Origin of the sequence: Streptococcus sp. HMSC078H03 (genome assembly GCF_001808655.1) — a bacterium.
Classification (GTDB): Bacteria; Bacillota; Bacilli; order Lactobacillales; family Streptococcaceae; genus Streptococcus; species Streptococcus salivarius_G.
On record NZ_KV794078.1, the window covers coordinates 1 to 55,862 of the forward strand.

Here is a 55,862-nt window from a genome sequence, read left to right on the forward strand (position 1 = left end):
AGTTTTACCCACTACAGAAATTATAGAGCCTAAAAAAATCAGCCAGATGGCTGATTTTTTTAATGTCTAATAGTTTTTTGTAATTGTCCCTTGCTGACCTGTGTAAGCGTAGAAGAGAGGATAGTACTCCCATTTTCCGACATAGCTATCTTTATCTGGGAAGGCCCACTTGTCGTCTTTTTTAGTAAGCTCGACTGAGTAATTATCAAAGATATTAGTTCCTTCTGTCTTTGGTGCTGATGGGCTTACTTCTTTGATTGAATTTGGTAGGTAAGTTTCCATGTAGTATTGTCTTGTTAGTTGGTCGACATTTCCAGCGTTGGCACCATTGCTTTGTAGGTAGTTTTTAAGGTCATCTGTGAGATTTGGGTGATTAGCACCGTAGGCATCGTCTGCAGCTTTCATACTGATAGTTGACATGCTGACGTTAAACTCTGCTTTATCTTTAGCGACGATAATGTTATCAACAGTGTAGCTACCGCGTTCACGGTTAGCAGTTTGGACCCAACCAAAAACTTTTGGAATTTCATCACCAGTTGGTTTGATATGATCAGTTTCATTATAGCTGTATTGAAGGCTATCTGAGAAATATTGGTTAAGTTCACCCTTGGCTTTATCCAAGTCATTAGAAACAAATTTACTGTAGTCTTTGCTTTCACCACCTAGAAGAACTGCATTGAAATAAGCGTCAATAGCCTTTTTAACATTGGTAGTTGTTTTACCATCGAAATCTTTTAGGCTAGTAGAAACTGTTTGTCCCTCTGTTTTTTCATCTTTTGATTCAAAATAGAGTTTATAGCTTTCATTGTTGTTAACTTCGAAAAAGAGTGAGACAGTCTTGTAGTCGTCAGCTTCAAGCTTTCCAAAGTCATCTGTAGCGTCCTCTACGTTCTTATTTTTATTGAAGAGAGTAGGTAGGTCGCCCTTATCGAGCTTGCTTGCTGTGACTTTTTTACCATCTTTATCTTTGAGGTAGAATTGTTTAGCAGATGTTTTGAGCTCATTTTCCATATCTTCCGAAGTATTCTCGAGTTTGAATGAAACTTCGACTAGGGTTTGGTCATCCTTGAGCTTGAGGTCGCTTCCTGACATATAGACAATATCGTTAACAGAAAGCTTGGCATCAAGTTTTGGCTTGGCACATGCTGAGAGTGTTAAGATGGCTGCTAGAGCAAGAGCCCCAGAGTAAAGATATTTTTTCATAAATAATCCCCCATTATTTTATTTAGGTTATAGGTCTATTGTATCATGAAATATGCCTTGAGATTATTAGAAAATTGGGTTTCAAGCCTTTTCTTATGCTATAATAGGATTACTATTGTAAAAAAATGGAGAATCAAATGACAAAAACACCTTTTATTACGGCTGATAAACTTGAACAAATCACTGCAGAGTTTCCAACACCTTTCCATCTTTACGATGAAAAAGGTATTCGTGAAACAGCGCGTGCAGTTAATGCAGCCTTTTCGTGGAATCCAGGTTTTAAAGAATTCTTTGCTGTAAAAGCTACACCTAATCCAGCAATCCTCAAAATCTTGAAGGAAGAAGGGTGTGGTGTCGATTGTGCGACCGATACAGAGCTTGTCATGAGTAAGAAAATTGGTTTTGATAGTAGCGCCATTAGCTTTACGTCTAATGATACACGTGCAGAAGAGTTTGTTTACGCGCGTGATATTAATGCGACAATTAACCTTGATGCTTACGAAGATATCTTTTTCTTGGAAGAGGCTGCAGGACTTCCTGAAACCCTTTCTTTGCGCTTTAACCCAGGAGGCGTCTTCTCTCTTGGTACTGATATCATGGATCATCCTGAAGAATCAAAATTTGGGATGACTAAGGAACAGCTCTTCAAAGGTTATGCCTACCTTAAAGAAAAAGGAGTGAAATCATTCGGTTTGCATGCTTTCTTAGCGTCAAATACAGTAACGAATGAGTATTACCCAACCTTGGCTGCTCAACTGTTTGAATTGGCGGTAGAAATCAAGAATGAACTTGGTGTTAGTCTTGACTTTATCAACTTATCAGGTGGTGTTGGAGTGGACTACACACCAGCCAATAAACAAAATGATATTGCCGTTATCGGTGAAGGGGTTCATACTAAATTTGATGAAATCCTTGTTCCGAATGGTCTTGGACACATCAGTATTTACACTGAACTTGGGCGTTTCATGACAGCACCTCATGGCCTTGTCGTTACTAAGGTTCTTCATATTAAAGACACTTATCGTCGCTATGTTGGTGTAGATGCTTCTGCGGTCAACTTGCTCCGTCCAGCTATGTACGATGCCTACCACCATATCACGAATATGACTAATCCAGATGGTGACATTCAAGTAGTTGATGTGACAGGTTCGCTTTGTGAAAATAATGATAAGTTTGCTAAGAACCGTGAATTGCCAGAAGCTCGTATTGGAGATACCTTGGTTATCCACGATACAGGTGCTCATGGTTTTTCAATGGGTTACAACTATAACGGACGTCTTCGTTCTGCAGAAATTCTCTACCAAGAAGATGGCACAGCTCGTATGATTCGCCGTGCAGAGACGATGGATGATTACTTTGCCACTCTTGATGGTTTTGATTTTGATATTTAACAAAAAAATAAGCTAGGCCTTAAAGGCTCTAGCTTATTTTACTTTAATGATGACAGCTTCAAGAATGATATCGGCTAACTCCTCAGGAGATTCGATACAGCCTTCTTTGAGCCATAGTGTTAAAATGGTAACAATGGTGCTAACATAAACTTCCAATGAATATTTGGCAGGGATATGATAGCTTTGTTCCATGAGCTCTGTAACATTTTCAATATCAGAGTTAAGGATAGTCTCGATAATGAATTCACGAATCATCTCATTGATGTTTGGAATGTGTGTCATCAAGGTGAGACAGAGTTTTTGATTTTCCTTAAGATATCGTAGCATTTCAGTGACAACACCCTCTTGGTAGGTCATGTCTTCCTGAAGAATACTTGAGATTTTATCTAAAATCTTTGAGAAGGTTGTTTCAACCAAATCTTCCTTATTTGAATAGTAGTAGTAGAAGGTCGGTCTGCTGAGATTTGCCTTCTTGATGATATCTGTGATGCTGATTTGTTCGAGTGAACTCTCCTCTAAGAGTTCAATAAATGCGTTGACAATTTTTCGTTCGGAAATAGTTGCTTCCTTGAGCATAAATAAACCCCTTTATATAAACATAATAATAATTCCACAACCTATATAATAACCTATTTTTGTTCTAGAAATCTTACAAGTCCTTTACAGTTGTAAGTGAAAAATACTGAAAGTCTCATTTTATCGGTATTTTAAACGAAAAAACTATTTTTCTAGACGTTTTTAAGAATCAACGTCTTATTTGTCAGTAGGGGCCATTTTTGCTATAATATAAGGTAAATCAACGTTATAGGAGAAATGAATTTATGAACACCGTCCTTTGGATTATTCTTGTTTTTGTAGCCCTTTTGGGTGGTTTTTATGGAGGCGCATACTTTGCCCGCAAACAAATGGAGAAAGAATTGGCTGAAAATCCTCGTTTGAATGTGGACGCTGTTCGTACCATGATGTCAGCTGCGGGTCAAAAACCAAATGAAGCAAAAGTGCGTCAAACATATAACCAAATTATCAAACAACAAAAACAAGCACTTGCAGATAGCAAGAAAAAGAAAAAATAATGGTGGGGAGCTGGGACGTGAATCTCAGCTTTTTACATGTAACCTAGGGGATAAGGAGGCAAGATGGATAATCGACCTATAGGATTTTTAGATTCTGGTGTCGGAGGACTGACGGTAGTACGTGAACTTAAACGTCAGTTGCCTCACGAGTCTATTGTTTATATTGGTGACTCTGCTAGGGCACCGTATGGTCCTAGACCGGCAGAACAAATCAGAGAGTATACCTGGCAGTTGGTTAAATTCCTTCTGACCAAAGATGTAAAGATGATTGTTATTGCCTGTAATACGGCAACAGCAGTAGTTTGGGAGGAAATCAAAGGAGCCTTGGATATCCCAGTGCTAGGTGTGGTTTTGCCTGGTTCTAGTGCGGCTATTAAGTCTAGCCAATCGGGTCATATTGGTGTCATTGGGACTCCAATGACGATTGCCTCTAACATCTATGAACAAAAAATTAAGCATTTGGCACCACAAATGAATGTCTTGAGTTTATCTTGTCCTCGTTTTGCCCCTATTGTTGAATCCAATGAAATTAACTCAAGTGTGGCTAAAAAGATTGTTTATGAGAGCATGGCACCTTTAGTCGGTAAGGTAGATACCTTGGTTTTGGGTTGCACCCATTACCCACTTTTACGTCCCATCATCCAAAATGTTATGGGGCCAAGTGTCAAGCTAATTGATAGCGGAGCGGAAACAGTTCGTGATGTTTCTGTTTTGCTCAATTATTTTGAGATTAATCGCAGCCGTGAAGTCGAAGACAAGACGGAAGAATATTACACCACAGCTAGTGTGCTAGGTTTTAAAGAAATCGCAGAACAATGGCTGGGTGAAGAAGTTGCTGTCCAACATGTCGATTTGGACAAGGAGTTAGAAAATGACTAAATCAATTTTTGAATATAAAGACGAACAAGACTGGTATTTGGCTAGTTTTGGAAGCTACAATCACTTGACTTGTTTTGGTGGTGATGAGGCCTATGAGCAATTTGTTGACTTTTTCCAAGCTTTGACTAACGTTTTGGCTGTTAGTGGCTTTCAGTTACATATTGCGAAACATTCTTCAGACCTTCGCTTGGTATCCTTTATTTTGGATTGCTTGAAAGAGGAAACTGGTCGTGACTTAGCTGTTACGCAACATCAAGGGGCTTTGGTAGTTAGTGAAGCAGATAAGCTTGTCTATGTGCATGTGCCTAGAGAAGGTGTTTCCTTGAGTGATTTCTTTGGTTCTGATAACAAATCAGACTTTGGTGATGTCCTATTGATTGCGACACGCAATGAAGGAAAAACCAAGGAATTTCGTAAACTATTTGGAAAACTAGGCATTAAGGTAGAGAATCTTAATGATTATCCAGACCTTCCTGAAGTTGCTGAAACGGGTATGACCTTTGAAGAAAATGCACGCTTGAAGGCGGAGACCATTTCTGAATTAACTGGTAAAATGGTCCTTTCAGATGACTCTGGTTTGCAGGTAGATGTTCTTGGAGGTTTACCAGGAGTTTGGTCTGCACGCTTTGCAGGTCCTGATGCTACGGATGCTGAAAATAATGCTAAATTATTGCACGAGCTGGCTATGGTGCTTGATGATAGCAAACGTACTGCGAACTTCCATACAACCCTAGTTGTTGCGGCCCCTGGACGTGATAGTTTGGTTGTTGATGCCGAATGGAAGGGTTATATTGGCCGGGAACCTAAAGGTGACAATGGTTTTGGTTATGATCCACTCTTTTTAGTTGGTAATACAGGTAAAACGGCAGCAGAGCTTTCTGCAGAAGAGAAAAATGAACAATCTCACCGTGGACAAGCTGTTAAGAAACTTATGGAGGTCTTCCCAGCATGGCAGAACAAACAATAATCGTAATGAGCGACTCCCATGGAGAACGTGACATTGTAGTAGATATAAAAAATCGTTATCAAGGGAAGGTAGATGCTATTTTCCACAACGGAGATTCTGAGTTAGAATCAAGTGATCCTGTCTGGGAAGGTATCCATGTGGTTCGTGGTAACTGTGATTATGATTCAGGTTATCCAGAACGTTTGGTCGTTAAACTTGGTGATGTGATTATTGCACAAACCCATGGTCATCTTTATGGCATTAATTTTACCTGGGACAAGTTGGATCTTTGGGCGCAACAAGAGGATGCAGATATTTGTCTCTATGGCCACTTGCATGCGGCAGCAGCTTGGCGAAATGGTAAGACAGTGTTTATCAACCCAGGTTCTGTTTCGCAGCCACGTGGACCTATCCATGAGAAACTTTATGCTAAGGTGATTATAAACAGTGCAAAAATTCGTGTAGAATATTACACACGTGACCATAAACTTTATTCAGAACTTACACAGGAATTTGAACGATGATTGCTAAAGAATTTGAAGATTTTTTGTTGGCTCATTTAGATAATTATTTAATTCCATCAGATCAGGTTGCTATTTTTATTGATAGTCACAACGCTGATCATGTGGTTTTGCTTTTGACAAGCAATGGTTATTCGCGCGTTCCCGTTTTGACTAAGGATAAGCACTATCTTGGGACCATATCTTTAACGGATATTAAGCGTTATCAAGATGAACATAACTTGCAAGAGTGGGAGATGGTTAACCGTGATATCGGGCCGATGACATCAGATGTTGTGGAAACAGTGGAAGATAATGCCAATCTAAATGAGGTAATGCATAAGCTAGTTAATAATCCTTTCCTTCCTGTGGTTGACAGCCAAGGTATTTTCAAAGGAATTATCACACGAAAATCGATTCTAAAGGCGGTTAATAGCCTCTTACATGACTTTACACATGACTATATCATCATTCCAAAAACAACTGACAACTCAGATCACTGATTTTCTGGCTACTAAGATCATTTCGGAGAGTTCAAAGCAAGCTTATGCTTATGATCTTAAGCAGTTTGCAACATCGATTTCAGGACAAATTGATCAAACCAGTCTTAAGCTCTATGAAAACCAACTGAAGGAATGGAAGCCATCTGTACAAAAGCGTAAGCGCTCTGCGGTCAATCAATTTTTGCTATACCTCTATCAAAAGGGTGAATTAGAGAAATTTTTCAAACTATCAGAGAAGGTTACGATACCTTCTCAGGAGGATAAGTTGCGAATACTGGATCTTTCATCGCTTTATGAGGGGCGTGAAGGGGTTGGTAAGCTGGCTTGTCTGCTGATTCTAGAGTTGGGGCTCTTACCTTCAGAGATTTTGGAGTTGGACTGGGCCGATATTGACTTGGATTTTGGTGTTGTAACTGTGGCCAAGGGAAGCACTAAGCGTGTTCTCAGACTTGAAGCAGATGTGAAACAGTATTTGTTGGCTATTAAAGATGTGAACAGTCAGGGCTTGCTTTTGGGTAAGGTATATACTCGACAATGGCTGTATAAGCAAATCCAGACTTATGTTAGTGACTGTGGCTTATCGAATGTAACCGCTCAAGTCTTGCGTCAGCAATTTATTCTTAGACAGATTGAAAAGGGAACGGGCGCCTTTGAACTTGCTCGTTTACTGGGACTAAAAAGTCCAGTGACCTTGGAGAAATACTATAAAACCTAATGGATATTAAGTTAAAAGATTTTGAGGGGCCACTGGATTTGTTGCTCCATCTGGTTTCTAAGTATGAGGTAGACATTTACGATGTTCCCATTGTTGAGGTTATCGAGCAATACTTGGCTTATTTGGCAACCTTGCAAGCCATGAAGCTTGAAGTTGCTGGGGAATATATGCTTATGGCTAGTCAGCTCATGCTGATTAAGAGTCGTAAGCTTCTGCCGACAGTGGTGGAAGCTGAGCCAGAAGCAGATGATCCAGAACTAGAGCTCTTGAGTCAGTTGGAAGAATATGCACGCTTCAAAGCAGTTAGTCAAGAGTTGGCTAAGCAGCATGAAGTGCGAGCTCAGTATTTTTCAAAACCAAAAGTTGAATTAGTTTATGAAGATGTGACGCTGAATCAGGATAAGACCATTCAAGACATTTTCTTGGCTTTTTCAAAAATCATGACTGAAAAGCAAGAAGAAATTCGTCGAAATCACACGACCATTGCGCGTGACGATTATAAAATTGAAGACATGATGCTGATTATTGAGGAAGCATTTGGCTCAAAAAATGAGCTATATCTGGATGAACTTTTCACAGATGCTAAAGATATGAATCAAGTAATCACCCTCTTTTTGGCAACTCTTGAATTGATTAAGGTCCATCGCATATCAGTACAACAGGAAACAATTTTTGGCACAATCACACTAAGAAAGGAATGGACGAATGAGTAGTCACTTAGCACGATTAGAAGCTTTACTTTTTGTGGCTGGTGAAGATGGTCTTAGTCTACGTACTATGGCACAGCTTTTGGAAATGCCAGTGACGGGTCTGACTCAGTCTTTGGGGAAATTGCAAGCTAAGTACGAGGCAGATGAGGATTCAGCTCTGTGTTTATTGGAATCATCAAATACCTATAAGTTAGTGACTAAACCAGATTTTGCAAGTCTCCTTCGTGACTATTCTAAAACGCCTATTAACCAGAGTCTATCACGAGCGAGTCTTGAGGTCCTCTCTATAGTTGCGTATAAACAGCCCATTACTCGTGCTGAAGTCGATGACATTAGAGGTGTTAATTCTAGTGGCGCTATTGCTAAACTTCAGGCCTTTGATCTTATTCAAGAGGCTGGTAAAAAGGATGCTGTCGGTCGTCCTAACCTATATGCGACTACTGATTATTTCCTAGACTATATGGGCATTAACAGTTTAGACGAGCTTGTGGCGATTGATCAACTAGAACTTGAAGATCAAGAAACGAGTCTCTTTAGGGAAGATGCTTCAGAGGAGCTTGAGGACTTGGACAATTAAGAGTAAACCTTGTTGAAACTAATCATTAAAAATAAAGAAACATAGCAGAGATGCTAGGTAGAAAGGATACAGCTTAAGCTGTAGAAAAAGAATGCGAATTAATAAATATATTGCCCACGCTGGTGTGGCCAGCCGTCGTAAGGCTGAGGAACTGATTAAAGAGGGTCGTGTGACCCTAAATGGTAAGACCGTTACGGAATTGGCAACAATTGTCAAAAATGGTGATATTGTAGAGGTAAATGGTAGCCCAATTTATAATGAAGAGAAGGTCTATTATCTTCTTAATAAACCACGAGGGGTTATTTCTTCGGTATCTGATGAGAAAAATCGTAAAACGGTGATTGACCTCATGCCCCACGTTAAGGAACGTATCTATCCTGTTGGTCGTCTTGACTGGGATACGACGGGGCTTCTTATTTTGACTAATGATGGTGACTTTACCGATAAGATGATTCACCCACGTAATGAGATTGACAAGGTTTATTTGGCGCGTGTCAAAGGTATTGCGACCAAGGAGAACCTTCGTCCTTTGACTCGTGGTGTGGTCATTGATGGTAAGAAAACAAAACCAGCACGTTACAATATTATCAAAGTAGACCATGAAAAGAACCGTTCAGTTGTTGAATTGACAATTCATGAAGGGCGTAACCACCAGGTTAAGAAAATGTTTGAATCAGTGGGCTTGCTTGTTGATAAGTTGTCACGTACGCGTTTTGGTACCCTTGATTTAACAGGGCTTCGCCCAGGTGAATCACGCCGTCTGAATAAGAAAGAAATCAGTCAGCTTCATAACGCTGCTGTCAATAAGGTTAAATAATGAAAAGATTTCTGATTGCCTTAGTAAGGGCTTATCAGAGATGGATTTCTCCACTATTTCCACCCTCTTGCCGTTTTCGTCCAACTTGTTCGGTTTATATGATCCAAGCCATAGAAATGCACGGTTTAAAGGGAGTTCTTATGGGAGTTGCCCGTATCTTGAGATGTCACCCTTTATCAGAGACTGGCGATGATCCGGTGCCGGATTATTTTAGTCTAAAACGTAATAAAACTCCTTTGGATAAATGAATCCAAAGGAGTTTTTCTATGCTTAAGTTTTTGACCAAGTTTTTGGCAGGAAGAGGAGTAGTAAAGGATAAATTTCCAAACGTCCTGCAATCATAGCAAATCCCATGATAAGCTTAGACAAAGGACTGAAAATAGCAAAGCTATCACTCGTTCCAAGTAAAGGTCCAATATTGTTAAAGGTTGAAGCAGCAGCGCTTGTCACAATCAAGAGGTCTTGATTATCCAGTGATAAAACAGTGACTAAACTTAGTATAATGAGTACATATACAGCTAAATATTTAAGAACACTGTGTTGAGTTTCTTTATCGAGAACACTTCCATTGATATGAAGTGACAGGATACGATTAGGATAGAGACTAGCCAGGGTCTGATTTCGTGCAATCTTAGCAATAATCATAGCACGGATAATCTTGAAACCACCGGCAGTAGAACCTGCTGATCCCCCGATAAACATCAGGAGGAGTAGGATATACTGAGAAAAGAGTGGCCATTTGGTAATATCCGTTAGACCAAAACCGGTTGTTGTGATGATAGTTGACACTTCGAAAAATGAGTATTTGAAAGAGTCAGCCAAATTGTGGTAGATCCCAAAAATATTGAGGAAAATCAAACCTGTTGAAATAGCCACAATCGCAAAGTAGGTACGTAGTTCTTCATCTTGGAAGAAAAACTTGATTTTGCGAAGGAGGATATAGAAATAAAGGTTGAAGTTAACCCCAAAGAGTAGGGTACCAACAGTAACCACATAGGTAATCAGATCACTGTGGTAGTGGGCGATAGAGTCATTATAGACAGCAAATCCCCCAGTACCTGCGCCCCCCATAGCAGTGATGATACTATCAAAGATTGGCATACCGCAAAGCCAGAGAATAACAGCAAAAATAACAAACATAGTCAGATAGATGATGTAAAGAATCTGAGCTGTATTTTTGAGCTTGGCAACGACTTTACCAAATACTGGACCAGGCACCTCTGCACGCATAACCTCATGGTGACCATTTTTACTGTTGTTCATGATGGCTAGGGCAAAGACCAATACCCCCATCCCTCCAATCAAGTGGGCGAAGCTTCGCCAGAAAAGTAGGGAGTGGGTAAGTACTCCAGTATCTGTGAGAATAGTAGCCCCCGAGGTTGTGAAACCAGAGCTCATCTCGAAAAAGGCATCAATGACACTTGGGATCTGACCAGCAAAGACGAAGGGCAATCCTCCAAAGAAAGACCAGAGCACCCAACAGAGGGCTACAATAAGCATTCCTTCTTTGGTGTAAATATGGTAGTTCTTTGGTTTAAAGAGAGTACCAAGCACCCCGAGAAAGAGGAGAACCCCCATCGTACCCAAGATGCTGGCAAATACTTTAGCATCTTCTTGATAAATAAGAGCGACGATAAGTGGCACAACCAAGAGAGCAGCCTCAATCAGTAGGAGCTTGGCAATAAGAAAACGGACAATAGATCGATTCATGGCAGCTTACCTCTTCAACAAGTCGTAAATGTGAGTTATATTTTGTAAGAGTGTAACAACCACGATTTTATCCCCAATAGCGAGCCTGTCTTCTCCTGTTGGGAAAATAGATTTTCCATTGCGGATAATAGCAGCGATAAGGACACCGTTAGCAAATTCAAGCTCAGAAAGTTTCTTTCCAGCGATTTTGTTATTTTCCTTAATTTGGAATTGCAAGGTTTCGATACGACCATTAGCCACATGGTGAAGGGCATCAAGACTAGAGTCTTTGGCATTAAAACGCCCGCGTACAAAGTGCATTACAGTGTCAACAGCGATACTCTTAGGAGTGACAATTGTTGTTGTCTCACGTGGATCGATAATCTCTAAGAGACTAGTACGGTTAACCTTAGTAATATTCTTGTGAATACCAAGGCTTTCGAGGAACATAGAGGTAATGATATTTTCCTCATCTACTCCAGTTAGGGTAGCTACGGCATCATAACTGGCTGCGCTTTCCTCGAGAAGAAGGTCTTTAGCAGTACCGTCACCTAAGATAACAGAAACTTCAGGGAAGACCTGACTAAAGGTTTGCGCACGGTCCATTTTTTGCTCAATCAATTTGACCTTAATACGATTGTTTTTCAAGATATTGAGCAAGTAGTAGGAGATGCGCCCAGCACCAATCAACAAAAGTTTTTTGATGCTTTTTGGCTTGATGTAACTGTGGAAAAGTGCCATATCAACACGTTTACCAGTGACATAAATCTTATCCCCAATTTGCATGGTAGCATTTCCATCTGGAATGATGAGTTCACCCTGACGGTGAATCGTACAAACTAGAATATTGCCGAATTTCCTACGGAATTGTTCCATTGTCATACCAGATAATTGGCTATTTTCAGTAACTTTAAATGCCATAAGAATAACGCGTCCATTAGCAAAAGTTTCAACTGATAGGGCGTTTGGAAATTCAACTGTATTGGCAATATAGCGAGCTGTTAAAAGTTCAGGGTTAACTACTAATGAGAATCCAAGAAAGTTCTTGTCTTTGAAATAAGCATTAGAGTATTCTGGGTTACGTACGCGAACAATAGTTTCTTTGGCACCCATTTGTTTAGCCAGAACCGCTGAAATCATGTTCACTTCATCTTTATCAGTCATCGCGATAAAGACGTCACAGTTGCTAACTTCGGCTTGTTCCAAAATTTTAAAATTAGCTCCATTTCCAGCAAAGCCCATAACATCATAGCGTTTGCTGAGGCGTTTGAGGACCTCTTCCTTTTCTTCAATTAAAATAACATCGTGCTTCTCTTCAACAAGAGAACGACAGAGTGCGGTACCGACTTTACCGGCACCTACGACAATAATACGCATGAGTTACCTCCAAATAATCATTACTATGATACTCTATTTTAGCGGAAAAATCATCCTTTTCAGCTAGCTTTATCAACTATTCCTATTTAAGTGAATAAAGGTGAAATTTTTCTTTAAATAGTATTGACTTTTAGACCAGAAGTGCTAAAATATATTCAAAGATTCGTTATTTTAAATCTAACCTGTCATGATTTAAGCTAATGAACGTCCACAACCATGTCGTCTGCTGAGCTTGACTCCGGGCGGCATGGTATTTTTTATGTCTAGGAGAATTGAGATGTCACGTAATCATATTGTCTTGTTTGAACCTCGTATTCCACAAAACACCGGAAATATTGCACGTACCTGTGCAGCGACTAATAGCCCTCTTCATATCATCCGTCCTATGGGCTTTCCAATTGATGACAAGAAAATGAAACGTGCAGGTTTAGACTACTGGGATAAGCTTGACATCACTTATTATGACAATTTGGCAGATTTCATGTCTAAAAATCAAGAGGGTCGTTTGCATTTAGTCACGAAATTTGCGGATAAGACTTATTCAGAAGAGGCCTATGCCGATGGTGAGGACCACTATTTTATGTTTGGTCGTGAGGATACAGGCCTACCTGAAGATTTTATGCGTGAGCATCCTGAAAAAGCTATTCGTATTCCGATGAATGATGAACATGTGCGTAGTCTAAATGTGTCCAATACTGTTTGTATGATTGTTTACGAAGCGCTTCGTCAGCAACAGTTCGAGGGGCTAGAGCTGAGTCACCGTTATCAGCACGATAAATTAAAATAGATACTTCATTTTGTTTTAAAAGAATAATTATAGTCATTGACTATCAACAGATTAGAAATCCATAATTTGAAAACCTTGTCACCAAGGTTTTTTTATGTTATCCTTAAAAGGTCTTCAGGGCAGGGTGAAACTCCCGACCGGCGGTGATTCTTTGGATAAGTCCGCGAGCGCAAGCTGATGAGGTGTGATTCCTCAACCGACAGTACAGTCTGGATGGAAGAAGACCAGTCTTTTTGCGTAGGCTTTTTTTGGCATGGGCAAATCCATTGGGAACTTCTTTCAAATTGTTAAAATTTGGAGGAATTTTTTTATGACAAACACACGTAAATTGGCTTACATTGCCATTTTATCCGCAGTTTCATTCTTGTTGCTTTATTTTTCATTTCCATTGATTCCAGCAGCAGATTTTTTGAAGGTTGATTTTTCAATCCTTCCTGTTCTTATTGCCTTGGTTATCTTTGATTTTAAGAGTGCCATCGGTGTTCTCTTGCTTCGTTCATTGTTGAAGCTCTTGCTAAACAATGGTGGACCAGGATCAATGATTGGACTTCCTATGAATTTTGTTGCTCTAGGCGTCTTTGTTTGGGGCCTAAGCTATTTTTGGAAGAAAAATCAAACAAGCAAGAATTATATTCTTGGTTCTGTTTTAGGAACTGTTTTGCTTACAGTTGCTATGGTTATTCTTAACTATATTTATGCAGTACCACTCTATGCTAAATTTGCCAACTTTGATATTGCGCAATTTATAGGTCTCTATAAATACCTTTTCGCTATGGTAGTACCTTTCAACTTACTTGAAGGATTAATTTTTGCAGTAGCCTTTGCTTTAATTTATGCTCCACTTAAGTCTATTCTAGTAAAATTATAAATATGAAACACACACACACACATTATATTTATGCTTCTTTTGCCTTATTGTTATTTGTTGCTCTCGGTTATTTGGTTAAGTTCTATCCTGAAGCCTTGACAGGGTTTGATAGCAACATTCAAACTTGGGTTCGAGGAGGCTTACCAGCAGGATTGACACGCTTTTTTAAAACTATTACCATACTTGGGAATACGCCTGTACAGGCTATTATTGCAATCGTAGCAGTCATCTGGCTTTATCTACGTCAGTATAAATCAGAAGCTATCTTTGTGGGAGCTAGTGGGCTTCTCGCTAGTATCTTGATTGTAAGTTTGAAGTATATTTATCAGCGTCAGCGTCCATCAATTACGCATTTAGTGCATGCTAGTGGTTATTCTTTCCCTAGTGGTCATTCTTTGGGAACTTTTATGATTCTTGGAGCAATTGCCATTGTCCTTGCTCAGCGTTTGGAGAAAAAAGAATCTAAAATAGTAGTTTATGCTATTACTGGGCTTCTGATTTTCCTTGTTGGACTTTCGCGTATCTATGTGGGTGTTCATTATCCAACAGACGTTTTAGCTGGCTTTACCCTAGCCTTTGGGTTGCTTAATGCGATTTATCCAACTTATGACCGCATTCGCTTTGAATGGCGATTCCAAAGTAAACAGAAATAAAAAAACATGTAGTTTTGAACTGCATGTTTTTTGATACAAAGGAAGGTCTTTCCTATATAAAATGTATAAAAATAGCTTATTTTCACTATTGTTCTGTTAAAAATGCATTAACTGTATATTAATTATATTATAATTATGATATAATGTTTTTAAAATTTCGAAATAAAGGAGTGTCTCTTGAACATAAAAGACAGCATTGGACTAAGAATCAAAACTGAGCGTGAACGCCAGCAGATGTCACGTGAAGTGCTATGTTTAGATGGTGCGGAATTGACTGTTCGTCAGTTAATTCGCATTGAAAAAGGGGAGTCGCTCCCGTCTTTGGATAAATTATCTTATATTGCAAAACGTCTAGGAAAAAATATGACCGATTTATTGGATCATGATAATATTACTATCCCTGACGAATACTACGAGATGAAGAATCGTCTGATTAAGTTTCCAACGTATAGAAATCCAGAAAGAATAAAGGCTAAACTTGCCTTAATTGAGGAGGTCTATGAGAAATTCTTTGAACTTCTTCCAGAAGAAGAATTGTTAACTCTAGATATTTTGGAAAATATTTTGAGTTTTACTAGTTGGGAAGAGAGTCCTAAAGTTGAGGAGATATATGAAGACTTGTTTGAACAAGTCAAAAGGAAGAGGAAATTCTCAACTAACGATTTATTAGTTATTGACTACTATTTCTTCCATCTTTATGGAAGAAAACAGTATGATAAAAAACTTTTTGAAAGAATCGTAAAGAGAGTATTAAATCAGGAAATTTGGACAGATGATGTCTATAATATTGTTTTGTTTAATGATTTGATGGCTATCGCTGCTTTGAAGATTTTTCACAATTCCTTCTCAGACTTCTTAACAGTTGTGGATAAAGCCTTAGCTGTTATAGAAAAATCACAATTCTATAGCTATAAACCTAGTGTTTTTGTTCTCAAAGCCAAATATGAACTTCTTCATAAAGGAAACAAGAAAGAGGCTGCAGAAAATTACGATAAGGCCATAATGTTTGCTTCCGTTTTAGAAGACTCGGTACTAGAAGAAAGTATAAAGGCAGGTAAAGCGGCAGATGGTTTATAGAAATGGTGGTGACATAAATGTCACTACTTTTTTAATGGTTAAATGTTTACTATAGAAACATAAATAACAGTTAAAAGGAGTTTTATTTTGAAAAAACTAAAATTATTTACACTATTCTCACTACTTATCACTATCTTGCCTTATTTTGCAGGTTGTCTTTAATAAGGAGTCACCATGTCAAAATATCCATATATTTCACAGGTTGATCAGCGTGATTGTGGTGTCGCTGCCTTGGCCATGATTCTTAAACACTATGGTTCATCTTATAGTTTAGCTTATTTGCGAGAGTTGGCTCAGACTTCTCGTGAAGGTACTTCTGCGCTTGGTTTGGTGGAAGCGGCCAAGCAGTTGGGTCTTGAAACTCAGGCTATTCGTGCGGATTTAGACTTGTTTAAACAAGGAAACCTATCTTATCCTTTTATTGTACATGTGGTTAAAGAAGGTGGGCTGCAACATTATTATACGGTGTTTGGTCAAATCAAGGGGCAGCTTGTTATTGGTGATCCAGATCCTAGCAAGAAGGTCATTAAAATGCCCTTAGAGGAATTTGCCAAAGAGTGGACGGGAGTTGCTCTCTTTTTTGTTCCAGGAGAAGCCTATACTAAATACAAAGAAGATGTACCTGGACTTCTTTCATTTTTACCAATTTTGTTTCGTCGTAAGGGGTTGATTGCAGTTATTGTCTTATTAAGTTTTCTAGTGACCCTTGTTAATATTATTGGTTCTTATTATTTGCAAGCTATTATCGACCGCTTGATTCCTCAGGGGGCCTATAATCTTCTGACCATGATTTCGCTAGGCTTATGTATCTCTTATCTTGCTCAACAAGTTTTTACTTTTTTCAAAGATTATCTTCTACATCGATTGGGTAATTACCTGTCCATTGCTGTCATTCTTCCTTATATCAAGCATGTCCTTTCCTTGCCTATTAGTTTCTTTAGTTCACGTCGTACTGGTGAAATCACGTCACGTTTTGGAGATGCCAACACTATTATCGATGCTCTAGCTTCAACGATTTTATCGATTTTCCTAGATGTGACCATTGTGATGACTCTAGCTGTGGCTCTTATTGTACAAAATCAGTCACTTTTTTTGATGACTCTCACGGTAGTTCCTCTTTATGTTTTAATCATTCTGGCATTCTATAAGCTTTTTGAAAAAGAAAATTATCAATTGATGGAGGCAAATAGTCAGGTCAATACCGCTGTTATTGATGATTTGCGAGGTATTGAAACCTTAAAATCCTTGAGGGTTGAGGAAAGACGCTATCGGGAAATTGAGGTGAAATTCCATGACTATTTGAAGAAGTCCTTGTCTAAGGCCAAGTGGCAATTAACGCAGGATGGGTTAAAGACAGGGGTTCAGTTAGTTTCTAATGTCTTTATCCTCTGGTATGGGGCACAATTGGTTATGGAAGGGCAACTATCTGCAGGTCAGTTGATTACCTATAATATGTTGTTGAATTATTTTACAACTCCTTTAATTAATATCATCAATCTCCAATCTAAAATTCAGCAAGCCAAAGTCGCCAATAATCGTCTTCAAGAAGTTTATGTTGTAGACAAGGAAGAAAAAGGAAAACTTAAAGAGTTATCTTTTAAACAACTTGCTTTTAAAGGAGTAAGTCACCGTTTTAGTTATCAGCAAGAGACTCTTAGTAAGATTGATTTAACGATTCATAAGGGTGAGAAAATCGCCCTCATGGGTAAAAGTGGATCTGGAAAAACGACCTTAGCTAAAATGTTGTCAGGTTATTATACGAAATCTAGTGGTCATGTAACCCTAGATAAAGATACCATTAGCCATGCGGAGTTGCGTCAAATGGTGACTTACGTTCCCCAGCAGACCTATGTGTTTACGGGGACGATTTTAGAGAATCTTCTATTAGGATTTGAAGGAGAAGTTGACGAGAAAAAGCTTATTAAAGTTTGCCAACAAGCTGATATCTTAGAGGATATTCAAAGAATGCCACTAGGCTTTCAGACCCAAGTATCTGAAGACGGTGGTTTGTCTGGCGGTCAAAAACAAAGATTAGCTATAGCAAGGGCTCTATTGTCCAAACAACCTATCTTGATTTTTGACGAAGCTACCAGTGGTCTCGATAGTGATACTGAAAGCAGGGTCATGGCTAATCTTGCTAAGATTAAACGAACAATGATTTTTATTGCTCACCGCAATAGTGTACGTCAACATGTCAGTCGTGTAGTGACCATGGTGAGTGGCCAGATTGAGTCAGACAGTGCTAATTTCAATCCATTCCAGTTTATTTAAAATAATCTTCCTATTATGTATGTAGATAACTTAAGAAGTCTAAATTTTCACATCTTGCACCTATCTTATTAATATAGTATACTGGTAACAGACTATTAAGAGGTGTAAACATGTTAGAGGCATATAAAAATTTTTGGTTAGGCTATCTCGATTTTTATGGTCGTACAAAACGATCAGACTATTGGTGGGTTGTCTTGATTAATGGAATTATCGGTAGTTTGATTTTCCTACTGATGGACTTACTTGGGGAAACAAGAGCTGCTGGCTTTACATTGACAGCTTTCATTCTATTTATAGCAGCAACGGCGCTTCCTACCATTTCTATGCAGATTCGACGTCTACGTGATGCCAATTTCAATGTTGCTTGGATTGTATTAAAAGCGACACCACTACTAGTAGTACTTTGGGTGATGTATGCCTTTCCTACAAGAGATTCAAAATAACTCCAATATAAAAAGGGTGAAACTAGTTAATCTAGTTCCACTCTTTTTTCTTATAAAATAAAGCTACCTAAGAGGCTAACCAAGGTGAAGCTGATAGTTGCATAAAATACAGCGAGACGGGTTGCCTGGATAGGCTTATAAAGTCTAATAAGTGTTAGGACACACCAAATAAAGAGTACTGTGACAAGCCAACCTGACAGTAAGCGACGTGGCGTTACACCATAGAGTGCTATATAAACGCCAAAGAGTTTCCAGCCGGCGATAAGGGCAAAGAGGCTAGCAAAAGTAAAGAGTAGGGTACTCAACAAACGAAGCCCCTTGTGGGTGAAGAAGTTTTCTTTAGAAAAAATGTAAAGTCCAGCTAGGATTCCCAAGTTAAGGGTAGAGACTCGAACTAATTGCCAGAAGCCCTGAACAGCAATATGTGAGGCTTGATGAGCTGGAATGTTGACTTGGTTGAGAGAAAGGAGTTCTCCCATTTGACTAGTGGCAGTTAATATGAATAGGGCATAAGTAAGGCAGAGGCTTCCGAGTACGATATAAGCTGCTACTTTTGGAAACTGACGGGTTGTTTTAAGACGGCCTTCAAATCGTTTTTGACTAAGTGGCTTTTCTTTTGCCAAATAGGTTGCAACGAGTTGAGCAAAAAGTCCTAGAGCCAGAGGGATACTGGTTATTAAACGAGAGAACAATAATCCGTTATCCTTGAAGGTGATAGTGAAATCAAGTAGAGTAGCAAGTGTCTGGAAGAACTGTTGCCAAAGTTGTCCGAAAGCAGGCAAGACCTGACTAAGCTGACTAGCAGCGAATACAGTCAGTACCAAGGCAATCATGATACTAATGAGAATCATCCATTTGTGGTTCTGAACTGCGTGTTTTTCTTCTTCAGAGAGCTCTTGTTTAGGTGCTGTTTTATAGAGTAGTGTCCAGGCTCCGATAAAGAAATATTTCAGTGGGAAGATGCAGCTAGTGTATATGAGGTCTAGCCAAACCATAATTCCCAAACGGTCTTGACTACTTTGTCCAGTACGTGCCATTAAGTAAAGGAGGATACTCGCATGAAGGCAAAGAATCTGAGCGCTCCCCCAGTTGTCGTGCAGACCCCAAAGACTAATTTGTAAACCTTGTAGTAGACTAGTGACCATAAATATTGCCGATTCAAGTCGCATTCCCTTTGCTTTTCCACCTAATAGACGACAGCCCAGTTCAATCGTACTTATCAAGACAACGGTTGCTGGAAAGGCAAAGGAAAAATGGGTCAAGTAAGTGACATATAGGAAGCAGGCAACGAGACAGGCGACAACCAGTCCCTTAATTTTCCAAATGTCTTTTGGTGAAAAATATTCCAAGAGTTTCTTGGTTTTGGTTTGAAGACTAGTCTTTTCGTCGGAATATTCCTGGGAGACTAGCTGTAAATTAGTAGTATAGTTATTTGTTTCCATCATAATTCTCCTTTTGGATGTTAGTCCAAAAAAGACTTTATCATAAAAAATGTTCGATTTTGTTACCCAACTGTAAAATTACTAAAAATAGGTCTATGGACTTAGGTCTGGAGAATGAGTTGGGAAAATAGGTGAGTAAAAAATATTATGCTCACATTGAATGATAGATTGTACGGGCTATATTGTCAGAAACTGTCAAATGCTAAAGATAGTTTTTTAGAGATTAACTGTTTGTTTATCTGGGATTGAGCAAAGGACTCCTATTGAGAATTACCAAAGGTGATGTCATTTTTTGACACTATATGTTAGATTGACTGCCATCTAAATGTTGCAAAATTTCTGAAAATTCGTTGACATGTGTTGTCAAAGTAGTATGATATTAACATAAAAAACTTAGGAGGTTCTTATGTTAGGTGTCATCCTACTCTATGTTGGTATGGTTTTGATGAGTAATGGACTCCATCGTTTAGAGGGTATTCCTGATAAATCAAATGTTGTCATGAATATCTTTACGGGTGGTCTGGGTTTGATTCTCAACATTATTGTCATTGCTTATGGGGCTTGTACAGGGCAAGGCGCTGAATGGTTTTATGGTAGCGCTACTGGTCTTTTATTTGCTTTCACCTATCTTTACTCAGCAATCAATACGATTTTCGATTTTGATCAACGTTTGTATGGGTGGTTTAGTTTATTTGTGGCAATTAATACGCTACCAGCAGGGATTCTTTGCTTAACATCTGGATACGGTGGTAATGCTTGGTATGGTATTATTTGGTTCTTGTGGGGTATCCTATGGCTAACTGCCTTTATTGAAATTAATCTTAAGAAGAATCTAGGAAAATTTGTCCCTTACCTAGCTATTTTTGAAGGAATTGTAACAGCTTGGATTCCAGGGCTTTTGATGCTTTGGGGCAAGTGGTAAGCATTGATTTAAGGAGGAAAAACGATGCAATTGACAATGCGCGAGCAGGAAAAAATGATGATTAGCCTTGCGGCTATGATTGCTCAACGACGTAAAGACAAAGGAATCAAATTGAATCATCCAGAAGCAGTTGCTTTAATCACTGACTATGTGCTTGAAGGTGCAAGAGAAGGTAAAACTGTTGCCCAACTGATGGATGAAGCTCGCAATCTCTTAACACGTGAAGATGTTATGGAAGGTATTGCAGAAATGATTCCAATGATTCAAGTTGAAGCTACTTTTACGGACAGTACAAAACTGGTTACTGTTCATGATCCTATTCAGTAAGGAGAAGTGTAATGATTCCAGGTGAATACCATGTGGCGAGTGAGCCAATTGATTATAACGGTGGTTACGAAGCCATTAGTCTTGAAGTGAAAAATGTGGGTGACCGTGCTGCTCAAGTGGGTTCTCACTACCATTTTTATGAAGCAAACGAAGCTGGTCTTCAATTTGATCGTGAAAAGGCGCGAGGCAAACGTCTAGATATTCCAGCAGGTACAGCCATTCGTTTTGAGCCAGGTGAAACGAAAACAGTACAACTTATTGACTTTGGAGGGAAACGTCGTATTTTTGGTTTCAATAACAAGGTCAATGGTTTCTTAGACTAGAAAGAGGACAAATCGATGAGTTTTAAAATGGATCGTGAAGAGTATGCTCAACACTATGGACCAACTGTAGGTGATAGCGTACGTCTTGGAGATACCAATCTTTTTGCAGCCATTGAAAAAGACTTTACTGTTTATGGACAGGAATCTAAGTTCGGTGGCGGTAAAGTTTTGCGTGATGGTATGGGTGTTAGTGCTACGGAAACACGTGACAATCCATCAGTTGTTGATACCATTATTACAGGTGCAACCATCATTGACTATACAGGTATTATTAAAGCAGATATCGGTATTCGTGATGGTAAGATTGTTGCTATTGGTCGCGGTGGTAACCCAGATACAATGGACAATGTGGACTTTGTTGTGGGTGCTAGTACAGAAGCCATTGCTGCAGAAGGTTTGATTGTGACTGCTGGTGGTATTGACCTCCACGTACATTATATTTCTGCTGACCTTCCTGAATTTGGTTTGGATAATGGAATTACGACCCTCTTTGGTGGTGGTACTGGTCCCGCTGACGGTAGTAATGCAACAACATGTACACCAGGTAAATTCCATATTACTCGTATGTTGCAAGCTGTTGATGATATGCCTGCTAACTTTGGTTTCCTTGCCAAAGGTGTTGGTTCTGAGACTGAAGTGGTTGAAGAGCAAATTAAAGCTGGTGCAGCAGGAATTAAGACACACGAGGACTGGGGTGCGACTTACGCAGGAATCGATAATTCCCTTAAAGTTGCGGATAAATACGATGTTTCCTTTGCGGTCCACACTGACTCTTTGAATGAGGGTGGATTTATGGAAAATACTTTGGAATCCTTCCAAGGTCGTACCGTTCATACCTTCCATACCGAAGGTTCAGGTGGTGGACATGCTCCAGATATCATGGTCTTTGCTGGTAAGGAAAATATTTTGCCATCATCAACTAACCCAACTAACCCATACACCACAAATGCTATTGGTGAGTTGTTAGATATGGTTATGGTTTGTCACCACTTGGATCCAAAAATCCCAGAAGACGTCTCTTTTGCTGAATCACGTGTACGTAAACAAACTGTGGCTGCAGAAGACGTTCTTCACGATATGGGTGCCCTTAGTATCATGACTTCAGATGCCATGGCAATGGGACGTGTCGGTGAAGTAGCAATGCGTTGTTGGCAACTAGCTGATAAGATGAAGGCTCAGCGTGGTCCACTTGAAGGGGATTCAGAGTTTAACGATAATAACCGTATCAAACGTTACGTGGCTAAATATACAATTAACCCTGCTATCACTAACGGTATTGCAGACTATATCGGTTCTGTAGAAGTTGGTAAATTTGCAGATTTGGTTATCTGGGAACCAGCACAATTTGGTGCAAAACCTAAGTTGGTGCTTAAGGGTGGTATGTTAACTTATGGTGTTATGGGTGACGCTGGTTCAAGTCTTCCAACACCTCAACCACGTATCATGCGTAAATTATATGGTGCTTACGGTCAAGCGGTTCATGAAACAAATCTTACATTTGTCTCTCAATATGCTTATGATCACGGTATCAAAGAAGAAATTGGTTTGAATAAGATTGTTCTTCCTGTTAAGAATACGCGTAACTTGACTAAGCGTGATATGAAGCTTAATGACTACGCTCCAAAAACAATCCGTATTGATCCACAGACCTTTGATGTCTTTATTGATGATGAGTTGGTTACTTGTGAGCCAATCCATACGACATCATTGTCTCAACGTTATTTCTTGTTCTAAGGAAAACGCTATATACATGAGGCTGGAATTTTTCCTCCAACCTCTTTTGTATTTTACAGCCATAACGTTTTTAGTACTTTATTAGGTTGCTATATGAGTCTGATGCTAGACTTTTAAAATGTAATAGAAAAGGAAAAAGTATGATTTTTACAAAAGTAGATGCTCTTGTTAAGGATATCGATGTGGACAAATACCATATTGAAACAGTCATTCTTTCGAGTGACGATCTTAACAAAAAAATTATTCGAGTGAAGAGTGATCATGGGAATGAATTTGGTATTCGTCTTGATAAGGGACAAAAATTGCAAAATGGATCTGCCTTTTTTATCGATGATCACCATGTCCTAGCTATTGGTGTTGAGTCACAGGATTTGATTGTCATCTCACCTAAAGATATGGATGAAATGGGAATCACAGCTCACATTCTTGGGAATACTCATAAACCGATTGAGGTGAAAGATGCCAAGATTTATTTAGAGGTTGACCCAGTTGTTGAGCAAGTCTTGACTCAAAAAGAGATTGCCTACACGATTGAAGAAGTGGTCCTTGATAAACCCCTACGCCATGTGAATTTAACTGCCCATGAACATTAATCCCTTTGCTAATGTGTCTTTGCAAGATTATCTTGAAATTGTGCAAATTGTCGATTCCACCTTTCCAATTGGATCATTTAACCACTCATTTGGGATGGAAAATTATCTACGTGAAGACACTGTAACAGATGATAAAGGTTACGAAGAGTGGCAAGAAGCCTATTTAGCTAGTCAGTTTAAATATGGTGAAGGTCTTGTAATCAAACTGGTTTATGATGCTATGGTTACAGATAACATAGAGCAGGTCTGGCATTATGATAAGGTCTTGACAGTTTCGACGCAAGCGCGTGAAACAAGACAGGGGACTAAAATGATTGCTAAGCAAATGCTTCGACTCATTCAAAGGCTTCATGCTATTCCGGTATTGGATGACTATCAGTCTAAAATACGTAAGGATGAGGTTTTCGGCAATCCAGCTATTGTCTTTGCGCTCTATGTGTTTAACAAGGGCTTGGGATGTAGTGAAGCCATAGCACTTTATGGCTATAGTGTGATTTCGACGATGGTTCAAAATGCTGTGCGTGCCATTCCCCTTGGACAGTTTGCTGGACAGGAGATTGTTTTACGTAGCTTTTCGCAATTAGAAAAAATGACACAAGAAATTCAAGAATTGGATGCGTCCTACCTTGGGGCCAATACGCCTGGTCTTGAATTAGCTCAGATGAAACATGAAACACAGGTATTCCGCCTATTCATGTCCTAAAATATCAACAAGGTTGAGAGGAAAAAACAATGACAAAACGTACTGTAATTATTGGAGTTGGTGGACCTGTTGGTTCAGGTAAAACCCTTTTGCTTGAGCGTCTTACACGACGTATGTCCGACTTAAATTTAGCAGTTATTACTAACGATATCTATACAAAAGAAGATGCCCTTTTCTTGGCTAAAAATTCAAGCTTAGACGAAGACCGTATCATTGGTGTAGAAACTGGTGGATGTCCTCATACTGCGATTCGTGAGGATGCCTCTATGAACTTTGAAGCGATTGAAACTCTTCAAGAGCGCTTTAACCATGATTTGGATGTTATTTTCCTTGAAAGTGGAGGAGACAACTTGGCTGCAACCTTCAGCCCTGATTTGGTTGATTTTACCATTTATATTATTGACGTTGCTCAGGGTGAAAAAATCCCACGTAAGGCTGGTCAAGGGATGATTAAGAGTGATTTGTTCTTGATTAATAAGACTGACCTTGCACCTTATGTTGGAGCCAACCTAGACCGTATGCGTGAAGATACCCTTCATTTCCGTAACGAAGATTCTTTCATTTTCACAAATTTGAATAATGATGACAATGTTAAGGAAGTAGAAGAATGGATTCGTAAGAATTTCCTACTAGAGGACTTGTAAGATGACACAAGCATATGATGGCTTTGTCCATCTTGGATTTTCAAACAGAAATGGTCGTACAATTTCCCACAAGAAATATCAAGAAGGTAACTCTCGAGTATCGGCAGATAATTCAGATGCCAATGGCGTTCCTTACTATTTCCTAATTAATATGGGTGGGGGCTTTGTCGAGGGTGAGCAGTATCAAGTGATCATTGATGTTAATAAAGATGCTCATGCCTTGGTGACCACTCAGACACCTACTTATGTTTACAAGTGTGAGAAAGGACAGTTGACACAACAGAATACGTCTATCACACTTGAAGAAAATAGTTATTTGGAGTACATGGCTGATGAAGTTATTCCCTATTTAAAGTCACGCTATTTTCAAACAAGTCGTATTGATATGGATAAGTCTGCCCACTTGATTTATTCAGATGGTGTAACGGCAGGTTGGTCTCATGAGGATCTACCGTTTCAATACCATTATTTTCGTAATTTGACACAGATTTACCAAGATAATGAGCTTGTTTATAGCGATCAGACTCTCTTAGAACCTCAGAAACAAGATATGTTTAAACTTGGTTATTTTGAAGGCTGGCGTAATTACAATAGTTTGGTAATGGTGTCACCAAATATTGACGAGGCTTTTGTTAAGGCTTTGCAGAAGCACTTAGAAAATCTGAATTTAGAGTCTGATTTTGCTATTTCATCCTTAGATATCCCGGGTCTGGTGTTACGTATCTTAGGAAAAACTGCCGAGGATAATCGTCGCGTCATTTATGCCTGTGCAGACTATTTTAGACAAGAAATACATGGATTAACCCCTTTGAATTTGAGAAAAAATGATATGAGGAGATAAAAAATGCATATTCCTGAAAATTACTTAAGCCCTATGACTTGTGCGGCAATGGGGGCAGTTATGTTGCCTATTTGGTATAAGGCTGTCAAGGAAGTGAAGGTAAAGGTTGACACTGATAAAAAAACAATTCCTATGTTGGGAATCGGGACTTCCTTGTCCTTCCTTATCATGATGTTTAATCTTCCAGCCCCAGGTGGAACGAGTGCCCATGCTGTTGGGGCAGTGCTAATTGCTATATTGTTAGGACCTTGGGCCTCCTGTTTAGCAGTTAGTGTGGCTCTAGCTATGCAGGCTTTGCTATTTGGTGATGGTGGGATTTTGGCCTTTGGTGCGAATGCCTTTTGTATGGCTGTTGTCATGCCATTTGTGGGTTATGCTGTTTATAAACTCTTGAATAAGTGGACAAAGAATAGGATAATTGCTAGCTTTTTTGGAGGTTATATTGGAATTGTAGTTGCGGCCCTGACTGTTGCGGTTTTACTAGGAATTCAACCGATTCTCTTTAAAGATAGCAGTGGTAATCCGCTTTACAATCCATACCCTTTGAGAGTGACGCTTCCAGTAATGGGGTTGACTCACCTGCTTATCGGCTTGGTAGAAGGATTTTTTACAGCCGGTGTTCAAGAATTCATTGAACGTTTGAATATTGATAATACTCAGGAAATAACGACTAAAAAACTACGTCCTTTATTGCTCTTTATCCTAGCCTTAATTATCCTAACGCCACTTGGTTTATTGGCGACGGGAACAGCTTTTGCAGAATGGGATGTCAAAGAGTTGGTAGAAAAATTGTCTCATTACCATGTGGAAGCCCAAGCGCCAAAAGGAATGTTGAATGGTTTTTCATTCAATGCCCTCTTCCCAGATTATAGTATCGCAGGCATTCCAGAAGTTTTGGGTTATATCCTGAGCGCTGCCTCTGCTGTTTTGATTTTCTTCATCCTCTATCGCTTGATTTTCGGTAGAAAGGTTGAAAAATGATTCTTCCAGATTGGATGTCGGAAGAGCGCCCAGTAGTCACTAAAGTCGGTAGAAATAACTTTCTTATCCGGAATCGTCACCATCTGGAAGCTCTTCTTCAAAAGTTTGAAACGCATCCTTTAAAAGTAGCATCAGTCTTTCATCCAACAGCTAAGGTTTTACTTCTCTTTTTCTTACTTGTTTCAGTGGGAATTAGCCGAAATCTCACAGTTTTGTGGATTGTAGCCTTGTTTTTAGGAGCTGGCGTGGCTTTTTTACCGCATTCTGTTTTAGTAAGAACCTTGAAAAAAACTGTAGTGTTGTTGATTTTCCCTCTAGTTCTTTATCTACCGCATCTCTTACTTAGCGGAGGTCAATCGCTCTTTCTGTTTAGACTTCCTTTGATTGCCGTAGCCATTGCTTATTATTCAGAGACGAGTACAATAAGTGAGATGTTAGTGGCATTAAAAGGGTTACATTTTCCTGATCTTGTTCTGCTCCAGTTAGATATCACCATAAAATATATCGATGTCTTTGGAAAACAATTAATGGATTTGCTCAAAGGGATTGAAGCACGAAGCTTTGGCGGCAACCATCGTTTCCGGATTGGAAGTAATATCTGGGGAATTTTATACCTTAAAGCCATACGCTATGGTGAGGAACTGACTCAAGCCATGGAAGCACGTTGCTTTATTGGTGAGTATGTCAAGTCATCACAGTCATTCACATGGAAAGACTGGCTGGCCTTGATAAGTCTAGTAGCAGTGATTTTAGGACAGATTCTGTTAGGAGGATGAGATGTTTCAATTGAATCAAGTGGCCTGTGCCTATGAACAAAAAAAAGTCTTTACTGGTCTTGATTTGGAGATTAGACAAGGACAATATGTGATGTTGATGGGGGAAAATGGAACTGGAAAATCAAGTCTTATCAGTTTATTAACTGGCTTCAAGCAGGAAGAATCTGGACGCATTCTTTTCTTAGGTAAGGACCTCAAAGAATGGCTGAAGGACAAACGTCAAAAACGAGATTTTTATAGCCGCCTCGGAATCCTCTTTCAGGATGTGGATAGTCAGTTATTTAATAGTACTGTCTATGATGAGATTGCTTTTGGTCCTCGTCAGCTAGGTCTGACCGAAGAAGAAGTCTCACAGCGGGTCCAAGACACACTATCCCTGCTGAAAATTGAAGATTTAAGGGATCGCGTTCCCTATCAACTGTCTGGTGGAGAAAAGAAGAAAGTGGCCTTTGCCAGTATCATGGTAACGAATCCAGATGTCTATATTCTTGATGAACCCTTCAATAATCTTTCTAAAGAATATGAAGAATTTTTTAGGGAACTTCTACATGAGCTTCATTCAGCTGGGAAAACCATTATCATGTCTGCTCATCACTTTAAGCACCTTCATCATGAAAAGGCTGATGTTCTTCTTTTTGAAGATGGCAAAGCTGATTTCTTTCCTGCCCAGGAAGTGCTCAATAACCAGCAAGTGATTGAGCGTTTGTCACATTATTAATTAGGAATAAGGTAGAAAATCGTTATTGGTTTTCTGCTTTTTTCTTGTCAAACAATTGATATTTTTAGGTGATAGTATTTTCTTATCACCTTGATTATGTTTAAGTATTAGTTAAGCTTAGTGAATTCTGTTACAATAAAAACAATCAATCTCAAAGGAGAATATTATGAAACTTAAAAAAATTCTTGGAATTACAGGTGTAGCCATTGCTTCAGTAGCATTGCTTGCTGCATGTTCATCTAAATCATCAAAAGAAGCCTCTAAATCTTCAGGTGCTAAAGAAACAATTAACTTTGCCACTGTTGGGACAACAGCACCGTTCTCATATGAAGAAAACGGTGAATTGACTGGTTACGATGTGGAAGTGGCCAAAGCTGTCTTCAAAGACTCTGACAAATATGAAGTGAAATTCCAAAAAACAGAATGGTCTTCAGTCTTCACAGGTCTTGACTCAGCTAAATACCAAATGGCTGGGAACAATATCTCTTATTCAGAAGAACGTGACCAAAAATACCTCTTCTCATATCCAATTGGTACCACACCAGCTGTTTTGACTGTTCCAAAAGATAGTAATATTAAGAAATATGATGATATTGCTGGACACTCAACGCAAGTTGTTCAAGGAACATCGACAGCTACTCAATTGACAGAGTTTAATGATAAACATTCAGACAAGCCAGTTGAACTTAACTACACAAATGAAAATATTACACAAATGTTGACAAGTTTGAATGAAGGCAAGTACGACTTCAAGATCTTTGATGCACCAACTGTTAATGCAATCATCAAAAACAATAAATTGAGCAACTTGAAGACGATTGAACTTAAATCTGATCAACAACCATACATCTACTTCTTGTTCGCAGATAACCAAAAAGACCTTCAAAAATTTGTAAACAAACGTTTGGAAGAACTCCAAAAAGATGGTACTTTGGCTAAGTTGGCTGAAAAATTCCTTGGAAATAAAGATTATATTCCAACTAAAGATGCTTTGAAAGTTCCTAGTAAAAAATAATAAGGAAGGCTGGGAGTGATTCTCAGCTTTTTCATATAATTAAAATCTAGGACGCGTTATAGTTAAAAACTATAGATATATACAATTATAAACAATTTGATACAATTCTCATCCTATGGGATAATAATTTTATACTTAAAACAATTAAAGGGAGTTCGTTATGAAACTTAAAAAAATTCTTGGAATTACGGGATTGGCAGTCGCTTCAACAGTAGCTTTGGCTGCTTGTGGTGCTGGTGGTAATAAATCAGCTAAAGATGATAAAACTTTGACAGTTGGTATTATGACTTTGGATGATACAACTGAGCCATTGTGGGATAAAGTCAAAGAATTGGCTAAAGACAAGGGTGTTACTATCGAGTTGAAAGAGTTCACAGACTACAACCAACCAAATGAAGCCCTTAAAAACGGTGAAATCGATGTTAATGCTTTCCAACACATTTATTTCTTGAACAACTGGAATAAAGAAAATAAAGGTGATGTTGTTGCGGCAGCTGACACACTTCTTAGCCCAATCCACCTTTTCTCAGGTACTGAAAACGGAAAAGCTAAGTATAAAGATGTTAAAGAGCTTCCAGAAGGAGCTACAATCTCAGTACCTAACGATGGTACAAACGAAAGCCGTGCGTTAACACTTCTTCAAACAGCTGGTTTGATTAAGTTGGATGTTAAAGATGGTGAATTGGCAACTATCAAGAACATTTCTGAAAATCCAAAGAAACTGGATATCAAAGAAATCGCAGCTGAACAAGCTGCCCAAACTCTTTCATCTGTTGATGCAGCAGTTGTTAACAACTCATACGCACAACAACAAAACGTTGACTATGACACAACTCTCTTCCAAGAAGATCCAAGCCAAGATTTAAAAGATTGGGTCAATATCATTGCAGCTAATAAAGATTGGGAAAAATCAAATAAAGCTGATGCTATCAAGACTTTGATTAAAGCCTACCAAAATGATGAAGTAGCGCAAATCATCTATGATGCATCTAACAAGGTTGACCTTCCAGCATGGAAAGGCGCCCCAACACAAGATCAATTGAAAGCTAATTCAAAGAAATAAGCTAAGGACAGAGGGCGTGTGAGAGCACGCCGTTTTGTCGTGTATTAAGGAGACGATTTGATGGCATTTTCAAGTGAAGAAGAGCAGTTACGAAAATTTCGTAACGATGAAATTGCTCAGCACTATTTTGAAGTTTTGCGGACTTTGATTTCTAAAAAATCTATTTTTGCTCAAAATATTGGTCTCTATGATGTAGCTGCTTACCTTGGTGAGATTTTTTCTGGTGTTGGCGCAGAGGTGACAATTGACGAGACCCATACGGCACCTTTTGTCTTGGCGAAATTCAAGAGTCCAAATCCAGATGCGAAAACAATTATTTTCTATCAACACTATGACACTGTTCCTGCGGACAATGATCAGCCATGGACCGACGAACCTTTCCGTCTGACTGTTCGAAAGGGATATATGTATGGTCGTGGTGTCGACGATGATAAGGGCCATATCACAGCTCGGTTGACAGCTCTTCGTAAGTACATTCGTGAGGTCGGAGATCTTCCTGTAAATATTACATTTATGATGGAAGGGGCTGAAGAATCTGCATCAACCGATCTTGAAAAGTATTTGGAAAAATACCGAGATGACCTGCTTCCAGCAGACCTATTGGTTTGGGAGCAAGGAAATCGAAATAGCAAAGGTCAATTGGAAATCACAGGGGGCAACAAGGGAATTATTACCTTTGACTTGTCTGTCGAGAGTGCTGATGTTGATATTCATTCTAAATTTGGTGCCGTGATTGAATCGGCCTCATGGTACTTGCTCAATGCTATCTCAAGCATGAGAGATGACCAGGGACGTATCCTTATCGACGGCATCTATGAAAAGATTGTCCAACCAAACGAACGAGAGATGGATCTTATTGAAACTTATGCCATTGAAAATGCAGATAGTCTTCGTAAGATTTACGGCTTAAAACTACCCATTTTAGAAAGTGACCGCCGAGCTTTCTTAAAAACTTACTATTTTGCACCTGCCCTTTCCATTGAAGGCATTTCAACAGGTTATCAGGGGCAAGGGGTTAAGACTATCTTGCCAGCTCAAGCCAGAGCTAAGATGGAGATGCGTTTGGTCCCTGGCTTGACACCTGAGTACGTTTTGGAGTGTATCAAGGCACACCTCAAAAAAGAAGGATTTGACCGTATCAAGGTAACCTTCACTCTTGGTGAAGAAAGTTATCGAAGTGATATGTCTGATCCAGCTATTGTCAATGTTATTGAGTTAGCAAAAGGCTTTTATGAAGAAGGCGTTGCTGTGCTTCCAACGGCAGCAGGTACAGGGCCTATGCATATGATTCATCAGGCTTTGGGTGTTCCTATGGCAGCCTTTGGTATAGGGAATGCCAACAGTCGTGACCATGGTGGGGATGAAAATGTTAGCTTAGCAGATTACTACACCCACATTGAACTAATTAAGGAGTTAATTGCAAGTTATGAGTAATGTCATTATTGATTTGAAAAATATTGATATCACCTTTACGCAGAAACGCCGCACTATTCAAGCGGTTAAGGATGTGTCTATCCAGATTGAAAAAGGTGATATTTACGGAATTGTTGGTTATTCAGGGGCTGGTAAATCTACCCTTGTGCGTGCGATCAATCTTTTGCAAGTGCCTACCGCTGGTAAAATCACTATCGGTAAAGATGTGACTTTTGCAGATGGTAAGGTCCAATTGTCGACAAAAGAATTGCGTCAGAAACGTCAAACGATTGGGATGATTTTCCAACACTTTAACCTTATGGCTCAAAAGACGGCTTATGAAAATGTAGCCTTTGCCCTTCGTCATTCTAAATTAAGCAATGAAGAAAAAGACAAGAAAATTCGTGATCTTTTGGAATTGGTTGATTTGGCTGATCGTGCGGAAAACTATCCTGCACAATTGTCAGGTGGTCAAAAACAACGTGTAGCGATTGCGCGTGCCTTAGCTAATGATCCTGAAATCTTGATTTCAGATGAGTCTACATCAGCTCTTGACCCTAAAACAACTAAGCAAATTCTTTCACTTTTGCAGGATTTGAATAAAAAACTTGGGTTGACAGTGGTTATGATCACCCACGAAATGCAAATTGTTAAAGATATTTGTAATCGTGTTGCCGTTATGCAAAATGGTCAACTTTTGGAAGAGGGCAGTGTCCTTGAAATCTTCTCAAATCCTCAAGAAGATTTGACACAAGAATTTATTGAAACTGCTGCAGGGATTGAAGATGCCTTGGCTAAGATTAATGCACAACCTTTGGTGAAAAACTTACCAAGCTCAGCCCTTCTCGTTCAACTTAAATATGCTGGTTCTTCAACAGATGAGCCACTCTTGACGGAAATTTTCAAAGATTACGGAGTTTCAAGTAACATTCTTTATGGTAATGTTGAGATTCTAGGTGATACTCCTGTTGGTGAATTGGTCGTTGTCTTGGATGGTGAAGCGGATCAGGTTCTTGCTGCTCAAAAAGCGATTGAAAATGCAGGTGTCAGCTTGCAAGTACTTAAGAAAGGAGCCCAATAATGGCAGATTGGATTCAACAAAACTTTCCAGATATTTATCGTATCGGTATGCAGGGGGTTAACTCTTGGCCAGACGCCATCTATGCGACTCTCTACATGACGGTTATTTCCTTCATCATTGGGGGACTTCTTGGTCTTGTTATGGGGCTCTTCTTGGTATTGACAGGTCCTCGTGGAGTTATTGAAAATAAATTTGTTTTCCAAATCTTGGATAAAATCACTTCAATCTTCCGTGCCATTCCTTTCATTATCCTCTTGGCGATTTTGAAAGGATTCACTTACTTTATCGTGGGGACTAACCTCGGTATGACAGCGGCCTTGGTTCCATTGTCAGCTGCAACCTTCCCATTCTTTGCACGTCAAGTACAGGTGGTGCTTGCAGATCTTGACCGTGGCGTTATTGAAGCAGCACAAGCAAGTGGTGCAACACTTTGGGATACGATTAAGGTTTACCTTAGTGAAGGTCTACCTGAGTTGGTTCGTGTATCAACCGTAACTCTGATTTCCCTAGTCGGTGAGACTGCAATGGCCGGTGCTATCGGTGCCGGTGGTCTTGGTTACATCGCCATCTATTATGGATATAACCGTTCTAGTACATCAGTTACCATTTTGGCAACTTTCTTGATTTTGATTTTGATTTTCCTTATCCAATTCTTAGGTGATTTCTTGACACGTAAATTGAGTCATAAATAGAATTTGAGAGCCTGTTTGCCACAGGCTTTTCTCATGCCTTGACGATTTCAGATATTTATCATAGTATGGAAGCTATCGAATGCTTTATGGTTGGCTAACCATAAAAAAGGAGTTAATGAGTTATGAAACGTTTTATTTCAACTTGGAATAGGACCAGTCTAATTAAGCGTATTGCCATTGGTGTGGTAGTGGGTGCTGTGCTTGGTTTGCTTGTTCCTAAGTTTACGGTTATTGGTCTCTTGGGAGACATGTTTGTTGGTGGTTTGAAGGCAATTGCCCCACTTTTGGTCTTTGCCTTGGTTGCCAATGCCCTTTCCCAAACGCGAGAAGGTCAACAAAGCAATATGAAGACAGTTATTGTTCTTTATCTCTTTGGGACCTTTGCGGCTGCTTTGACGGCTGTTATCTCTCACTATATTTTTCCAATTTCTCTGAAGTTGGGAGCAGCTGCAGCGACTAAAGCGACAGCACCTCAAGGTGTGGGAGAAGTCTTTAAAGATTTATTGCTTAAGATGGTGGATAACCCTGTCAATGCCTTGGCTCAAGCTAACTATATTGGTGTTTTGGTATGGGCAGTTGTCTTTGGTTTTGCCATGCGAGCAGCTAGCAATCACACGAAGGATTTGCTTAATACCTTGGCAGAAGTGACTTCACAAATCGTTCGTTGGATTATCAACTTGGCCCCATTTGGTATCCTTGGTCTTGTCTTTAATACTATTTCTGAGAATGGTGTTGGTGTTTTGGCAGATTATGGGGTCCTAATCCTTGTTTTAGTGGGAACAATGGCCTTTGTTGCCTTGGTTGTTAATCCAATCATTGCTTTTGTGATGATGGGCAAAAATCCTTTCCCACTAGTTTTCCGTTGTTTGAAAGACTCTGGGATTACAGCCTTCTTTACTCGCTCGTCAGCAGCCAATATTCCAGTTAACCTTCAACTTTGTAAGGATCTTGGTTTGAATCCTGATACCTATTCGGTTTCTATCCCTTTGGGGTCAACTATTAATATGGCTGGAGCAGCCGTGACAATCAATGTCTTAACGCTTGCTGCAGTAACGACTTTGGGAATTCAGGTCGATTTTGCGACAGCACTCATTCTTAGTGTGGTTTCAGCTATTTCTGCTTGTGGTGCTTCAGGTATTGCTGGAGGATCCCTCCTATTAGTGCCAGTGGCATGTAGCCTCTTTGGTATCTCAAATGATTTGGCCATGCAGGTTGTCGGTGTCGGCTTTATTGTAGGTGTTATTCAAGACTCTTGTGAAACAGCCCTTAACTCTTCAACAGATGTTCTCTTTACAGCAGTAGCAGAAAAGAGCCGTTGGAAGAAAGCATAGCTAATTGTATAAGGTCGGCCTATTTGGCTGGCTTTTTGATTTAGAGAAAACATAGTCAAAGACTATAGCTAGCTCAAGAATCTATCATCTTTAAAAAGCCCTTAAAATATGGTAAAATAAACCGTTCAAAGAGAAAAGGTAAAACATTTATGACTAATAATTTATTGGTGCTTCAATCAGACTTTGGTTTGGTTGACGGTGCTGTTTCGGCTATGATTGGTGTGGCCCTTCAGGAAGAACCTAGTTTGGGAGTTCATCACCTGACACATGATATTACTCCCTACAACACTTTTGAGGCTTCCTATCGTCTGTTTCAGACCGTTGAATACTGGCCTGAGGGGACAACCTTTGTTTCGGTAGTTGATCCGGGTGTAGGTTCCTCACGTAAAAGTGTGGTTGCCTTAACAAAGACGGGGCAATATATCGTCACACCAGATAACGGGACACTTTCTTATATCAAGAAGGTTGTTGGTATCGAGGCTGTTCGTGAGATTTCCGAGGTTGAGAATCGTCGTAGTAATACAGAGCTTTCTTATACCTTCCATGGTCGTGATGTTTATGCCTATACAGGTGCCAAATTAGCTTCTGGTCATATCAGTTTTGAAGAAGTTGGTCCTGAGTTACCTGTGGACAAAATTCTAGAACTTCCAGTGGTTGAAACCATCATAGAGGATAATTTGGTTCGTGGGGCGATTGACATTTTGGACGTCCGTTTCGGCTCTCTGTGGACCTCTATCACACGTGATGACTTTTACGCGTTGGAACCAAACTTTGGTGATCGATTCGAAGTAACCATCTTTAACAATGATATGTTGGTCTACCAAAACCAAGTTACCTATGGGAAATCTTTTGCGGATGTTCGTATCGGTCAGCCAATTATTTATATCAATTCCCTCTATCGTGTTGGCTTAGCCATTAACCAAGGGTCTTTTGCCAAGGCCTATAATGTTGGTGTAGGGTCTAACTGGCACATTGAAATCAAACGTTTAGGAGATTAAAGTAAGATTATGAAAAATAATTCAATTCGTACAGTAGTTGCGACAGGTATTGGTGCAGCACTCTTTATTATCATTGGTATGTTTGTTAATATCCCTATTTTTGGGAATACTAGCATCCAACTTCAGTATGCTGTTCAAGCCCTATTCTCAGTGATTTTTGGGCCTATTACAGGTTTCTTTATGGGCTTCATTGGCCATGCGCTTAAAGATGGCATCCAATACGGAAATATCTCATGGGCTTGGGTACTTGCAAGTGCTATTACAGGACTTGTAATTGGTCTATTCAACAAAAAATATGATGTGACAACTGGCAAGTTTTCTTTGATGAGTATGATTTGGTTTAACCTAGTACAAGCATTGGCCCTCCTTATTGCCTATGGTATCGTTACCCCTATTGGTGATAGACTCCAATTTGCACAAGCCTGGTCATACCTTTATGCACAAAGTTTTGTAGCTGGCGTAGCTAACTTTATTACAATTGCAATTGGAGGAACCCTCCTTCTTGCAATCTATGCTAGCTCACGTACACAATCTGGTAGTCTTACAAAAGACTAGCATGAATCATAGGAGAGTGGGACTGTCAGTTTGTTTTGATACCTCCTCTCTTTTTTAGTAGAAACATGGATAAATACATTAGTTTTAATCAGTTTACATTTCAATATGATGCGCAAGCAGAAGCGACGCTTAAAGATATCAGCTTTGATATTGCCAAGGGCGAGAAAGTCCTCATCTTAGGTCCTTCTGGCAGTGGAAAGTCGACCCTAGCTCAGTGTCTCAATGGTATCATACCTAATATTCATAAAGGTCAGGCACAAGGCCAGGTAAGGATAGATGGTCAGGATATTTTCAAGCAATCTATCTATGATAAGTCACAGTTGGTATCTACGGTATTGCAGGATCCAGATGGTCAGTTTATTGGCCTAACAGTAGCCGAGGATTTGGCTTTTGCTTTGGAGAATGATTGTGCTGATCAAAGTGAGATGAAAGATAAGGTAGCCCTCTGGGCTGAGCGTCTAGACTTGACCTCTCTTTTGAATCACCGCCCTCAAGATTTATCAGGTGGCCAAAAGCAACGAGTCAGTTTGGCTGGTGTCTTGATTGATGAGAGTCCTATTCTTTTATTTGATGAGCCTCTGGCAAATTTAGATCCTAAATCAGGACAGGAAACCATTGATCTCATTGATAAGATCCACAAGGAGGTGGGAGCTACGACGATTATTATTGAACATCGCCTAGAAGATGTTCTTTATCGTCCCGTTGACCGCATTTTATTGGTCAATGAAGGAGAGCTCCTCTTTAATGGTAGCCCAGATGAGCTCTTATCGAGTACGCTCTTGCTAGAAAATGGGATTCGCGAACCTCTATATGTGACGGTTTTACGTCAGTTGGGATTTGACACAAGGAGTGCACAAAATCTTAGTCAATTAGATGCTTTAGACCTATCTGGCCTTGCTCTGCCAGACAGAGTTTTGAAGGATAAAAAAGACAGTTCGAGTGACTCTATTTTGAAGGTTGAGGGGCTTAGCGTTTCCTATGGAGATAATCCAGCAATCATAGAGGATCTGTCCTTTAGCTTGAAAAAAGGTGAGCGACTAGCGATTGTCGGTAAAAATGGGGCTGGAAAGTCGACTCTTGCCAAGGCTCTATGTGGTTTTGTCCCAAGTCAAGGAAAATTAACTTACAAGGGGCAGGATATTAGCCAGGATAGCATCGCCGAGCGTTCAGAACGTATAGGCTTTGTTTTGCAAAACCCAAATCAGATGATTAGCCAAACTATGATTTTTGATGAGGTCGCTCTTGGTTTGCGTTTGCGAGGTATTGAAGAGGCTGAGGTTGAAGCGCGTGTTCATGAGGTCTTGAAGACTTGTGGTCTCTATAGTTTTCGTAAATGGCCCATTTCTGCGCTTTCCTTTGGTCAGAAAAAGCGCGTGACCATTGCGTCTATCTTAGTTTTGAAACCTGAAATCATTATCTTGGATGAGCCAACGGCTGGTCAAGATTACAAGACTTACACAGATATCATGAATTTCTTGGACAGTCTTCAGAAGCAAGGTCATACGATTGTGATGATTACCCATGACATGCAGCTCATGTTGGAACATAGCGATCGTTGTCTCGTTGTGGTTGAGGGTAAAGTCATTGCAGACGACAACCCTGTTACAATTCTTAATCAGAAGGATTTACTAGAGTCAGCTAATCTCAAGCAGACCTCTCTTTATACTTTGGGTCAGAAATTGTCAAGTGATCCAGTAGAAGTAACCCAGTATTATATCGAAAAAGGAGGCCCTAATGTCTAATCGTTTAATTGGTTATCAGTCCGGTCAAGGTTTCCTCTATGATTTGTCTGGGGCAAGTAAGATGCTTTTCTTTATCTTGGTTTCAGTTGCCTGTATGGCAACCTATGACCCCCGCTTTATCCTAGCAGTAGGCTTACTTTCCATTTATCTCTTTTATTTGGCTAAGATTCGTTGGCGAGATATTTCTTTTGTTGTTAAGATTATTGGATCCATTGCCCTCTTTAATTTACTTATGGTCTACCTTTTCGCACCTGGTTATGGTGAAGAAATTTACGGGGCAAAGACAGTTCTTATTGAAGGCTGGGGACGTTTCTATCTGACCAGTCAGGAGCTTTTTTACCTTGCAAATCTATTGCTCAAGTATTTTTCAACGGTTCCTCTTGCCATCCTATTTCTCATGACTACCCATCCAAGTCAGTTTGCGGCTAGTCTTAATCAGATTGGGATTCCTTATAAATTTGCCTATTCCGTTAGTTTAACCTTGCGTTATATTCCAGATGTCCAAGAAGAATTCTTTACGATTCGTAAGGCTCAAGAGGCTCGTGGTTTGGATTTGTCGCAAAAGTCGGGATTGGTCAAACGTATTCGCGGGAATCTCCAAATTGTTCTTCCACTAATTTTTTCATCTCTCGAACGAATTGATACCATATCGACAGCTATGGAGCTACGTCGATTTGGTCGCTATAAAAAACGTACCTGGTATGTGCATAAATCTTTGATGAAACAAGATTACCTTGTCATCGTGTCAGCTATTCTTTTATTGGGGATTAGTATAGGCTTAATCTTCCTCAATCATGGTCGTTTTTACAATCCATGGGGATGATATTCTTGGCTTTTAGTAAAAGTATGCTATTAAGCACAACTAAAAACGTTCCAGTCTTGTCTAGATGAACGAGATTGGAACGTTTTTTGTTATTTTAAATATCCTAAATAATCAAATTTTTCTAGTGTTCGATTGTCAGCGACAACTAGTATGATCCCTTCATCAGGTAGTTTCTTACTTGGGTCAAAGTGGGTGTTTAACTTGCCACTTTTCTCATCTCTAAAACCAATAACATTGACGTTATAATTTTGTCTTAGATTTAAAGTATGCAAGGACTTTCCAGCCCATTCACTAGGAATTTTAAGTTCAATTAAAGCTACGTCATCCTCTAAATGAAAAACATTTGATATGTTATAGCGGAGGATATTTGAAGCCAATTCTTTTGCTGTGCTACGTTCAGGAGTGATGACCCAGTTAGCACCCATTCCGTAAAGGACTTCCTCATAATTGTTATTCATAGCTTTGGCAATAATATTCTTAATACCAAGTTTTTTGCACTGCAAGAGCGCTAGCGCAGACGATTCTAGGTGTTCTCCAGTTGCAATAATGACTGAGTCGCAAGTATCGATACCAGCAGAACGTAGAAATTCAATGTCAGTAATGTCCCCAACAGCAGCCTTAGTCACCTGATCAGCAAGGTAATCAATTGTTGTAGCATTATTATCTAAGGCAATAACCTCTTGTCCAAAAGAAGAGAGTTCGGTTGCAATAGTTTGTCCAAAGATTCCCAAACCAAGGACCCCAATAATTTGTGTTTTCATATAAAATCCTTTCAGAATATTGTCAATTAATAAAATAGTTTAGCCGACTGAAATGTCAGTTGGGGCATAAGAGATATGTTTTTCTTTTTTGGTCATCAAGCTCAAGAGAACAGTGATAGGTCCGACACGGCCAATGAACATCAGAGCCATGATAACGAGGCGTCCTAGGGTATTTAGATTAGGGGTCAAATCCATTGAAACACCAACGGTAGCAATGGCTGATACACTCTCAAAAAGTAGGCCTAGTGGTGAGAGTGTAGGATTAGTTTCCAGCAAAATAACATAGCCGACAAAGAGCATCGTTAGGAAAAAGAGTATAACAGTGAATGCTTGCAAAATGGTTTTGTTAGATATAATACGGTTTCGAAAAACCACGCTCGAGTTACCAGATAGCTCTGACTTAAAAAGTAGGAACATGATAGAGGCAGTTGTCACCTTGATACCACCCGCAGTTCCTCCAGGGCCACCCCCAATAATCATTTGAATCATAAAAAGAAGATTTGTGGAGAAATCTGCATTGGTATAGGAAATAGTTGCAAAGCCAGCGGTACGCATGGTTACAGTCTGAAAGAAACTTACCAGAAGTTGTTGCCAGATATTGAGAGTACCGATTGTCTTAGAGTTATCCATTTCCAGTAACCAAGCAAGTAGTGTTCCTCCTAATAGGAGACAACCTGTACTTATAAGCACAAGACGGCTTTGATTACTGAAAGGTCTACAAGCTAATTTCCAATTCCTTGGACGATCTTTAATATAACGTCTTATTAGTTGAATCAAATCAATCCAAACTGCAAATCCCAAGCTTCCAGACATGATGAGAAAAGCTACAGCAAGGTTAATGGTTGGATTGGTTGCATAATCTTGTAAACTGTTAGAACCTAAGTTATCAAATCCAGCATTACAAAAGGCAGAGACAGCTAGAAAGAGACTATTAAAGATACCATGACCAAGTCCAAAACGAGGAATGAAATCAGTCATAATCACAAGTGCTGCCATAGCTTCAATAGAAAAAGTTATTTTATAGACCTTAAAAAGATAAGCCTTCAAATCTTTTTGGTTATCCCTACTAAGTGCGGATTGAAGGAGATCTTGATCGCTCAGTCCTAATTTATTTTTAAGGGTATAGGTACTAAAGGCTATAAGAGAGACTAGTCCAAGTCCTCCTGTCTGCATGAGAAGCATAGAGAGAATTTGACCAAGACCATTGTATGCCTTACTGACCGGGACAACAGAAAGTCCAGTTACACAGACCATTGACACAGTATTGAAGAGATGGTCTAGGTAGCTTGTTTCTGGACTGTTAGCATAGTGGCTTATGGGAAGGCTAAGTAAAATACTCCCCACTATAATGACAAAGACAAAGCTGAGCACAAGCTTTTGCGTGACAGAAAGACGATTTATCAATGAAAACCTCCGAGTTATCATAAGAATAAATAATAATCCAAGGAGCAAGGAACATCCTTGGATAAACGTTATAACGGCTTCTTGTTAGGCATCCCAGCACGACGTGGGTACTTATTTGGGGTTTCTTTTTTCTTATCGACAATGGTGATATTACGTCCATCCCCATTTGGCAGTTTATAGTTCTCATTGAGAATAGGTTTGGCAAAAAGCAAGTTCAAGGCATTTTTAGCATCGGCTAGCTCTTCGTCAGCTGCTGCAGCTTTAAGTGCAATAAGTTGTCCACCCACCTTTAAGAAAGGAATGGTCAATTCTGAGAGAACCTGCATGCGTGCAACAGCACGGGCAGTTACAATATCAAACTGAGCACGGAAGCCCTTGTCTTGTCCAAAATCCTCTGCACGTCCATGATAGAAGTGAACACCGCTGAGCTCAAGTTCATCAGCCAATAGATTTAGGAAATTGATGCGTTTATTAAGAGAGTCAATGATAGTCACATCAAGCTCAGGACAAAGGATTTTCATAGGGAGACTTGGAAATCCAGCTCCAGCTCCGATATCGAGAAGTCGAATAGTCTGATTTTTAATATGTCCTTGGAGAACAGGAGCTAGGGAATCGTAGAAATGTTTGAGGTAGACCTCGTCTCTTTCTGTAATTGCAGTAAGGTTAATCTTTTCATTCCATTCTACCAAGAGCTCAAAGTAGCGTTGGAATTGGTCTTTTTGTTTTTGGCTGAGATCGAACCCCAGTTCTTTCAGAGCCTTGTAAAAATCTTCAGGTGTCATTTTATATTCCTTTTATCTAGTTTCAATGCTCTTATTTTACCATAATTAAGAGCTTTCATCTAACGCTATAAGACAGATGGAAACTAGGTCTGAGTAAGTTTCTCATTAGCTTTGAAAAATGTTCTAAGTTTAAGAAATATGTAATATTAAAGGTGTTATTTTTTCTTAAAAATTTGATATAATACTAATTAAGTCTAAAATCATAATCATGCTCTCTAATGAAAAGTGAATGTAGGGGATTATGGTCTTGTGGATTGAAAATAGATCCCTATGGGGAAATTTAATTTGAGGATTAAAAATGATTTATCTTTCAGAAGTTAGAAAGTCTCCAGAAGGGCTCGCCTTTAACGAAGCACCTTCTTTGTTGGAGTCTATTAAAGAACGCTATGATCAAGTTTTAAATCTTGAACAGATTCAAGCAAGTGGGCAGGTAGCCTATGACAATGGTTTGTACCTTTTGGATTATCAACTTAGCTATGATATTACCTTGCCATCTAGCCGTTCACTTGAACCTGTGACCCTTAGTTTTAACTATCCAGTTTCAGAAACCTTTATACAAGAGGCAGATGCTGCTCTTCAAAAGGAATTAGTCGAAGAAAATCTAGTTCTTATCTTGGATGGGGACACCATTAATCTTGATGAGAGTATTCTAGATAATATTCTTCTTAATATTCCTTTGAGAGTACTAACACCTGAGGAAGAATCAGGACAAATTTCGCTCTCTGGGAATGACTGGGAAGTCTTGTCAGAAGAGGACTTTGCCGCACTTCAACAGGAGAAAAAAGAGGCAAGTAATCCCTTTGCCCAATTGAACGGTCTTTTTGATGAAAATTAATTCAAAAAAACAAACTAAAAATGTTTGACAATTTTAAAAATCTATATTATTATATCATTAGAAGTTAATTTTCGGATTTATTCATTGGGTAGATCTACAGACTTTTTAAGGGAAATGGAAGTCAAAAAATTTTAAGAAAGTGGTAAATACTTATTATGAGCAAACGCATTTTGATTGTTGAAGATGAGAAAAACCTTGCTCGTTTTGTCTCTCTTGAACTTCAACACGAAGGATACGACGTTGTGACAGCAGACAACGGACGCGAAGGACTTGAAATGGCACTCGAGAAAGATTTCGATCTTATTCTCTTGGACCTTATGTTGCCTGAGATGGACGGTTTTGAAGTAACACGTCGTCTCCAACAAGAAAAAGATACTTATATTATGATGATGACAGCTCGCGATTCAATCATGGACATTGTTGCTGGTTTGGACCGCGGTGCTGATGACTATATTGTAAAACCATTTGCGATTGAAGAACTATTGGCACGTATCCGTGCAACCTTCCGTCGCCAAGATATCGAAGCTGCTAAGAATGCACCAGCAAAAGCATCAACTTATCGTGATTTGAAATTGGATGTTCAAAACCGTACAGTTGTTCGTGGTGATGAAGCAATTCCATTGACAAAACGTGAGTTTGATTTGTTGAACACACTTTTGAGCAATATGAACCAAGTGATGACCCGTGAGGAACTCTTGCTTCAAGTTTGGAAATATGATGACGCCATCGAAACAAACGTGGTAGATGTTTATATTCGTTACTTGCGTGGAAAAATCGACGTTCCAGGTAAGGAATCATATATTCAAACAGTACGAGGAATGGGTTACGTTATCCGTGAAAAATGAGTAAATTACAAGATAAATTATTTGGTAAAGTAACCATTAGAAAAAAGTTGACCATGACAACTGCTGTGGTCTTCTTTCTTGTATTGTCGATGTTCACTCTGGTTGTTGTTTTCTCAGCAAATACGCTACTTTTGCAACGTGAACGTCAAAATGTAAACACTACAATCTCAAAAGTTGTTACTTATATCGAAAAGGACTGGGACTCCGACGAAGAGTTGAGTCCAGAACCGCTTTTAGCGGCCCTTTATTCACCTAAAAATATCTATGCATCGATCATTAATGGCGTGCTTTCCGAAAAGCACTCTTTGGATGGTCAGGTTGCGATTTCTAATAAATTATATTCTAACCAATCTGTTTTTGTTTATGACAAAAAGGGAACGTTTATCTTTACTTCTGAGGAGAACACAGATTCGCCTCCAGGTATGTCCGAGGTAAACAAACTGAAGTCAGTTTCCTATAAAGGGAAGCGTGGTTTCTTGCTACAAGTTCCAATCTACGGTAAAGATAAAAAGACCATCGTTGGTTATGCCCAAATCTTCCATGATTTGGAATTCTATTATGCTCTTAAAGAGCGTTTGATTTTCTTATTGATTTTCCTAGAAGTGGGGATGACGGTCCTAGTTATCGCAGCGACTGTAGTTGTCTTGACATCTATTCTGCGTCCGATGAGACAGTTGCACGAAACGATGGGAGTAATCACCGATTCGCCAAGTGATTTGGAACTTCGTTCTAAGATTGAAAGTCACGATGAAATTGGTGATTTGGCGGTTAACTTTAACCGTATGATGGATAAAATCCAAGAAAATAATCAGATGCAGATGCGCTTCTTGAGTGACGTCAGTCATGAATTGCGTACACCGATTGCGGTTATCAAGGGGCATATGGACCTCTTGCAACGTTGGGGTAAAAATGACCCTGAGATTCTTGAGGAAAGTCTTGAGGCTGCCAGTCACGAGGCCAACCGTATGACGATTATGATTAATGATATGTTGGATTCTATCCGTGTCAAAGGATCATTTGAAAATCACAGAAACGATACTTGTGATTTGAATTCTTCAATCCGTACGGTTATTGGTAACTTCCGTGTCTTGCACGAAGACTACCAATTCTATCTCAATGATTTCGAGAGCTCAGAGCGCCCTGCACAGATTTACAGCCAACACTTTGAACAGGCGATTACGATTTTGATTGATAATGCGGTCAAGTATTCTCCTGTTAACAAGGAAATCCAGGTTACAATTAAGGCTCTGGAAGATGAAATGTTGGTACAAGTGCAAGATAATGGTGAAGGGATTTCTAAAGAAGATATTGAGCATATCTTTGAGCGCTTCTACCGTTCAGATAAGGCACGTAACCGTACGACAACGCAATCTGGTGTTGGTATTGGTTTGTCAATCCTTTACCAAATTGTGGAAGCTTATCGTTGTCGTATCGATGTTAGTTCTGAACTTGGTGTTGGAACACGTTTCGACCTTTACATTCCATTTGCGGATGGAGGAACGACGACACCTCAGCTTGAGCTTTAAATCAATTTATAAGAGACTTAAAGTGATTCTTGGTCATGAGCACGCCTCGTTTAGGGCGTGCTTTTTATGTGTTTTTATGGTAAAATAGAGTACCGAATTTCAAAGATTGGTGGTGAAGTGCATGCGTTGTCCAAAATGTCAACATAATAAATCTAGTGTTATCGATAGCCGTCAGGCAGAGGATGGGAATACCATTCGTCGTCGTCGTGAGTGTGATTCTTGTCATGCTCGTTTTACAACATTTGAGCGTGTGGAGGAAGTTCCACTTTTGGTTGTCAAAAAAGACGGTACCCGTGAACAATTCTCTCGCGATAAGATTTTCAATGGTATCTTGATGAGTGCTCAGAAGCGTCCGGTTTCTAGTGAGGATATCGAAAATGCCATCACCCGTATTGAGCAAAACATTCGTCGTAACCATGATGGAGAGGTTGATAGTGATGTCATTGGGAATTTAGTGATGAAAGAACTTGCTGACCTTGATGAAATCACTTATGTACGTTTTGCCAGTGTCTACCGTTCTTTCAAAGATGTTGATGAGATTGAAGAGTTGCTTCAAGAAATCACCAAAACTGTACGTGCGAAAAAAGAGTCTAAAAAATGAGACCTATTGAAGAATTTGTCTATGTTGGCAATCAGGTTATCGTTCCCGATCAGGCAAGTTTGATGCGTTGCTATTATCCCATTATTGGGAGTGAAGGATACGCTCTCTACCAGTATTTCGTGGCTTTTTATGACAATGGTAATCACCGCCATAAGTTTGCGGCTATTCTGAACCATCTTAACTTTGGAATGCAGCCCCTTCAGGAAGCACTGGCGGTTCTGACAGCAGTAGATCTCTTGGCCTTTTACCACTCACCTCAAGGGGTTTATGTTATAGAGCTTAAGTCTCCCTTATCAATTGAGCAGTTTCTAAAACATGCCGTTTATAGTTCACTTCTCGAGCAAAAGATTAGTGAACCAGCAGTAGATGCTTTGAAACCGGCAGGTCTACAAGGCTTGCAAGATTTATCTAAACGTTTTTCGGATGTCTTTACCGATGAGCGTTTGACTCAAAAGTCTGTGTCTGAAATCAAGCCTAAAAATTCGTTTGATTTAAGCAGTTTCAGGAATCGTATGCAGGCTGACGGACTTGTATTTACAGATGAAAAGACAGATGTGCCAGAAATCTATAAATTGTCTGAAACTCATGGCATGAATTGGTATGATACCTATCTCTTAGCGAAAAAGACAGCCGTGAACCACCAGATTATTGTCAAGCGTATGCAGGTGCAATTAGAACAGGCTCAAGCTCAAACATTGGGTGGTGATTCTGCTTTGACGGAGACGGAGAAAAAGATTCTTAAAGCGGTTAGGTCCGAAAAGCCTATAGATTACTTGCAAAGTGCTAAAGGCCCAAGCGGGACTGTGACTAATTCTGAGAAGCAGATTCTCACGGATTTGGCACAAAGAGGCTTTATGGATGAGGTAATTAACCTCATGGTTGCCTACAGTTTGGGACGGACACGTTCAACGAATGTAAATCGAGAGTATATCTCTAAACTTGCCAACGATTTTGCCTTTAAGAATATCGTCACTGCTGAACAGGGGCTTTTAGCTTTGCGTAGTGGTTACGATAAGAAATCACAGCAAGCAAAAGCTGATTCTAAGAAGAAAACAAATGTGCCGAGCTGGAGTAATCCAGATTATGATAATCAAACCAGTCAGGCTGATCAGGCCAAGTTGGATGAAATTAGACGTCGAGCTTTGGCAAAACTAGAAAAAGGAAAGGAGTAGCCTATGGAAAGAGTTGGACAAACCCTAAACCGAACAGGGCATCATGGGTCTGGCAATGCAACAGATTTAACGAAGCAAATTTTAGCGGATCCAAGAGTGGCTAGCTTTATTCAAGAGCATAGCCTAAGCCAGGATGAAATCAAGCGTAGTCTTCCTAAGTTTAATCAATTCCTGGTGGAATGCCGTAAGGTAAAGGAAGGTGATGCCTCGTATATTGCCAAAGGGTATGAACCGATTCTGACCATGAATGAAGGCTACGCTGATGTCACCTATAAGGAGACGCGTCAGCTCAAAGAGCAACAAGAACAGCAGGCTATTGCTAAACGGATTAATTTGGTGAGTCTGCCTCAGTCTTATCGTAAGATTACCTTTGCGGACATTGCTCTAGATGATGTGGCTCGTGTTGATACCTTTGAGAGTCTCGTGGATTTTGTGGCGAATTACCCTAGTCCAGACCAGAAAGGCCTTTATATCTACGGAGACATGGGGGTTGGAAAATCCTTCATGTTGGCTGCTATGGCTCATGAACTTTCAGAGACCAAGAAGGTTGCGACGACCATTATTCATTACCCATCATTTACTATTGATGTTAAAAATGGAATCAAGGATGGTTCTGTCAAGGAGCAAATTGATGCTGTCAAACAGGCGGAAGTTTTGGTTCTAGATGATATTGGTGCAGAACAATTCTCTTCTTGGATTAGGGATGATGTTTTGCAAGTTATCCTCCAGCATCGCATGATTGAGGAGCTGCCTACCTTCTTTACGTCTAACTATAGTTTTGCGGATTTAGAAGCTAAGCTATCCAATGGACGTCAAGGAGACGAGACTTGGCAGGCCAAACGTGTGATGGAGCGTATCCGTTTTCTTGCCAAAGAGGTTCACTTGAAGGGTGTTAATCGCCGTTAGGGTGATCCTAATAATGATAAAGAATAAGAGAGTTTGCTTTCCTTGGTGGAAGTGAGACTGCTAAATGAAGAAAGGAATCCCTATTTAATCAGGGACTTAAACATATGACATTACCTACAGTTGCTATCGTGGGTCGCCCAAACGTTGGGAAATCGACCCTATTTAACCGAATTGCGGGTGAACGTATCTCTATCGTCGAAGACGTTGAAGGGGTAACACGTGACCGTATTTATACCTCTGCTGAATGGCTTAATCGCCAGTTTAGCTTAATTGATACAGGTGGTATTGATGATGTTGATGCACCATTTATGGAACAAATTAAGCACCAAGCTGACATTGCCATGACTGAAGCTGACGTTATTGTCTTTGTCGTTTCAGGTAAGGAAGGCGTGACAGATGCGGACGAGTACGTTGCTCGTATTCTCTATAAGACCAACAAGCCTGTTATCTTGGCGGTAAATAAAGTGGATAACCCTGAGATGCGTGCAGATATCTATGATTTTTATTCTCTTGGACTTGGTGATCCTTATCCAGTTTCATCTGTTCACGGTATCGGTACAGGGGATGTTCTCGATGCTATCGTTGAAAACCTCCCAACAGAAGTTGAAGAAGAAAATCCAGATATCATTCGTTTTAGTTTGATTGGACGTCCAAACGTCGGAAAATCAAGCTTGATTAACGCCATTTTGGGTGAGGACCGAGTGATTGCCAGCCCGATTGCTGGTACTACTCGAGATGCCATTGATACAAACTTTGTGGACAGTGAAGGTCAAGAGTATACCATGATTGACACCGCTGGTATGCGTAAATCTGGTAAGGTTTATGAAAACACAGAAAAATACTCTGTCATGCGTTCAATGCGTGCCATTGACCGTTCTGATATCGTCCTTATGGTTATCAATGCCGAAGAAGGTATCCGTGAGTATGATAAGCGTATTGCTGGTTTTGCCCATGAAGCTGGTAAAGGGATTATCATCGTAGTTAACAAATGGGATACGATTAAGAAAGACAATCATACCGTTGCTAACTGGGAAGCAGATATCCGTGATCAGTTCCAATTTTTGAGCTATGCACCAATTATCTTTGTATCGGCTGAGACGAAACAACGTCTTAACAAGTTGCCAGAGATGATTAAACGCATCAGTGAGAGTCAGAACCGTCGTATTTCATCAGCTGTTTTGAATGATGTTATCATGGATGCCATTGCCATCAACCCAACACCAACTGACAAAGGAAAACGCCTTAAGATTTTCTATGGCACACAAGTTTCGGTTAAACCACCAACATTTGTTATCTTTGTCAATGAAGAAGAGCTTATGCACTTCTCATACATGCGTTTCTTGGAAAATCAAATTCGTCAAGCCTTTGGTTTTGAGGGAACACCAATTCATTTGATTGCTCGTAAACGTAAATAAAAAAAGAGACCAACCAGAATAGAATTTTTATGGGTTGGTCTTTTATCATTGTAAGGAGAAAACGATGTTAGAAAATGTTCAAGCTTATTTATCTAAACAAGGTGTTAAGTATATCAAACCTGAAAAAGCCGGTCCACATCAGGAAGAGATGGAAGACCTCAAGGCACTTGGTCAAGCAGCTCGTAAGGAGATGCAGACTTTAGCAAAACTTCTAGAGGAGCGTTTGGCACCCTTTAAGATGGATCGTGTCAGTAATTGGGCTAATCAAGCACAAATATGTCGTCCGCACTTTTGGTGCTATTACAGGGCCCCTGAGGATAGTTTAGAAGATGTTGCTATGGCGATTCGACTTTATGGTCAGCCTGAAAAATGGGGGATTTCAGTAGAAGTTAGCTTTGTCGAACGGAAAAAATCAGATACTACTTTAGCTAAGCAACATAAGGTCCTAGACTTACCGATTGCACCCTCTCTATACTATTTTGCCCAGGAAAATGGTGTTAGTCATCGTGTGGAAGGAACTGAAGAGAATCGCCAGATGCTTAAAGAAGCAGTTAGAGATGGTCGTGTTCGTAAGGTCTTGGTCAAGTATGATGTCCCTGTGACTGCTAGTGAAACAATGGAAGAGTTGGTAGAAGAACTCGCTGATGGATTCTATAAGTTGAAACCATACTACGAGGAAGCTAATCAAAACTAAAAAAATCTCCAGTTTTTCTGGAGATTTCTCTTATTTATTTTGGTGAAATCACTTCAGCACCACCCATGTAAGGACGAAGAACTTCAGGGATAGTTACTGAACCATCTTCGTTTTGGTAGTTTTCAAGGATAGCGGCTACTGTACGTCCAACAGCAAGTCCTGAACCGTTAAGAGTGTGAAGAAGTTTTACCTTACCATCAGCTTCGTCACGGTAACGGATTTGTGCACGACGGGCTTGGAAATCTTCTGTGTTTGAACATGAAGAAATTTCGCGGTAAGTGTTTTGTGCTGGAATCCAAACTTCCAAGTCGTAAGTTTTCGCAGCTGAGAATCCCATATCGCCAGTACACAAAGTGATGACACGGTATGGCAAGTTAAGTTTTTGAAGGATGTTTTCAGCGTTAACTACCATTTTTTCCAACTCATCATATGAGTCCTCAGGTTTTGAGAATTTGACCATTTCAACCTTGTGGAATTGGTGAAGACGAATCAAACCACGTGTATCACGACCAGCTGAACCAGCTTCTGAACGGAATGAAGGGCTCATAGCTGTGAAGTAGATTGGCAATTCTTTACCGTCAAGGATTTCACCGCGGTAGTAGTTTGTCAAAGGAACTTCAGCTGTTGGGATAAGGACGTAGTCAGTACCGTCAAGCTCGAAAGTATCTTCCTTGAATTTTGGATATTGACCAGTACCGAACATTGAGTCGTGGTTAACCATGTAAGGTGTGATCATCTCAGTGTAACCTTCTTTAGCGTGCTCATCCAACATGAAGTTGTAGATCGCGCGTTCCAATTTTGCTCCAAGGCCTTTGTAGAAGAGGAAGCGAGAACCAGTGACTTTAGCACCACGTTCCCAATCTAGGATACCAAGGTCTTCCCCAAGATCCCAGTGTGCTTTAACTTCAAAATCAAAGTCACGAGGTGTTCCCCAACGACGAACTTCTACATTTTCATCTTCGTCAGCGCCTACAGGAACAGAGTCATTTGGTGTGTTTGGAAGTGTCACAACGATGGCATTAAGCTTTTCATCGATAGCAGCAAGTTCTGCATCAATCTCCTTAATTTCTGCAGAGACTTTTTGCATTGCTGCGATTTGTTCGGAAGCATCTTCTTTGTTACGCTTAGCTTGAGCGATACCATCTGAAGCAATGTTACGTTGAGCTTTGAGTTCTTCAGATTTGATAAGAAGTTCGCGACGTTTAACATCAAGCTCTTTGAGTTCATTTAAAGTTTCAGTAGCGACACCACGTGTAGCCAACTTTTCGGCAAGGGCATCGAAGTCGTTACGAATACGTTTTACATCTAACATAAGTTCCTCCAAAAAGTAAAACACTCCAGTGAAAGTGTTGGAGTGACTTAGGCCACGGTTCCATCCAACTTCACAGGAGTGCACTTGTTTATGTTTTTAATTATTAGAAACGGTAGAATTTCGTAGGTTAACCCTACCTGCTCGCAGCAACCGCAGGCTTTCTGTAAGGGTCTAGCTAGTACTTATCCGTCTGTTATATTATACAAAAATTATGATTTTTTGGCAAATAAACCTTTGAGTCGAGCGCCAATAGTTTGAATAAGAGTTGGTAGCTTGACGACTTTTTCATTGCCAAGATGTTCCCTAGCAATCTTTAGAATTTTCCCAGAATCTTTAGAAGCAAAGAGGAATTTGCTCTTGTCTGTCAACACTTCAAAGTGGCGGCTAATTCTCTTTCCTGAGACATTCGCACCGATTTGTGTGATGCTAGTCCATGGGATTTGAATGTATTGCTCGACATTGACATCTGGGTAGAATTCAAGAGCCACATCTCCTATTAGAAATTTACCGACTTTCCCTCCGATAGCCATGTAGGAAACGCCTGTTGTATGCAGTTCAACTGTTTTGTTTAGTGATTGTGCCATATCTATCTCGCTTTTTGATTGTAGTACCTTTATTATAGCATAAGAAAAGAGTTCAGCTTTGCTAAACTCTTACTCTTTTTACATGATTCCGAAGAAGCTTGCAACAATACCAACTACAAAGAGTCCGATGATGATTGTGATTGGTGAAACTTTCTTCTTAAGCAACCACATACATGCAAAAGTAAGGAGAAGTCCCATCAAACCTGGAATCAATGAATCCAATTGTTTTTGGAGGGTATCCACTTGAATCTTATCGAAGCTAAGTTTGTCATTAACTTGGCCGAGGATAGTCTTAAGTTGGTCACCGCTAACATTGCCTTTAGGCCATTCGATATAGGCACCTTTAGACAAAACTTTACCTGGAAGGTTTACAGTGAAGACGATAGAAACCCAACGTTCAACAAGGACAGCCAAGATGAACATACCAAGGATTGATGCCCCTTTAGTAATATCTTTCAAGATACCACCAGACATGTCTTTAGTGATTTCTGAACCTGCTTTGTAACCAAGTTCTTGAGTGTACCACAAGAAGGCCATACGGATAAGGTTCCAACCGATGAAGAAGATAAGTGGACCAGCGATGTTACCAGCTTGTGCCAATGATGCACCGAGGGCACCAAGGATAGGACGAACTGTGAACCAGAAAACAGGGTCACCGATACCGGCAAGAGGTCCCATCATACCGATTTTAACCCCTTGGATAGCAGCATCTTCGATGTCAGTACCGTTAGCTTTTTCTTCTTCAAGAGCCAAGGTAACACCCATGATAGGAGCAGCTACGTAAGGGTGGGTATTGAAGAATTCCAAGTGACGTTTAAGAGCTGCGGCTTGGTCTTCTTTGTTAGTATAGAGTTTTTTAATAGCAGGAATGAGTGAGTAAGCCCAACCCAAGTTTTGCATACGTTCATAGTTCCATGAACCTTGCAAGAATTGTGAGCGCCACCAAACCTTTTTACGATCCGCTTGAGATAATTGAATTTTTTCAGCCATGAGAGCACCCCTTCCTAGTAGTCTTCCAAGATATCGCCGATTGGGTCGCCTGAACCAGTTGAAGTTCCGCCACCATTTCCGCCACCTTGTTTAGAAAGGTTGAGGTAGATGAAGGCAATAGCGACACCGATAGCACCAAGAGCGATAAGTGTCAATTGGCTAATAGCAGCAAAAGCAAAACCGATGGCGAAGAATGGCCAAACTTCACGAGTTGCCATCATGTTGATAACCATGGCGTAACCAACGGCTACGACCATACCACCACCGACAACCATACCGTGGTTGAGCCAGTCAGGCATCAATCCAAGGGCATGTTGAACAGATTCTGCTGGGATAGCAAGAAGAAGGGCAGCTGGCACAGCGATACGCAAACCTTGAAGAAGGAGGGCGAGGTAGTGTGCACGTTCAACACCAGCGATGTTTCCGCTTTCTGCTGCTTTATCTGCAGCGTGAACAAGGGCAACAGATGCTGTACGAACAAGCATAGTTAGGAAGAGACCGGCAACCGCAAGTGGGATAGCTGTTGCAGTCGCAACACCGATACCTTCAGTTGTGAAGTTACCACCTTTAACCAAAATAATGGCAGCAGCAACAGAGGCAAGGGCAGCGTCAGGAGCGACAGCGGCACCGATATTAGCCCAAGCAAGGGCAATCATTTGAAGAGAACCACCAAGCATGATACCTGCAGTGAGGTTACCTGTAGCAGCACCGATGAGGGTACATGCAACAAGTGGTTGGTGGAATTGGAATTGGTCAAGGATACCTTCAAGACCAGCAAGGAAGGCAACAACTACGACCAAAATTGCAGAAATAATTGACATATCTGACATGGTAATAATTCCTTTTCTATTGAGTTGTGATTAGCTGAGATTATCAACTAATTTATCCGAATGAAGGTTATTGAACGTTAGCTTTTTTGATAAGGTCGAACAAATCTTTCTTAGAATCATTTGGTACCTTACGGACGTCGAATTCAACGCCAAGGTCACGCAATTTTTCGAAGCAAGCAACATCGTCTTTGTCCATAGACAAAACGTTGTTAACCATTGTTTTACCAGTTGAGTGAGCCATAGAACCAACGTTAAGTTCTTTGATTGGCACGCCACCTTCGATAGCACGAAGTGCGTCTTGAACAGTTTCGAACAAGATAAGCGCGTGTGTGTTACCAAAGCGAGGGTCCTTAGAAGCATCAATCAATTTTTGAATTGGAACAACGTTTGCTTTAACCCCATTTGGTGCTGCTTGTTTGATCAATTCTTTACGAAGCTCATCTTTAGCAACGTCATCTGAAGCAACAATGATACGGTCTGCTTTAGAAGCAGGTGTCCAGTTAGTTGCTACCTGACCATGCAAGAGACGTGTGTCCAAACGTGCCAAGTTAATCTTGAGTTTACCATCTCCGATAACTGTCCCTTCTGGGATAGCTCCTTGAGGTGCAGCAGCTTCTACAGGAGCTGCTGTTGTTTCCTCAGCTGGATTAAGCTCCTCTGGAAGTGCCTTGATACCACCCTTAGCTTCCTTGATGATATTAGCAGCAACTTGCTCTGCAGTAGCGTTAGCATCCATCATACGTTCAGTGTATGCTTGGATTAGCATTGGCAAGTTAAGTCCTGTGATGATAGCAATCTTGCGATCTGGATTTTCTCCAGCAATTCGGCTAGCTTGGTTAAATGGTGAACCAGACCAAAGGTCAGCCAAAACAAGAATTTCATCATCAGCATCGAATTGTGCAATGGCGTCGTTGAAGTGAGCGTACAAATCATCAGGACCTTCACTTGGCATGAAAGTTACGACTTGAACTTTCTCTTGGTCTCCAAAAATCATAGAGCCTGATTGGTGGATCCCTTCAGCGAACTTACCATGGCTGGCAATAATAATACCGATACCCATTCGTGTTCTCCTCCTTATAAATTATTATTTCCTAGGCTTAAAAAGACTATCTCCGATTTTTTTCAAGACGCTAAAAAAAGCGTCTCTCAATCTTTTTAAACATAAGAAATCAAGAACAATTATATTGTAAAACGCTTTCACGTAAATGTCAATAGCTAGTGAGATAAAATTTCAAAAGAAGTCAATTTCTTTCAAAAATGAGCAAAATATTATAAAAAGATTGCCCAACTATTAGATTGGACAATCTTTTTATAATATTCGGAGATTATTTCTTCTTGACAATGAGTCGGAAAAGATTCTTAAAGCCTTGTTTGAGAACAACGATGAAGCTAGGTGCTTTTCTTAAACTTTCTCGAGGAATTCTTTTTTGAATTTCTTTCAAAGTTATTCGGCTTTTTCGACTGGCAAAACGGAAACGTCCATTTTGCTTAGTACGGATTTCAAAGCGTGGGATGAATTTACCACCGAAGTAGACATCGGCAATCACATAAGTGATTTCATCCCAAGGAATTTGAACGTAGTCTTGTAACTTCGTATCATTGTAAAATTCGAAAGCCTTATCTCCGACCATGATATTTCCGTAAATAGGCCCTTCACGAAACCAAGTTCCCTTAGTTGTGTGAGCCATTTCGGTATTGAGCGATTTAACCATACCTTGCTCCGATTAGAGTACACCAATAATGTGGAGCACAATAGCTAGAACAAAGATACCCAAAATGATAACGATTGGAGAAACTTTTCTCTTAAGAAGGTACATACAGAGGAAAGTCAAACCAAGGGCAGCAAGACCAGGAATCAATTGGTTCAAGTTATCTTGCAATGTTGTTACCTTGTTGGCTTCGAGTGATTTACCAGCAGCTTGTTCTAGGAAGGCTGCTTTAACACCGGCAATACCTTTTGGAAGTTTATCCCAATCGATATAAGCACCTTCTTGTTGTTTAACAACAGA

The 55,862-nt window shown here is 39.9% G+C and carries 61 protein-coding genes and 1 riboswitch (1 of these 62 running past the window's edge); of the genes, 46 read left to right on the forward strand and 15 right to left on the reverse strand.

The window, feature by feature from the left end; genetic code table 11:
- Window positions 1–66 precede the first annotated feature (66 nt).
- Complete coding sequence (locus tag HMPREF2607_RS01790) at window positions 67–1,203, reverse strand: DUF5105 domain-containing protein (RefSeq protein WP_014633868.1); 1,137 nt, start codon at window positions 1,201–1,203, stop codon at window positions 67–69.
- A 137-nt stretch (window positions 1,204–1,340) separates the two neighbouring features.
- Here HMPREF2607_RS01790 and HMPREF2607_RS01795 point away from each other — a divergent pair, with 137 nt between their 5' ends.
- A complete protein-coding gene (locus HMPREF2607_RS01795) occupies window positions 1,341–2,594 on the forward strand; it encodes a diaminopimelate decarboxylase (RefSeq protein WP_014633869.1) in 1,254 nt (417 codons plus the stop codon).
- A gap of 33 nt (window positions 2,595–2,627) precedes the next feature.
- On the opposite strand, the gene HMPREF2607_RS01800 is transcribed toward HMPREF2607_RS01795, so the two are convergent.
- On the reverse strand, window positions 2,628–3,170 hold the full coding sequence (locus HMPREF2607_RS01800) for a TetR/AcrR family transcriptional regulator (RefSeq protein WP_002883702.1): 543 nt from the start codon (window positions 3,168–3,170) through the stop codon (window positions 2,628–2,630).
- Between the two features lie 245 nt (window positions 3,171–3,415).
- Here HMPREF2607_RS01800 and HMPREF2607_RS01805 point away from each other — a divergent pair, with 245 nt between their 5' ends.
- From HMPREF2607_RS01805 to yidD, 10 genes are all read left to right on the forward strand, one after another.
- Window positions 3,416–3,667, forward strand: coding sequence for a YneF family protein (locus HMPREF2607_RS01805; protein WP_002883695.1), 252 nt, complete (start codon window positions 3,416–3,418; stop codon window positions 3,665–3,667).
- Window positions 3,668–3,730: 63 nt separating this feature from the next.
- A complete protein-coding gene (gene racE / locus HMPREF2607_RS01810) occupies window positions 3,731–4,546 on the forward strand; it encodes a glutamate racemase (protein ID WP_037598968.1) in 816 nt (271 codons plus the stop codon).
- Entirely contained in the window at window positions 4,539–5,513 is a 975-nt protein-coding gene (locus HMPREF2607_RS01815; RefSeq protein ID WP_070475532.1) for a nucleoside-triphosphate diphosphatase, read from the forward strand. The genes racE and HMPREF2607_RS01815 overlap by 8 nt, the downstream gene beginning before the upstream one ends.
- Entirely contained in the window at window positions 5,495–6,016 is a 522-nt protein-coding gene (locus HMPREF2607_RS01820) for a metallophosphoesterase (protein ID WP_037610656.1), read from the forward strand. Before HMPREF2607_RS01815 ends, HMPREF2607_RS01820 begins: the two co-directional genes overlap by 19 nt.
- Window positions 6,013–6,495, forward strand: a complete 483-nt coding sequence (gene cbpB / locus HMPREF2607_RS01825; RefSeq protein ID WP_002883680.1) for a cyclic-di-AMP-binding protein CbpB — start codon at window positions 6,013–6,015, stop codon at window positions 6,493–6,495. Before HMPREF2607_RS01820 ends, cbpB begins: the two co-directional genes overlap by 4 nt.
- Window positions 6,449–7,210 (forward strand): site-specific tyrosine recombinase XerD, encoded by a 762-nt coding sequence (xerD, locus tag HMPREF2607_RS01830; RefSeq protein ID WP_060973154.1) that lies wholly within the window; start codon window positions 6,449–6,451, stop codon window positions 7,208–7,210. Before cbpB ends, xerD begins: the two co-directional genes overlap by 47 nt.
- Window positions 7,210–7,923, forward strand: a complete 714-nt coding sequence (locus HMPREF2607_RS01835; protein ID WP_002889903.1) for a segregation/condensation protein A — start codon at window positions 7,210–7,212, stop codon at window positions 7,921–7,923. The genes xerD and HMPREF2607_RS01835 overlap by 1 nt, the downstream gene beginning before the upstream one ends.
- Window positions 7,916–8,497: an SMC-Scp complex subunit ScpB gene (gene scpB / locus HMPREF2607_RS01840; protein ID WP_021143540.1), complete on the forward strand. Its 582-nt coding sequence runs from the start codon at window positions 7,916–7,918 to the stop codon at window positions 8,495–8,497. Before HMPREF2607_RS01835 ends, scpB begins: the two co-directional genes overlap by 8 nt.
- A 91-nt stretch (window positions 8,498–8,588) precedes the next feature.
- Window positions 8,589–9,314, forward strand: a complete 726-nt coding sequence (locus tag HMPREF2607_RS01845; protein WP_002883686.1) for a pseudouridine synthase — start codon at window positions 8,589–8,591, stop codon at window positions 9,312–9,314.
- Entirely contained in the window at window positions 9,314–9,562 is a 249-nt protein-coding gene (yidD, locus tag HMPREF2607_RS10075; protein ID WP_002886534.1) for a membrane protein insertion efficiency factor YidD, read from the forward strand. Before HMPREF2607_RS01845 ends, yidD begins: the two co-directional genes overlap by 1 nt.
- 22 nt (window positions 9,563–9,584) lie before the next feature.
- On the opposite strand, the gene HMPREF2607_RS01850 is transcribed toward yidD, so the two are convergent.
- A complete protein-coding gene (locus HMPREF2607_RS01850; protein WP_021143541.1) occupies window positions 9,585–11,024 on the reverse strand; it encodes a TrkH family potassium uptake protein in 1,440 nt (479 codons plus the stop codon).
- Between the two features lie 6 nt (window positions 11,025–11,030).
- Window positions 11,031–12,380, reverse strand: coding sequence for a Trk system potassium transporter TrkA (gene trkA, locus HMPREF2607_RS01855; RefSeq protein ID WP_021143542.1), 1,350 nt, complete (start codon window positions 12,378–12,380; stop codon window positions 11,031–11,033).
- Between the two features lie 277 nt (window positions 12,381–12,657).
- Between trkA and HMPREF2607_RS01860 the strand changes: the two genes are divergently transcribed.
- The 6 genes from HMPREF2607_RS01860 (at window position 12,658) to HMPREF2607_RS01885 (ending at window position 18,479) form a co-directional block, all read left to right on the forward strand.
- Window positions 12,658–13,167 carry a tRNA (cytidine(34)-2'-O)-methyltransferase gene (locus tag HMPREF2607_RS01860; RefSeq protein ID WP_021143543.1) on the forward strand — a complete coding sequence of 170 codons (510 nt, stop codon included), beginning with the start codon at window positions 12,658–12,660 and terminating at the stop codon, window positions 13,165–13,167.
- A gap of 106 nt (window positions 13,168–13,273) precedes the next feature.
- A riboswitch (FMN riboswitch) is annotated at window positions 13,274–13,396 on the forward strand.
- 81 nt (window positions 13,397–13,477) lie between these two features.
- Window positions 13,478–14,035 (forward strand): ECF transporter S component, encoded by a 558-nt coding sequence (locus HMPREF2607_RS01865; protein WP_021143544.1) that lies wholly within the window; start codon window positions 13,478–13,480, stop codon window positions 14,033–14,035.
- A 2-nt stretch (window positions 14,036–14,037) separates the two neighbouring features.
- Window positions 14,038–14,688 carry a phosphatase PAP2 family protein gene (locus HMPREF2607_RS01870; RefSeq protein ID WP_002889918.1) on the forward strand — a complete coding sequence of 217 codons (651 nt, stop codon included), beginning with the start codon at window positions 14,038–14,040 and terminating at the stop codon, window positions 14,686–14,688.
- 177 nt (window positions 14,689–14,865) lie between these two features.
- On the forward strand, window positions 14,866–15,765 hold the full coding sequence (locus HMPREF2607_RS01875) for a helix-turn-helix transcriptional regulator (protein ID WP_049545716.1): 900 nt from the start codon (window positions 14,866–14,868) through the stop codon (window positions 15,763–15,765).
- A gap of 174 nt (window positions 15,766–15,939) precedes the next feature.
- Entirely contained in the window at window positions 15,940–18,036 is a 2,097-nt protein-coding gene (locus HMPREF2607_RS01880) for a peptide cleavage/export ABC transporter (protein WP_070475535.1), read from the forward strand.
- A 110-nt stretch (window positions 18,037–18,146) separates the two neighbouring features.
- Window positions 18,147–18,479 (forward strand): DUF805 domain-containing protein, encoded by a 333-nt coding sequence (locus HMPREF2607_RS01885; RefSeq protein ID WP_002886546.1) that lies wholly within the window; start codon window positions 18,147–18,149, stop codon window positions 18,477–18,479.
- Between the two features lie 50 nt (window positions 18,480–18,529).
- On the opposite strand, the gene HMPREF2607_RS01890 is transcribed toward HMPREF2607_RS01885, so the two are convergent.
- Entirely contained in the window at window positions 18,530–19,921 is a 1,392-nt protein-coding gene (locus HMPREF2607_RS01890; RefSeq protein WP_070475537.1) for a DUF4153 domain-containing protein, read from the reverse strand.
- Window positions 19,922–20,327: 406 nt separating this feature from the next.
- Between HMPREF2607_RS01890 and HMPREF2607_RS01895 the strand changes: the two genes are divergently transcribed.
- The 21 genes from HMPREF2607_RS01895 (at window position 20,328) to HMPREF2607_RS01995 (ending at window position 39,196) form a co-directional block, all read left to right on the forward strand.
- On the forward strand, window positions 20,328–20,843 hold the full coding sequence (locus HMPREF2607_RS01895; protein WP_002886548.1) for an AmiS/UreI family transporter: 516 nt from the start codon (window positions 20,328–20,330) through the stop codon (window positions 20,841–20,843).
- A gap of 24 nt (window positions 20,844–20,867) precedes the next feature.
- A complete protein-coding gene (locus HMPREF2607_RS01900) occupies window positions 20,868–21,170 on the forward strand; it encodes an urease subunit gamma (protein WP_002886558.1) in 303 nt (100 codons plus the stop codon).
- A gap of 11 nt (window positions 21,171–21,181) precedes the next feature.
- Window positions 21,182–21,493 (forward strand): urease subunit beta, encoded by a 312-nt coding sequence (locus HMPREF2607_RS01905; RefSeq protein WP_002886559.1) that lies wholly within the window; start codon window positions 21,182–21,184, stop codon window positions 21,491–21,493.
- A 15-nt stretch (window positions 21,494–21,508) separates the two neighbouring features.
- On the forward strand, window positions 21,509–23,227 hold the full coding sequence (ureC, locus tag HMPREF2607_RS01910; protein WP_002886560.1) for an urease subunit alpha: 1,719 nt from the start codon (window positions 21,509–21,511) through the stop codon (window positions 23,225–23,227).
- Window positions 23,228–23,367: 140 nt separating this feature from the next.
- Window positions 23,368–23,820, forward strand: coding sequence for an urease accessory protein UreE (gene ureE / locus HMPREF2607_RS01915; RefSeq protein ID WP_002949549.1), 453 nt, complete (start codon window positions 23,368–23,370; stop codon window positions 23,818–23,820).
- Entirely contained in the window at window positions 23,810–24,523 is a 714-nt protein-coding gene (locus tag HMPREF2607_RS01920) for an urease accessory protein UreF (protein WP_021143549.1), read from the forward strand. Before ureE ends, HMPREF2607_RS01920 begins: the two co-directional genes overlap by 11 nt.
- A 29-nt stretch (window positions 24,524–24,552) precedes the next feature.
- Window positions 24,553–25,167, forward strand: a complete 615-nt coding sequence (gene ureG, locus HMPREF2607_RS01925; RefSeq protein WP_002889928.1) for an urease accessory protein UreG — start codon at window positions 24,553–24,555, stop codon at window positions 25,165–25,167.
- A gap of 1 nt (window position 25,168) precedes the next feature.
- Window positions 25,169–26,008, forward strand: a complete 840-nt coding sequence (locus tag HMPREF2607_RS01930) for an urease accessory protein UreD (protein ID WP_021143550.1) — start codon at window positions 25,169–25,171, stop codon at window positions 26,006–26,008.
- Window positions 26,009–26,011: 3 nt separating this feature from the next.
- Window positions 26,012–26,989: a cobalt transporter CbiM gene (gene cbiM, locus HMPREF2607_RS01935; RefSeq protein ID WP_013990045.1), complete on the forward strand. Its 978-nt coding sequence runs from the start codon at window positions 26,012–26,014 to the stop codon at window positions 26,987–26,989.
- On the forward strand, window positions 26,986–27,765 hold the full coding sequence (locus HMPREF2607_RS01940) for an energy-coupling factor transporter transmembrane component T (protein WP_021143553.1): 780 nt from the start codon (window positions 26,986–26,988) through the stop codon (window positions 27,763–27,765). Before cbiM ends, HMPREF2607_RS01940 begins: the two co-directional genes overlap by 4 nt.
- A gap of 1 nt (window position 27,766) precedes the next feature.
- Window positions 27,767–28,483: an ABC transporter ATP-binding protein gene (locus HMPREF2607_RS01945; protein WP_014633885.1), complete on the forward strand. Its 717-nt coding sequence runs from the start codon at window positions 27,767–27,769 to the stop codon at window positions 28,481–28,483.
- 166 nt (window positions 28,484–28,649) lie between these two features.
- Window positions 28,650–29,498, forward strand: a complete 849-nt coding sequence (locus HMPREF2607_RS01950) for an amino acid ABC transporter substrate-binding protein (RefSeq protein ID WP_014633606.1) — start codon at window positions 28,650–28,652, stop codon at window positions 29,496–29,498.
- Between the two features lie 160 nt (window positions 29,499–29,658).
- Window positions 29,659–30,561 (forward strand): MetQ/NlpA family ABC transporter substrate-binding protein, encoded by a 903-nt coding sequence (locus tag HMPREF2607_RS01955; RefSeq protein WP_070475541.1) that lies wholly within the window; start codon window positions 29,659–29,661, stop codon window positions 30,559–30,561.
- A 60-nt stretch (window positions 30,562–30,621) separates the two neighbouring features.
- Window positions 30,622–31,995 carry a M20/M25/M40 family metallo-hydrolase gene (locus HMPREF2607_RS01960; protein ID WP_070475543.1) on the forward strand — a complete coding sequence of 458 codons (1,374 nt, stop codon included), beginning with the start codon at window positions 30,622–30,624 and terminating at the stop codon, window positions 31,993–31,995.
- On the forward strand, window positions 31,988–33,055 hold the full coding sequence (locus HMPREF2607_RS01965) for a methionine ABC transporter ATP-binding protein (RefSeq protein WP_070475546.1): 1,068 nt from the start codon (window positions 31,988–31,990) through the stop codon (window positions 33,053–33,055). Before HMPREF2607_RS01960 ends, HMPREF2607_RS01965 begins: the two co-directional genes overlap by 8 nt.
- Entirely contained in the window at window positions 33,055–33,747 is a 693-nt protein-coding gene (locus tag HMPREF2607_RS01970; protein WP_013990052.1) for a methionine ABC transporter permease, read from the forward strand. The genes HMPREF2607_RS01965 and HMPREF2607_RS01970 overlap by 1 nt, the downstream gene beginning before the upstream one ends.
- Before the next feature lie 122 nt (window positions 33,748–33,869).
- Window positions 33,870–35,078: a serine/threonine transporter SstT gene (sstT, locus tag HMPREF2607_RS01975; protein ID WP_002886576.1), complete on the forward strand. Its 1,209-nt coding sequence runs from the start codon at window positions 33,870–33,872 to the stop codon at window positions 35,076–35,078.
- Between the two features lie 149 nt (window positions 35,079–35,227).
- Entirely contained in the window at window positions 35,228–36,076 is an 849-nt protein-coding gene (locus HMPREF2607_RS01980; protein ID WP_002883782.1) for an SAM hydrolase/SAM-dependent halogenase family protein, read from the forward strand.
- Between the two features lie 9 nt (window positions 36,077–36,085).
- A complete protein-coding gene (locus HMPREF2607_RS01985; protein WP_013990055.1) occupies window positions 36,086–36,631 on the forward strand; it encodes an ECF-type riboflavin transporter substrate-binding protein in 546 nt (181 codons plus the stop codon).
- A 65-nt stretch (window positions 36,632–36,696) separates the two neighbouring features.
- Complete coding sequence (locus HMPREF2607_RS01990) at window positions 36,697–38,373, forward strand: ABC transporter ATP-binding protein (RefSeq protein ID WP_070475549.1); 1,677 nt, start codon at window positions 36,697–36,699, stop codon at window positions 38,371–38,373.
- On the forward strand, window positions 38,366–39,196 hold the full coding sequence (locus HMPREF2607_RS01995) for an energy-coupling factor transporter transmembrane component T family protein (RefSeq protein WP_021143559.1): 831 nt from the start codon (window positions 38,366–38,368) through the stop codon (window positions 39,194–39,196). Before HMPREF2607_RS01990 ends, HMPREF2607_RS01995 begins: the two co-directional genes overlap by 8 nt.
- Window positions 39,197–39,285: 89 nt before the next feature.
- On the opposite strand, the gene HMPREF2607_RS02000 is transcribed toward HMPREF2607_RS01995, so the two are convergent.
- The 3 genes from HMPREF2607_RS02000 to rsmG form a co-directional block, all read right to left on the reverse strand.
- On the reverse strand, window positions 39,286–39,957 hold the full coding sequence (locus HMPREF2607_RS02000) for a potassium channel family protein (RefSeq protein ID WP_021143560.1): 672 nt from the start codon (window positions 39,955–39,957) through the stop codon (window positions 39,286–39,288).
- Between the two features lie 39 nt (window positions 39,958–39,996).
- Window positions 39,997–41,361, reverse strand: coding sequence for a TrkH family potassium uptake protein (locus HMPREF2607_RS02005; protein WP_081051370.1), 1,365 nt, complete (start codon window positions 41,359–41,361; stop codon window positions 39,997–39,999).
- Window positions 41,362–41,429: 68 nt separating this feature from the next.
- Window positions 41,430–42,143, reverse strand: a complete 714-nt coding sequence (rsmG, locus tag HMPREF2607_RS02010; protein WP_049529060.1) for a 16S rRNA (guanine(527)-N(7))-methyltransferase RsmG — start codon at window positions 42,141–42,143, stop codon at window positions 41,430–41,432.
- 298 nt (window positions 42,144–42,441) lie between these two features.
- Between rsmG and HMPREF2607_RS02015 the strand changes: the two genes are divergently transcribed.
- The 8 genes from HMPREF2607_RS02015 (at window position 42,442) to HMPREF2607_RS02050 (ending at window position 50,137) form a co-directional block, all read left to right on the forward strand.
- Entirely contained in the window at window positions 42,442–42,978 is a 537-nt protein-coding gene (locus HMPREF2607_RS02015; protein ID WP_002883813.1) for a DUF177 domain-containing protein, read from the forward strand.
- 155 nt (window positions 42,979–43,133) lie between these two features.
- On the forward strand, window positions 43,134–43,823 hold the full coding sequence (locus HMPREF2607_RS02020; RefSeq protein WP_002883757.1) for a response regulator transcription factor: 690 nt from the start codon (window positions 43,134–43,136) through the stop codon (window positions 43,821–43,823).
- Window positions 43,820–45,349: a HAMP domain-containing sensor histidine kinase gene (locus HMPREF2607_RS02025; protein WP_048673865.1), complete on the forward strand. Its 1,530-nt coding sequence runs from the start codon at window positions 43,820–43,822 to the stop codon at window positions 45,347–45,349. The genes HMPREF2607_RS02020 and HMPREF2607_RS02025 overlap by 4 nt, the downstream gene beginning before the upstream one ends.
- Before the next feature lie 121 nt (window positions 45,350–45,470).
- Window positions 45,471–45,950, forward strand: a complete 480-nt coding sequence (gene nrdR / locus HMPREF2607_RS02030) for a transcriptional regulator NrdR (protein WP_002883820.1) — start codon at window positions 45,471–45,473, stop codon at window positions 45,948–45,950.
- The gene (locus tag HMPREF2607_RS02035) at window positions 45,947–47,122 is read left to right on the forward strand and encodes a DnaD domain protein (RefSeq protein ID WP_021143563.1); all 1,176 of its coding nucleotides are present in this window, start codon (window positions 45,947–45,949) and stop codon (window positions 47,120–47,122) included. The genes nrdR and HMPREF2607_RS02035 overlap by 4 nt, the downstream gene beginning before the upstream one ends.
- A 3-nt stretch (window positions 47,123–47,125) precedes the next feature.
- Complete coding sequence (gene dnaI, locus HMPREF2607_RS02040; RefSeq protein WP_002883792.1) at window positions 47,126–48,028, forward strand: primosomal protein DnaI; 903 nt, start codon at window positions 47,126–47,128, stop codon at window positions 48,026–48,028.
- A 104-nt stretch (window positions 48,029–48,132) separates the two neighbouring features.
- On the forward strand, window positions 48,133–49,443 hold the full coding sequence (gene der / locus HMPREF2607_RS02045; protein ID WP_002886596.1) for a ribosome biogenesis GTPase Der: 1,311 nt from the start codon (window positions 48,133–48,135) through the stop codon (window positions 49,441–49,443).
- A 64-nt stretch (window positions 49,444–49,507) separates the two neighbouring features.
- Window positions 49,508–50,137, forward strand: coding sequence for a ribonuclease P (locus tag HMPREF2607_RS02050; protein WP_070475552.1), 630 nt, complete (start codon window positions 49,508–49,510; stop codon window positions 50,135–50,137).
- A 34-nt stretch (window positions 50,138–50,171) separates the two neighbouring features.
- On the opposite strand, the gene serS is transcribed toward HMPREF2607_RS02050, so the two are convergent.
- From serS to HMPREF2607_RS02085, 7 genes are all read right to left on the reverse strand, one after another.
- Window positions 50,172–51,449, reverse strand: a complete 1,278-nt coding sequence (serS, locus tag HMPREF2607_RS02055; RefSeq protein WP_070475556.1) for a serine--tRNA ligase — start codon at window positions 51,447–51,449, stop codon at window positions 50,172–50,174.
- A gap of 209 nt (window positions 51,450–51,658) precedes the next feature.
- Window positions 51,659–52,033 carry a DUF956 family protein gene (locus HMPREF2607_RS02060; RefSeq protein ID WP_002883765.1) on the reverse strand — a complete coding sequence of 125 codons (375 nt, stop codon included), beginning with the start codon at window positions 52,031–52,033 and terminating at the stop codon, window positions 51,659–51,661.
- Window positions 52,034–52,111: 78 nt separating this feature from the next.
- Window positions 52,112–53,023, reverse strand: coding sequence for a PTS system mannose/fructose/sorbose family transporter subunit IID (locus HMPREF2607_RS02065; RefSeq protein ID WP_002883717.1), 912 nt, complete (start codon window positions 53,021–53,023; stop codon window positions 52,112–52,114).
- 14 nt (window positions 53,024–53,037) lie between these two features.
- Complete coding sequence (locus HMPREF2607_RS02070) at window positions 53,038–53,853, reverse strand: PTS mannose/fructose/sorbose transporter subunit IIC (RefSeq protein WP_048790689.1); 816 nt, start codon at window positions 53,851–53,853, stop codon at window positions 53,038–53,040.
- A 67-nt stretch (window positions 53,854–53,920) separates the two neighbouring features.
- Window positions 53,921–54,913 (reverse strand): PTS sugar transporter subunit IIB, encoded by a 993-nt coding sequence (locus tag HMPREF2607_RS02075; protein WP_002883770.1) that lies wholly within the window; start codon window positions 54,911–54,913, stop codon window positions 53,921–53,923.
- 265 nt (window positions 54,914–55,178) lie between these two features.
- Window positions 55,179–55,565 carry a DUF956 family protein gene (locus HMPREF2607_RS02080; RefSeq protein ID WP_014633902.1) on the reverse strand — a complete coding sequence of 129 codons (387 nt, stop codon included), beginning with the start codon at window positions 55,563–55,565 and terminating at the stop codon, window positions 55,179–55,181.
- A 12-nt stretch (window positions 55,566–55,577) separates the two neighbouring features.
- Window positions 55,578–55,862 carry the end of a PTS system mannose/fructose/sorbose family transporter subunit IID gene (locus HMPREF2607_RS02085; protein ID WP_014633903.1) on the reverse strand. Its footprint extends 630 nt past the window's final position, so the window shows 285 of its 915 coding nt (coding positions 631–915); the start codon falls outside the window, past its right edge; its stop codon occupies window positions 55,578–55,580.

Excerpts from the sequence above, each read along its gene's own strand:
- HMPREF2607_RS02015 (WP_002883813.1), top strand. The coding sequence starts at position 42,442 with ATGATTTATCTTTCAGAAGTTAGAAAGTCTCCAGAAGGGCTCGCCTTT.
- HMPREF2607_RS01905 (WP_002886559.1), top strand. The coding sequence starts at position 21,182 with ATGATTCCAGGTGAATACCATGTGGCGAGTGAGCCAATTGATTATAAC.
- ureC (WP_002886560.1), top strand. The coding sequence starts at position 21,509 with ATGAGTTTTAAAATGGATCGTGAAGAGTATGCTCAACACTATGGACCA.
- sstT (WP_002886576.1), top strand. The coding sequence starts at position 33,870 with ATGAAACGTTTTATTTCAACTTGGAATAGGACCAGTCTAATTAAGCGT.
- HMPREF2607_RS01930 (WP_021143550.1), top strand. The coding sequence starts at position 25,169 with ATGACACAAGCATATGATGGCTTTGTCCATCTTGGATTTTCAAACAGA.
- HMPREF2607_RS02035 (WP_021143563.1), top strand. The coding sequence starts at position 45,947 with ATGAGACCTATTGAAGAATTTGTCTATGTTGGCAATCAGGTTATCGTT.
- HMPREF2607_RS01955 (WP_070475541.1), top strand. The coding sequence starts at position 29,659 with ATGAAACTTAAAAAAATTCTTGGAATTACGGGATTGGCAGTCGCTTCA.
- racE (WP_037598968.1), top strand. The coding sequence starts at position 3,731 with ATGGATAATCGACCTATAGGATTTTTAGATTCTGGTGTCGGAGGACTG.
- HMPREF2607_RS02050 (WP_070475552.1), top strand. The coding sequence starts at position 49,508 with ATGTTAGAAAATGTTCAAGCTTATTTATCTAAACAAGGTGTTAAGTAT.
- HMPREF2607_RS02025 (WP_048673865.1), top strand. The coding sequence starts at position 43,820 with ATGAGTAAATTACAAGATAAATTATTTGGTAAAGTAACCATTAGAAAA.
- serS (WP_070475556.1), bottom strand. The coding sequence starts at position 51,449 with ATGTTAGATGTAAAACGTATTCGTAACGACTTCGATGCCCTTGCCGAA.
- HMPREF2607_RS01990 (WP_070475549.1), top strand. The coding sequence starts at position 36,697 with ATGGATAAATACATTAGTTTTAATCAGTTTACATTTCAATATGATGCG.
- der (WP_002886596.1), top strand. The coding sequence starts at position 48,133 with ATGACATTACCTACAGTTGCTATCGTGGGTCGCCCAAACGTTGGGAAA.
- HMPREF2607_RS01870 (WP_002889918.1), top strand. The coding sequence starts at position 14,038 with ATGAAACACACACACACACATTATATTTATGCTTCTTTTGCCTTATTG.
- HMPREF2607_RS01940 (WP_021143553.1), top strand. The coding sequence starts at position 26,986 with ATGATTCTTCCAGATTGGATGTCGGAAGAGCGCCCAGTAGTCACTAAA.
- HMPREF2607_RS02020 (WP_002883757.1), top strand. The coding sequence starts at position 43,134 with ATGAGCAAACGCATTTTGATTGTTGAAGATGAGAAAAACCTTGCTCGT.
- HMPREF2607_RS01950 (WP_014633606.1), top strand. The coding sequence starts at position 28,650 with ATGAAACTTAAAAAAATTCTTGGAATTACAGGTGTAGCCATTGCTTCA.
- HMPREF2607_RS01805 (WP_002883695.1), top strand. The coding sequence starts at position 3,416 with ATGAACACCGTCCTTTGGATTATTCTTGTTTTTGTAGCCCTTTTGGGT.
- HMPREF2607_RS01815 (WP_070475532.1), top strand. The coding sequence starts at position 4,539 with ATGACTAAATCAATTTTTGAATATAAAGACGAACAAGACTGGTATTTG.
- HMPREF2607_RS02000 (WP_021143560.1), bottom strand. The coding sequence starts at position 39,957 with ATGAAAACACAAATTATTGGGGTCCTTGGTTTGGGAATCTTTGGACAA.
- ureE (WP_002949549.1), top strand. The coding sequence starts at position 23,368 with ATGATTTTTACAAAAGTAGATGCTCTTGTTAAGGATATCGATGTGGAC.
- ureG (WP_002889928.1), top strand. The coding sequence starts at position 24,553 with ATGACAAAACGTACTGTAATTATTGGAGTTGGTGGACCTGTTGGTTCA.
- HMPREF2607_RS02075 (WP_002883770.1), bottom strand. The coding sequence starts at position 54,913 with ATGGGTATCGGTATTATTATTGCCAGCCATGGTAAGTTCGCTGAAGGG.
- HMPREF2607_RS01960 (WP_070475543.1), top strand. The coding sequence starts at position 30,622 with ATGGCATTTTCAAGTGAAGAAGAGCAGTTACGAAAATTTCGTAACGAT.
- HMPREF2607_RS01995 (WP_021143559.1), top strand. The coding sequence starts at position 38,366 with ATGTCTAATCGTTTAATTGGTTATCAGTCCGGTCAAGGTTTCCTCTAT.
- nrdR (WP_002883820.1), top strand. The coding sequence starts at position 45,471 with ATGCGTTGTCCAAAATGTCAACATAATAAATCTAGTGTTATCGATAGC.
- rsmG (WP_049529060.1), bottom strand. The coding sequence starts at position 42,143 with ATGACACCTGAAGATTTTTACAAGGCTCTGAAAGAACTGGGGTTCGAT.
- HMPREF2607_RS01970 (WP_013990052.1), top strand. The coding sequence starts at position 33,055 with ATGGCAGATTGGATTCAACAAAACTTTCCAGATATTTATCGTATCGGT.
- HMPREF2607_RS01890 (WP_070475537.1), bottom strand. The coding sequence starts at position 19,921 with ATGGAAACAAATAACTATACTACTAATTTACAGCTAGTCTCCCAGGAA.
- cbiM (WP_013990045.1), top strand. The coding sequence starts at position 26,012 with ATGCATATTCCTGAAAATTACTTAAGCCCTATGACTTGTGCGGCAATG.
- scpB (WP_021143540.1), top strand. The coding sequence starts at position 7,916 with ATGAGTAGTCACTTAGCACGATTAGAAGCTTTACTTTTTGTGGCTGGT.
- dnaI (WP_002883792.1), top strand. The coding sequence starts at position 47,126 with ATGGAAAGAGTTGGACAAACCCTAAACCGAACAGGGCATCATGGGTCT.
- HMPREF2607_RS02065 (WP_002883717.1), bottom strand. The coding sequence starts at position 53,023 with ATGGCTGAAAAAATTCAATTATCTCAAGCGGATCGTAAAAAGGTTTGG.
- HMPREF2607_RS01790 (WP_014633868.1), bottom strand. The coding sequence starts at position 1,203 with ATGAAAAAATATCTTTACTCTGGGGCTCTTGCTCTAGCAGCCATCTTA.
- HMPREF2607_RS02060 (WP_002883765.1), bottom strand. The coding sequence starts at position 52,033 with ATGGCACAATCACTAAACAAAACAGTTGAACTGCATACAACAGGCGTT.
- HMPREF2607_RS01965 (WP_070475546.1), top strand. The coding sequence starts at position 31,988 with ATGAGTAATGTCATTATTGATTTGAAAAATATTGATATCACCTTTACG.
- HMPREF2607_RS01850 (WP_021143541.1), bottom strand. The coding sequence starts at position 11,024 with ATGAATCGATCTATTGTCCGTTTTCTTATTGCCAAGCTCCTACTGATT.
- HMPREF2607_RS01980 (WP_002883782.1), top strand. The coding sequence starts at position 35,228 with ATGACTAATAATTTATTGGTGCTTCAATCAGACTTTGGTTTGGTTGAC.
- HMPREF2607_RS01835 (WP_002889903.1), top strand. The coding sequence starts at position 7,210 with ATGGATATTAAGTTAAAAGATTTTGAGGGGCCACTGGATTTGTTGCTC.
- HMPREF2607_RS01860 (WP_021143543.1), top strand. The coding sequence starts at position 12,658 with ATGTCACGTAATCATATTGTCTTGTTTGAACCTCGTATTCCACAAAAC.
- HMPREF2607_RS01945 (WP_014633885.1), top strand. The coding sequence starts at position 27,767 with ATGTTTCAATTGAATCAAGTGGCCTGTGCCTATGAACAAAAAAAAGTC.
- HMPREF2607_RS02080 (WP_014633902.1), bottom strand. The coding sequence starts at position 55,565 with ATGGTTAAATCGCTCAATACCGAAATGGCTCACACAACTAAGGGAACT.
- cbpB (WP_002883680.1), top strand. The coding sequence starts at position 6,013 with ATGATTGCTAAAGAATTTGAAGATTTTTTGTTGGCTCATTTAGATAAT.
- HMPREF2607_RS01985 (WP_013990055.1), top strand. The coding sequence starts at position 36,086 with ATGAAAAATAATTCAATTCGTACAGTAGTTGCGACAGGTATTGGTGCA.
- HMPREF2607_RS01885 (WP_002886546.1), top strand. The coding sequence starts at position 18,147 with ATGTTAGAGGCATATAAAAATTTTTGGTTAGGCTATCTCGATTTTTAT.
- HMPREF2607_RS01880 (WP_070475535.1), top strand. The coding sequence starts at position 15,940 with ATGTCAAAATATCCATATATTTCACAGGTTGATCAGCGTGATTGTGGT.
- HMPREF2607_RS01865 (WP_021143544.1), top strand. The coding sequence starts at position 13,478 with ATGACAAACACACGTAAATTGGCTTACATTGCCATTTTATCCGCAGTT.
- HMPREF2607_RS01820 (WP_037610656.1), top strand. The coding sequence starts at position 5,495 with ATGGCAGAACAAACAATAATCGTAATGAGCGACTCCCATGGAGAACGT.
- HMPREF2607_RS01800 (WP_002883702.1), bottom strand. The coding sequence starts at position 3,170 with ATGCTCAAGGAAGCAACTATTTCCGAACGAAAAATTGTCAACGCATTT.
- HMPREF2607_RS02070 (WP_048790689.1), bottom strand. The coding sequence starts at position 53,853 with ATGTCAGATATGTCAATTATTTCTGCAATTTTGGTCGTAGTTGTTGCC.
- HMPREF2607_RS01920 (WP_021143549.1), top strand. The coding sequence starts at position 23,810 with ATGAACATTAATCCCTTTGCTAATGTGTCTTTGCAAGATTATCTTGAA.
- HMPREF2607_RS01795 (WP_014633869.1), top strand. The coding sequence starts at position 1,341 with ATGACAAAAACACCTTTTATTACGGCTGATAAACTTGAACAAATCACT.
- yidD (WP_002886534.1), top strand. The coding sequence starts at position 9,314 with ATGAAAAGATTTCTGATTGCCTTAGTAAGGGCTTATCAGAGATGGATT.
- trkA (WP_021143542.1), bottom strand. The coding sequence starts at position 12,380 with ATGCGTATTATTGTCGTAGGTGCCGGTAAAGTCGGTACCGCACTCTGT.
- HMPREF2607_RS01900 (WP_002886558.1), top strand. The coding sequence starts at position 20,868 with ATGCAATTGACAATGCGCGAGCAGGAAAAAATGATGATTAGCCTTGCG.
- xerD (WP_060973154.1), top strand. The coding sequence starts at position 6,449 with ATGACTATATCATCATTCCAAAAACAACTGACAACTCAGATCACTGAT.
- HMPREF2607_RS01895 (WP_002886548.1), top strand. The coding sequence starts at position 20,328 with ATGTTAGGTGTCATCCTACTCTATGTTGGTATGGTTTTGATGAGTAAT.
- HMPREF2607_RS01845 (WP_002883686.1), top strand. The coding sequence starts at position 8,589 with ATGCGAATTAATAAATATATTGCCCACGCTGGTGTGGCCAGCCGTCGT.